Raw genomic sequence first — 57,671 nt, forward strand, 5'->3', positions numbered from 1 at the left:
CGGGCAGAAGGAGGCGAACTTCTTTTTCAGCGCGGCTCACGGATTCTCGCGAACGCGCACGCATGACCCTGCAGGTTACATCCTGACCGTCGCGGCCCCGAGCCATCCGCAGCACATGCAGCGACGTCGCGAGCTAGGTTAAGGCGCTGACGGCAGGCGTTGCCCTGGTCAGCCTGACGTCTCCATCGTTGATGCTCAGATGTAGCTGAATCGAAGAAATGGATTCGAGAACACGCTGCTGTATCAGCCCGATGAAACTTTTCACGAACACCTGGCTGGCCAGGGAACGGCGGCACGCATGGGATATTTCCAATCACGTCCGCGTCGCGCTGTCGCTTTGCGCGAAGCTGCCAATTTTCCATATATGAGCCGCCGCAAACCAGAATGAAGGCCGACGCTGAAACACGCATCAAAGTTTTTTATCGAACCATAAAATATTTTGCAATGCCTTCGAGGCTCGTTGGTTTTAAGCTGTCTTCGACATAAACTGGATGCACTCGACAAATATGTTTGAACTGAACGAGCAGGCAATTGCTGCTTGGGAACTGCGCAGCGCCGCATACCACGAGGCGGCGCACAAACTGGTCTACGAAAGATTTGGTGGAGCTGGCGAAGCGCAGGTCTGGAAGAATGAAAGTGGACATCCAGGGGAAAGAGCGTGGCTGGGGCAGTTTCGTCCTCTTGCCTGCCCAGAGCAGTTGCGAACTGCTGCTCAGGCATTTGGGCATACTGTTATTGGACTTCCACCGAAATGGAAGGAGCTGGTCGGCGTCGCGGGACTAGTGGCCGAGGAAATGCTGCGCGGCGATGCTGACGACGTAGATGAAATTGTTGAGGCGTTGCTCAACGTTATTTCAGAAGGAGCGGCCTCCACGTCCGACCTAAAACTGATGGGCATCACGGACATCGTGAACGGAGAGCTTAGCTACGAGGTCGTCGAAGAGGCCGTCCGTATTCTTCGCGATGGGTGGCAGATAGTGCGAGAAGAGGCCCAGTACCTGATTGAGTCATGCTCGGGATAGTATTCGGTCGTCATGCCTCGTTTGGCATAACATCCGTCGTTGCGCCCTACTTCTCAAAAGATATCGACCGATATCTCGTCCACCGCATACTAAGCAGTTACACTAAATTGTTGCGGGTCTAACGAAATTGTCGCGATAATCGATTCGAGCTCCACCATCAGGTCTGGGTGATGCTGGGCGACGTATTGTCGTGCGGACTCATTTTCGAGATGCTTGGTGAGATAGCCTTTCGCAAGCACCGGACTCAGTACTTCCTGACTGTATGTCTGTTGCGCAAGCTTGTACTGTCCCTGCAGGTTGCTCATTTCTCTCGCCATTTTTTGCCATCTGCTCCGGACTAATGCCGGTCAGTTTGCTAGGCTTTTTGCCATCCACAAGCAGAACTGCTGGCGTTGCAACGAGCAATGCTTCGGCACAGGTGACGGATACCCGACCCTCGGCTATTCATGACGAATGGCCTTGTCATGCAACGAGTTCAAGCCGTTCCGAACATGTCGCTGAACGACTGCCCAAGCAAATCCCGCCCCACGGGGCCGACACCGCCACTGTCTCGCGATTCAACCTAGGGCATCCGCTGACTCCCATTCAGTAAACAGCATCCGCTCCACCTCAAGCATGGTCGTTTGATGCGCGAGAAGCAGGTCTCCGAGATGCTTCTGGTCGAGCAACTCAACTGAGTTCAAATGCGCATTTTCCTGAGCCTGCGCATTGAAAAACTGATTCGTGACACAAACTTTTTCAAACGACACGCTCGGGTGTCGACGCTGGTAGAACGCTTCGCCAGCGACGACTTCCTTGACAGCGTCCCACCCCAGTTTCGTCCCGTCAATACCGCTGGTCTTGGCTTGGATAAGCTGCTCTGTGAACCCAACGCGTATTGATATGCCCTACGTCCATCAAGACTTTGAACGCGAAAAGCTGTATGAGGAAATCTGGTCAGAGCCTGTCAGCAAGGTGTCGAAGAGGTACCAAATATCTGATGTGGGTCTTCGCAAGATTTGTCTTAGCCTGGATGTTCCGGTCCCTCCCCGTGGCTACTGGGAAAAGCTTGCCGCCGGAAAAGCCGTGAGCAAACCGCAGCTTCAGCCTACCAAGGGAGCAACAACTTACCGACGTTCCGTTTTCAGAGACTCACAGGACGACGAGCTTTCACTGCGTACTCAGGCGCGAATCGATGAGGATGCAGCCCGTGCCCCTGTTGTACCGGGCGTCAACATACGTACATCCCTCGACGAATGCATACCCCTTGTCAAACGGATGGCAAAAAAGCTTGAGGGGAGGCAACGAGATTCTCGGACATGGCCATATTGCGATGGAGCCGGGTTGATGCGGGCTGCCGTGTCCGCGCAGAACTCGCTACGGGCACTTCTCGTGCTGAACATGCTTATCGAGACACTAACGGGCGCAGGATATTCGCTTTCCGCTGGCGGCAAGGAAGACGGGCCGGCATATGTGACTTTGCTTGACGGCATGTTGACGTTCGGCGTGAGGGAGCGAGCCCGCCAGGAAAATGTCCCTTTGACTCGAGAGCAACTAGCCGAAAACAAACGCGCCGGATATAACAGGCACAGCCAAGGCTATATCTATCATCCCACGAACGAGCTGGAAATATCGGCATTCGTTGTCGGAAGCACCTACGCAGCGGTGACCACTTCGGACAGTCGGAGCGCCTCGTTGGAAACGAAGATTCCGGGGTTCGTTGGCAGGCTTCGACATTTTATTCTTCGCAGTTCCGTTCAAGCCGAGATGAGGATTGAACAACGGGCGGCCGCTGCCGTGCAGGAAGCTGAGCGCGCTAGGCTGGCTGCGATTCGCCGTTCGGCATTTGAGCAGCTCAAACAAGTCGAAGAATGGGCTTCAAAGCTTGAGCGAGCGAACCGTTTGCGAACACTTGCAACCGAATTCGACCTCAAAAAGCTGACGTCGTCAGACGATGTTATCGATGCCGGATGGATACGACGCGCTGCAGACTGGCTGGACCCAACTGTCGAATGCCGATGGGACGATATGGACAATGCGCCGGCTGGATACGGTGAGTTCTAGCGAGTGGCTGCCGACAGCAAGTAGACCAAGTCAGTACCGAGGGGAAATTGAAACGCTGACGAGCGTTCGCTGCAATGGCGTCCAGCGTAGTGCCCGACCTGACCAACGATGCCCGCCACTGAAGCGTTGAGGACGGTCACAGCGGGGAGCCCAAGCTGCGCATGCCGCATTGGAATGCAAATCAGCGCGTCGCGGGACGGAGCGCGCTTTCGAAGGAAATTCTTGGTGGAGCGGAGGAGGCTCGAACTCCCGACCTTCGCATTGCGAACGCGACGCTCTCCCAGCTGAGCTACCGCCCCCAGACGTAGCAATACTAGCACGACGCCAAACTAATTTTCCGTTCGCGGAGTCTGTCCGAAAGCATTCGACTTCGTTTCGCGTATTGAATATCAGCAGCAATGTCAGAGTTCAAGCGAGCAATTAGCGCCAACTGACATCGACGGGCGCCAATTCCTCCGAATGTTCTTGTCCGGGCACTGCATTTGGGACCAAGCGTTGGGAGAGCGCGCTTAGTTGCGGCTGGTCCAGAGAAATCGTTGTAGTGATTGATTCAAACTCCACCATCAGGTCCGGGTGGCGCTGGACAACGCCATAATGGACGTCCTGCGAATCAAGGCGATGACTCTCAAACTCGATGAAATTCTGGTCGGCGAGGCGGATGCGAGGTCGCCCAAAATCGAAATATGGCGGCAGGTGGTAGTCCGGCGTCAATGCATTCGTCTGGTCGAGCCGAACTGCAACAGTAGTGTCCGGCAGAAGCGAGCATCAAAATGCATCTTCGCTCAACATGTACTTCTCAACTTCTGACCGGTTCTTTAAGGCAATCTGCTGCGCCTCTGGTTTCGCTTCGCCTTCGAGGTCTAGGCGCAGATGTCGCAGAGCGTAGAAGAGAAACGCCTGCCTGCAATGGAACTCGACTTGCCCGTCCTCCATTCCAAAATCGAGTTCGATGGCAAGTCTGTGCGACTTGCTCAGTTCTGGATGCGGAATCAACACCAAAGGCACTATGGTTTGCCACTTCACATCGTCATCTGGACCAGCGGCGGCCGGTTCGAAGCCGTCAACCTCCAGCATGCGCGCAACAACAAAGTCCAGAAACCGGTTGCGCATATGGCAGTAGGCGCGTGCGTGCCAGCGAAAACCATCGTGAGCAAGTGCGTGCGGAGAAATCGTACGCGGGGATGGCTGTGGTCGCGTCATCGATTGATACAAAACATGTATCGCGCGGCGTTCGCGAATGGCTCGAATAAGCGCGACTAAAACATCGACGCGGAAGGTTCGACCTGGATGTGGCACTGTCGCGACCGGAGGTGCCCAAGTTATGAAGCTGCTTTTCTCTGAATCCAGTCCGGAAGCGTGCGACAACAACTCGTTGAGATAGCGACCAGAGCTGCTCGATGGGTAAAGTGGCTTAAAGTCGGTAGACGCTATGTAGACCCGGGAGCTGCGGTCGTAATTTAGGTTAGTCGTCGCCAGTTCCGTATATCTAGCGATGTCTAGCGACGCTTGAGGCACGGAAATGCCAAAGAAGTCCGTGAGGTCACTGCGATTGAGACGGCCATCCCACTGGAGTCGAAAGTCAATGAATTCCAGGCGACGGTCCTGGCTCCACGGACCAGGGGCGCGGCTTCTGGATGACCCTTTTGGGTCCGGTGTGGTGGGCAAGCTTTTTGGCATCGTCGGAATTTTCTCACGACTAAGAAAAATCTGTTCGATTAAAAACTAGACGCGTATAAAAAGTAGTCGTATAGTAATTCCAACGAATTGCCTATGAGGTCCAAGTGGATAGCGTCACTGGTTACCGTTTCGTCGGGAGATTGGCGTGAAGGCGCTTCGGGGCGCAGCGGCTCTGCGCAATCTGCGCGAGCAACCCCTTTGGCGCCTGCTGGCGGCAACGAAGGCACCCGTGGTAATTGCGTTGCTTCAGTCGCTTTTCACGGGCACTGACAAAGCGTTATCAAGCTCGGTGCTTCATGAGCGCCTCGCTCGTGACATCGATTCGCTTCGCTCAACCGGCGAAGAGCTCCCCCAGTCACCCCAAGCGTACGTCTCTGAATGGCTCAATCAAGGCTGGTTGACGCGTCGGTTTCCCATCGGGGCTCCCGAAGAAGAGTACGAATTGTCGGCCGAAGCGCTTACTTCGGTGCGCTTTGTCACGGGACTATTGACGCCTAGAACGACCGCCACAGAAAGTCGACTTTCAGTGGTAATTCACCAACTGTCGCGACTGGCTGAAGCAACCAATACCAACCCCGAAGCACGCTTGGCAGCGCTGCGCGCTGAGCGCGAGCGTATCGACACAGCCATCGCCGATGTCGAGCGTGGCGGCGCGAGAGTTCTGCCATCAGACCGCGCCATCGAGAACGCGCGCGAAGTCATCGCTCTGGCTCAAGACCTTGCGGCGGACTTCCGAAGCGTCCGCGACGAGTTCGAGCGATTGAATCGGGGGCTGCGGCAGAGCCTGATGGAGAACGAGGGTAGCCGTGGCGACGTGCTTGAACAGCTTTTTGCGGGCGTTGACCTTATCGGCGAAAGTGATGCTGGTCGCACTTTCAACGCATTTTGGCGTTTGCTGACAGACAGCGAGCAAGCCGCAACTCTTCGCGAGTCGTTAGACGAAGTGACGAGTCGGCCCTTTGCGCGTCAGTTGGAATCGCACGAACGCAAATTCCTGCATGGGCTGACGGGCGCACTGTTGAACGAAGGACGAGGGGTACACGACGTGTTGCAGCATTTTGCACGGAGCCTCAAGAGCTTCGTGCAGAGCCGCGAGTTTCTTGAGCACCGGCGCCTTCACTCCCTACTGAAAGAAGCAACGCAGGCAGCGCTCACCGCCAAGAATGCAGTTCGCCCTAATGAGCAGGTCGGTTTCGAGCTGATGCAGTCCAGCGGTCGCATCCGGTCAGTATCACAGTGGGCGCTCTATGACCCCACGCAACGAGTGACCGATTGGTCAATGCGAGTTGCGGAACCCTCTGAGCTGGACCTAGAAACCGTGAGCGAGCTCGTGCGACAGTCGGAAATCGACTTTCGAACGCTCAAAGCCCACTTGCGGACCATTCTCGAGCGCCAGTCGCAGGTCACCATTGGCCAGACATTGATTGAGTTTCCAGCGGAACAAGGTCTTGGCAGCGTCGTTGGCTATGTGGCGTTGGGTGCCAAGCACGGCGAGGTCACGGACGGCATCGAGCTCGTCTCATGGGAAGGCGACGACACGACCCAGCGCCGCGCCAAAATTCCGACCATCTATTTCATGAGGGAGCGCTATCTTGAACTCGTTGACTGACCCCACCGACGCGAGCTTCGCCGACGAGCCCGGGCCCGATACGCCAGTCGCTGATACTGCGACGTTCCGAGGTGATACCGGTTCGCTTCCAATTGATACTAGGCGGGTGCTGGTGCAACTGCTTCTGGGCCCTTCCGTGGACGCCCGGCGTCAGTCAAAGCTCTGGCCGGTGCTGCTTCGCGATGAAGCCGTCGTCCGCTCCCGCATGCATGAGCTCTTTCTTGAGGTCGTCATTGACCACGAGCAGCGAGTCGCGTTCACGCGGCAAGTTGTCTCCGAGGACATCGATGTCCCCGTTCTTCTTCGCAAGGCATCGCTCACCTTCCTGGATACAGCGTTGCTGCTCTTCTTGCGACAGCGATTAACTCAGGCCGACGCGCAGGGGGAACGGGCTGTCGTGTCGCACAATGATATGCAAGAACACCTGTCGGTGTTCGAACGGGGGAACAACCCCGACCACGCAAAATTTGAGAAGCAAATCGTCAACGCCGTCGACAAGGCCAAGAAGCTCAGCCTGCTGCAATTCGTTCGCGGCTCTGGTGAGAGATATGAAGTCTCACCGACGCTAAAACTCCTCTTCTCAGCCGAAGAAATTCAAGACCTGACACGAACTTATGCCGCTTTGGCGTCCTCGCAATACGCCATAAACACTGGCGAAGGCAACGCCACTGAAGACGATGCGTCGTCCAGCAGTGCCGAAAACGAGGAGGACTCGCTATGAATATCGACCAGCACGTGTTGTTGGACGGCAGCGATGACCAGTTCCGCCTTGCGCGTATACAGACGTTCAACTGGGGAACCTTCTCAAACGTCTTCGACTTCCCCATCCCCAAAGAGGGCTACCTCTTCGTGGGGCCGTCTGGTTCGGGGAAGTCGACGGTTCTGGACGCTCACGCGGCGCTGCTGACGCCACCGAAGTGGTTAGACTTCAACGTTGCAGCGCGTGAAGCAGACCGGCATGGACGCGACCGCAGCGCCATGACCTATATTAGGGGTGCTTGGGCCCAGCAAACGGGAGACGGTGGCGAGTACGTTTCACAATACCTTCGCGGCGGCACGACCTGGTCTGCCATCGCAGAGACCTATCGCGATGAACAAGGTCGGGTGGTCGTGCTCGCTCAGGTCCTATGGGTCAAGGGCAACACCACGGCGTCAAGCGACGCCAAGCGGTTGTATCTCACCCTCGAGCGAGAGTTCGAGATTCAGGAGCTGGAGTTCTTCGTCAAGAACGAGTTCGACACCCGCCGCTTCAAACACGACTTGCTCGATGCGAAGGTGTACACCGAATTCAGCGCATATCAAGAGCGCTTTCGTCGTTTGCTGGACATCGACAACGAGCGCGCCCTCCGCCTTCTGCATAAGACGCAGTCGGCGAAGAATCTCGGTGACCTCAACGTGTTCCTGCGGGACTTCATGCTGGATGAGCCTGAGACGTTCGGCATCGCCACCAGCCTAATCAACGAGTTCGGGGAGCTGAACGAGGCACACCAGGAGGTAGTGGCTGCCCGCGACCAAATCCAGATGCTCAAGCCGGCGCGGGACGCGCACATGGAGCTTGAACGCGGCAACAACGACCGTATCGGGCTGCAGGCAATCCAGACTGCCATTGACCAGTATCGAGAGCACCGTCGCAAGGTCCTCGTGGACGAGCGGATTGCAGAACTGGAGGTCGACAGGGAGGCATCGCGGCAGGAATTCCAACGTCTCTCGCAGATTGCCGATGACGAGTCCGTTAAGCTGACAGACCTTCAACGTCAGAAGCTCAAAATCGGCGCTGATGTCTTGGTCCGTCTCGAAGAAAATATCAAGGCGACGGAGGCAGATAAACTCGTTCGGATGAACAGGCGTGACCAGGCGGCGACCGCGTGCAAAGTCATGGGATGGGCGATGCCTGACAGCGTTGTCTGGTTCGTCCAGCGAGTCGAATCAGCCAAGCAGCGTGTCCTCAGGGCTCACGACCTGACAAAGGAAGTAGAGGACCGTAAGGACCAGCTCAAGGCAGACCATCGCCAGGCCAGCGAAGAGTTCACCACCGTGGTGGCTGAGGTCAAAGCCCTGGAGCGTCAAAGGTCCAACCTTCCGGCACGGCTCGTCGACCTGCGTGAGCGCATGGCCCGCGACCTTTCGATACCCGAGGCGAAGCTACCTTTCGCGGGCGAACTGGTGGAAGTGCGCTCTGATTCGACAGAATGGCGGGGCGCCATTGAGCGCGTCCTCGGCGGTTTCGCGCGCTCCATCCTCGTGGATGAGAAGCTCTACCCGGCGGTCTCGGCTTACCTGAACGAGCGCAACATTGGCGAGCGACTCGTGTACTTTCGGATTGTCCAGCAGACATCCGGACGCATGCCTGGTCCCAATTCACTGGTGCGAAAGCTCAACTTCGCGCAGGGAAGCTTTGGTGAATGGGTGCGGGAAGAGCTAAAACACTCATACGACCTTGAGTGCACCGACACGCTGCTGGCGTTCCGCAATGCCCCTCGTGCCGTCACCCGTGAAGGCTTGGTCAAGCACAACACGGTGCGGCACGAAAAGAACGACCGCCACTCGGTCAACGACCGCAGCCAGTGGGTACTGGGCTTTGACAATAAGGACAAGCTCACTCTGTACAAGAACAAGGCAGCGGAGCTTGGTGGACGAATCACTGAACTGCGGGTGGCTCTGGACAAGATTGGGGATGAAGAAGTCCTCCAACAGCAACAGCTCTTGCAATGCCAGAACCTGTCGAACTTGACCTGGAACGACGTCGACGTCGGCGCACTTCTGGCCCGCATTGACGACTTGACGACACGCCTCAACGCGGAGCGGGACGCTAGGCCAGACCTTGCCATTCTGGATGACCGCATAAAAACGCAGGAGGGCGTTCACTCCACGGCTATCGGCAAGAAGAATGAAGAGGATGCCAAAGGTCGCTCCATCAAGTCTGACATCGAGAAGCTAAATGTCAAGCTGGCCGAGCTGGCTCGTCTATGGCCCACCTCTGACCGGCCACCGGCGTTCGCCGCCCAAATCGCAGCTCGGTATGTGGCCACCGGCAAGGAGGTTACTCTCGAGAATCTTGACCAGGTGAACGGGCAGGTGGACCGGAGCCTCAGTAACGAATTGCGTGCGATTGAGAGTCACTTGGGCGAGTTGCGTAATGCTATCGTTCAGCGCTTCGTAGAGTTCAATCGCTTGTGGCCTTCGGTTGCCGGTGGTCTGGACGCTACGCTAGCCAGCGCCGACGACTATCTGGCAAAGCTGAAGCGTCTGGAAGATGACAACCTTCCGGCATTTGAAGACCGATTCTTTGGGTTGCTACGCGAGCAGAGTGACCAGAATCTCACTCTCCTGGCTACCAAGCTCGACGAGGAGCGTTCGGCTATTCGCTCGCGCATGGAACTGGTCAACGAGAGCCTGGAGACAGCGCCGTTCAACCCGGGAACGCATCTCGTCATCGAAACGACCGACAAGTCGCTCGAGGATGTGCGGCTCTTCCGCGCGAGCTTGAAGGAGTCGCTCAGCCACTCGTTCTCGAACGACCGCGACTTGGCGGAAGACCGCTTCAAGACGTTGGCTGCATTGGTTAAGCGCCTCGCCAGCCAAGAAACAGTGGACAAGAACTGGCGAAATCTGGTGCTCGACGTCAGGCAGCATGTGGAGTTTGTTGCGCGCGAGCTTGACGGGGATGACGTCGAGGTGGAGGTCTACCGCAGTGGCGCAGGTAAGTCGGGCGGACAGCGTCAGAAGCTGGCTGCCACCTGCCTCGCGGCGGCACTGCGCTATCAGCTTGGCGGCCAGGACCGCGCGCTTCCGAGCTACTCCACCGTGGTGCTCGACGAAGCATTCGATAAAGCCGATGCGGAATTCACTGCGATGGCGATGAACATCTTCAAGGCGTTCGGGTTTCAGATGATTGTGGCCACCCCTCTGAAATCCGTGATGACGCTGGAGCCTTTCATCGGGGGAGCGTGCTTCGTGCATATTAAGGACCGCAAGAAGTCTGCCGTCATACCCATCGAGTACGACAGCGAGTCCCATCGCTTGAAGTTGACTCAGGACGTGCGCAATGCCGAAGAAACTACTGTCTCCTGAGTCGGCGCGCGACTTCCTCGTTCGTCGCTTCAACAACCAGCACCAGAACTGGGTTGCTGGGGAGGGGGCTTGGCCGCTGGTCGTCGCGCTGGGTGCCCCCACCGACAAGGACATTGCCGAGGATGCTTCGGCGGTCCGTACATGGGCGTTCGCTTGGCAATCGAGAAGCGGTCCGGGTGAAGTTATCTTTGAAGAGCGCCAATTCGCTCGGTTTGGCAGGCATCGACTTCCTGTCAGCCTGAACTTCGCGAATGCTACAGCCGTTGCGGCTGCCGTCGGTCAGACCAGACGCTGGGAAACGGCAACGCAGCGCTACCAGCAGATGCTGAGTCGCTGGCCGCTGCTTGCACGAAGCAAGGTCTTGGCATCGAGGTTCGATGTGCTAGCCGACTATCTTCCAGAAGACTTCGAGCGGTTGGTAACGCTCTTGACATGGCTAGAAGCGAATCCCGATTCCGGACTCTACCTCCGACAACTTCCTGTTGAAGGGCTCGACACGAAGTGGTTGGAGAAGCGAACAAGCCTGGTGGCGGGGCTCCTCCGGTCGTTGCGCGAAGTCACTGTCGACGACAGCGACTTCCATGCCTTGTGCGGGCTGAGGAAGCTTGCGCACAGGGTCCGAATCCGACTTCTATGCCCAGCCTTGCGCGAACGAGTCGGCGGCCTCTGTGACATAGAGGCACCTATAGGTGAACTTGCGACGCTGCCGATTGAGCCCAAGGCAGTGGTTATCGTCGAGAATCTTGAAACGGGCTTAGCACTCCCGGACGTTCCGGGTACCGTGGCAATAATGCGCCTTGGTAATGCGGTGAGTGCGTTGCATGTCGTGCGATGGTTGAGAGGGCCGGAGATTGTCTACTGGGGTGACATCGACACTCACGGTTTTGCAATCCTAGACCGCGCCCGCAGGGTCATGCCTTCGCTTCGGTCGGTACTTATGGACGAAGCGACACTGGTTTCGCACCGCCCGCTCTGGGTAGATGAGTCTGCGCTGTGTGCAAATGTCCCATTTGAGGAACTGACGACCCAAGAGCGACGCGTCTACGACAACCTGCGTGCTGGTACCTGGGGGCAGCGCGTCCGTCTTGAACAAGAGCGCCTTGATTGGGCCACTTCGATGGAGACGTTAATGCAAGCTCTCGAGCGTCGGGCTTACGTCGAGGAGGGCGAAAAGCAACCCCTTGCTCCGAACGGGATTCGTCGCTCGGGACAGGCAACCGATGGTTGACGATGGCCCCGAGCACAAGGGCCGATAAAGCCCTTGCCGTAAATCGGCCGTACGGGTTAGCGTGTCCTCAACTCAAAGCGGCCTGAAGAAAATCCCAAGCCTCCCCTTATATCCGGAATTCCTACACTAGAGCGGTTCAAAGGACGAAGACCAATGACAGCAATCGTGAAACGGGGTATCACTGAAGACTACTGGAGCCTCATGAGCGAGGACCGAAAGTTCGGCTGGGAACTGTTCACTAGGTCCTTGGCCATAGTTGCAGCTTGGTTCGTGGTGAAAACGGACATCACGGCCATTGATTGTGTTATTGCGGCCTTCGCAGGATTCACACCGCTCTTTATTATCCGGAGTCAACGGTCTTTTCGGAGATACAGCAAGAACGTCCGGAAGCGTCTCCTTGGGGTAATTGTTTTGCTTGGTGGAACCGGCGCAGCCGTCCTCGGATTGCTCTACTTCGGCATCGCACTCCTTAGTAGCGTAGCTCAGACCTACGCGACCGAAGTGGCACCCTTCCGTCATCGCGCTGACCCGCTTATGGCTAACATCATGTTTGCTCTGCTGCTTTTCACCGCACCAGTCGCAGGCGTGAAAACGTGGCGTAGCCTCAGGATGAGCGAGCTCGTCTTTGATTTGCCAAAGCGTTCGCTGAAGCGCCTGGTACTTCAACGGAAATACGTGGCCGACACTTTCGTCACTTTTGCTCATTTCGAACTGAGCGCCCAAGTCGCCGGCTTCGCGTACGCGTCGACATGTGCACAAATCATCAAGGTTTACTTGAGTGTATTTGTCCCGAAGTAGTCCACCCGCTGGTCATGGCAGTTTCGATATTCGGACGGCGCGGCTCGCGTTGCCAATCCGCCAACACGAAAACATCCGAATCGATGGATGAAATCGAATATCAGACAAACTTGATTTGGGACAATTGAGACCATAACCGACTGCTTGGTACCCAAGGTTTTTTATGGCAAAAAGCGCCTGTTACACGCTTCGCAGCACCCCCGGATTATCGACCTCACCGATAAAGTCTACTTGCGGGCCAAGCCGGTTAAACGGGCCGGTGATGGATAGCGTCGCGTCTGTTGCCACGGACCTGTCCATCGAAGAGTTGCGCAGGCGAATCGCACAAGTCGGCGCATCGGATGAGGATGTTTATGCCTATGTTGTGCGCTCTGTTAGACCCGCCAACGGCGAGTACGTGCAGACGGGCAGCGCACCTAATTTCCAAGGTGGGCTTATCACGCTCTGCACCTGCAAGCACGGTATGCGTGCGACGCTGACCCCAGAGCAATGGGAGCGGGGTGTCTGGGTGGCTGGGCTGACCAGTTGGGACCAAGCATTCGGGAAACAGCAGTCACTCGTCTATTTCATGCGGGTAGGCGAAGCCTACGCGTCGCAGGCAGAATTGGTCCAGGTGTTCCGCCAGTCAGGCAGGTCCGAGATTGTTGATGCCAAAGATTCGACCCGACATCCGCTTGGAGACCTGATGATTCCAGCTTCTGACATGGTCGTCGGGAACGACAGATATTTGCCCACAGCATATTTATCGCCCATGGTGGGCCATTCCCATCGGAGTACGGACGAGGACGCTGGATGGGAGGACGACGTCAACTACGTTGGCGTCGGCGGCGGGCAGAGCGTAATGCTGGTGGGTGACCGGAACTTCAGCTTCGTGTGGACCCGACCGTTGGTGCGCCGGCGCCGTCCAGGGCCAACACGACCGTATCGAAAGTGGACTCTGACCTCTATCCTCGACGACCTGGAGGCGGTGCAGAAATGAATGTCGTTTTGCTGCGTGTTGGCGTAGATTCTGGCTCAGGCGGCATCCAAGGCCCCCTATTCGACGACGACTCCTTCGAACTCATCCCCATCCCTGATGGTTCCGGCGTCGGATTGCGAACCTATGGAAACACACTGGGAATCAAGGGCTTGCCCTATTCAGCCTACTTTCCGACAAGCCGGTGGAATACGGTCGAAAACCTGGCGATGCATGTCGACCCGGAGTTCGAGTCCTTCACGTACGGAGACCCGACTCCACCCAAAGCCGGACTACGTCGACTCCAGAAGGGGGACTTGTTGGTGTTCTATGCCGGCCTATCGGGCTGGGACCATGAGCGCGCACCAGCGCTCTATATCGTGGGTTACTTCGTCGTGGAGTGGGCAGGGCTTGCCATCGACTTACCTGAAAACGAGATGCGTCGACGTTGCGGTGGCAACTTTCACGTCATGCATGATGAACTGTTCAAGAAGCAGAAGGACCGTCTGGTATTGGTACAGGGAGGACCGGGGAGCCGGCTCTTGAAGAAAGCTGTCTGTATCAGCGCAATGTCGACAAATATCGCCGGCCAGCCTATTAAGGTGCTATCTCAAGAGGCTCGGGGCATTTTCGGTGACTTTAACGGGAAGATTTCCATCCAGCGAAGCCCTCCTCGTTGGGTGCTGGCTACCCATACTGAGAAGGCAAAAGCCTACCTCGAAGCACAACCATAACTGCGACGCGCGGTAGTTCAGCGCATTGCTATGCGAAAAAGTGATACCTCGGTGGCAGTCCTTGGCGCTGACGCCCTTGTTCACATTGATGGAGTATGGTGATGGGAGAACTTCGTGAAGAAAACTCAGGGTGGTGAGGCAGGTGCGGCCGTGAGGAAGTGAATCTCACGCGATGCCTCCCAAAATCTCACTCGATGCCGCCCACGCCCTGCAGAGTCGTATCTGGCGTGGCCATAAATCTCACCATATGGGTCTTGCTACAGGTGTGTGTAGATAGCCTCGTAGCCTTAAAAAAAGACCCATAAGTTGAGAAGCTTATGGGTCTTTTCTATTGGTAGCTTGGATTTATCGAGAAACGTCGACACAACGACGCCGGTCTGCTGTGCCCCCACGCCCCCCTCAGAGCCAGTCGAGTGGGGCAACTTATCCACATTCCCCTCTGGATAATTTTTGTAAAAGCAGCCGAATACGTTGTGGGCGAAATCTTAATAAGAGCGCGGCGTATACCGTGCGACAAAAAATTGTCCCTGGCTCCGTTAACCTATCCGCCGCCGCTCCCAAGGGTTATCGATCCCGCAGCACATTGATCCGTAAACGAACTTCCAAGTTATCCACAGCCGAACGCATCACTTGTTAACTATTACTACGTATACGTATACAAAGACTATAAAAAACCAGAGAAGCACGCAGAATCCCGAGCAGCGTATACGCACACAACAGCAGCAAGACCGCAGCAAGCGATAGCAAGCAGTATGAAGCGAGCCTCAACCCAACCACCCCACCTCACTCCAACGGCAAACAAATCTCCGTAACCAGCTCCGCAGGCGCAGTCTCCTTCGGACTATTCAAATACTCCTCAAACACCGGCGCATCCGCCGCCTCTCTCCCAGACTGCACTAGCCAGCTCCCATACAACCACTCATAAGCCGCCCGCATATCGCTATAAGGCCCCACATGCCGCAACACCGCATATTCCCCACCACGTATACGCGTGACCGAAACCGCCCCATCCATCGCAACAGCCGAAGCCACTTCAGCCATGAGAGGCCCCGGCAACAACACCCCCGCCTTCGACCGCAACGCCTGCTCCTCGACCACTCCCGCATCATCGAAGTAAACCCCGATCATCCGCATCTGCGCCTCGAGCAGATTATGTTTCGCGAGCCATCCGAACAAAGCGTCAAAAGCCTTGCCAACCTGCATATAAGGCCCGACATGATCGACCGACAAAATCTCCATCGGCTCCACATAACGAATCTCCACTTCACGCACCGAAGCCATCTGCCCATCTCCTGAAAGCGCCGGCCGGAACCGGCAATGCGTGCCTTGTCGTCGATACTGCGCCGGCGGCACACCAAACACCGCGCGAAACGTCCGCGAAAAAGACTGCAAACTGCTATAGCCCGAGCGCTCGGCAATCTGAGCAATCGGCATCGAACTATTCGCGAGAAAGCCGGCCGCGCGATGCAACCGTAAACGCCGCACGGTCGTCGCGACCGTCTCGCCGTACATCGCCTGATAAATCCGGTGCCAGTGATACGGCGACAGACATGCAATGTCCGCGAGCCGTCCGATATCGAGCGGTTCGTCGAGGTGATCGTAGATATGGTCGAGCACGCGTGCGAGTCGCGTTTCGTACCGAGCCCGATGGTCTGATTCGTTCATGACTGGACCGTTGAAAATTGGCGCGAGAGTATGCGAGCAAAGTATCACGTCGGCGTCGGGTGGCCGTTTACCAAATCCTGCGGAACTCGAGGTGGCCGACCAAAGCGGATTAAGCGCCCACTAACCGCGCCGCACCATCGCGGCCGGAAATCAGCCCGAACCCCCCAACGTGACGCTGCCTCCGTTTGGCGCTATCGTGTGAGGCGCACCACCCGTAGCATGCAGCGTGCAGTAAGTCGCCGTTCCCATTCCTCCCCGCGTTCGCGCGAAGCGATGGAGCCGCAAACATGAGCTACACCGAATCGATCGGCGGTCGCACGTACCGCATCGCCGACCTGAAGACTCTGCTCGCGAAAGCGAGCCCGCAACGCTCCGGCGACCAGCTCGCGGGCATCGCGGCAGCGAGCGAAGAAGAGCGGGTCGCCGCCAAAATGGCGCTGGCACAGGTACCGCTGCGCACATTCCTGAACGAACCGCTGATCCCCTACGAAGCCGATGAAGTCACGCGCCTGATCATCGACGACCACTCCCCCCAGGCCTTCGCCGAAATCTCCCATCTGACGGTAGGCGACTTCCGCAACTGGCTGCTCAGCACCACAACCGACACCGACGCTCTCTCTCGCATCACCCATGGCCTCACACCAGAGATGGTCGCCGCCGTCTCAAAGCTGATGCGCAACCAGGACCTGATCACCGTCGCGCGTAAACGCCCGGTCGTTACACGCTTTCGCAACACGGTCGGTTTACCGGGCCGCATGTCCGTACGCCTGCAACCCAACCACCCAACCGACGACGTTAAAGGCATCGCGGCCTCGATGCTCGACGGCCTGATGTACGGCTGCGGCGACGCGATGATCGGCATCAATCCGGCGAGCGACAATCTCGCCGCGATCACGAAGCTGCTGCTGATGATCGACGAATTCCGCCAGCGCTATCAGGTGCCGACGCAGTCGTGCGTGCTCACACACGTGACGAGCACGATCGCCGCGATCGAAAAAGGCGCACCGGTCGATCTGGTGTTCCAGTCGATCGCCGGCACGGAGAAAGCGAACGCGAGCTTCGGCATTTCGCTCGCGCTGCTGCAGGAAGCGTACGAGGCGGGGTTATCGCTGCAACGTGGCACCGTCGGCAGCAATCTGATGTACTTCGAAACGGGGCAGGGCAGCGCGTTGTCGGCGGATGCGCATTTCGGCATCGATCAGCAGACCTGCGAGGCGCGCGCCTATGCGGTCGCGCGCAAGTTCAAGCCGTTTCTGGTGAACACGGTGGTTGGTTTCATCGGTCCCGAGTATCTGTACGACGGCAAGCAGATCACGCGCGCGGGTCTCGAGGATCACTTCTGCGGCAAGCTGCTCGGCGTCCCGATGGGTTGCGACATCTGCTACACGAACCACGCCGAAGCGGATCAGGACGACATGGACAATCTGCTGACGCTGCTTGGCGTCGCGGGCATCAACTTCATCATGGGCGTGCCTGGCGCCGACGACGTGATGCTCAATTATCAGAGCACGTCGTTTCACGACGCACTGTACGTGCGCGATGTGCTCGGCTTACGGCGCGCGCCTGAATTCGAGGCCTGGCTGGAGTCGATGCAGATCATCGACGCCCGCGGCGCATTGATCGGCGCATCGGCACGGCAACCGCTGCTCGAAGGTGCGCGCGACTGGATGGGGATCGTATGAGCGAGAACGACGCACTCGACAAGGATCCGTGGAACGCGCTGCGCCGGTTTACGCAGGCGCGCATCGCACTGGGCCGCGCGGGCAACAGCGTGCCGACCGCACCGTTGCTCGCGTTCAATCTCGCGCACGCGCAGGCGCGCGACGCCGTGCATCATCCGCTCGATGCCGACGCGCTTCACGCGCAATTGCACGCGCAAGGTTTCAACACGCTCGACGTGCATAGCGCCGCGCCGGATCGCGAGCATTATTTGAGGCGCCCTGACCTCGGGCGGCGTCTGTCAGAAGAGAGTCGCGCGGCGCTTGCGCAACTGCCGGCACAACCATGCGACCTGGTGTTCGTGATCGGCGATGGTCTATCGGCGTTCGCGGCATCGAAGCAGGCTGTACCGCTGTTGCAGGCCATTCAGCCGAAGCTCGCGGATTGGACCGTCGGGCCAGTCGTGGTCGCGCGTCAGGCGCGCGTCGCGCTTGGCGACGAGATCGGCGAATTGCTCGACGCGAAGATCGTCGTGATGTTGATCGGCGAGCGGCCCGGTTTGAGTTCGCCGGACAGTCTCGGCATCTACATCACGTATGCGCCAAAAGTGGGTTGCAGCGACGCGCAGCGCAACTGCATTTCGAACGTGCGTCCAGAAGGCCTCGACTATCCGCAGGCCGCGCACAAGCTGCACTACCTGCTCACGCAGGCGAAAAAGCTGGGACTGACCGGTGTGGGTTTGAAAGACGACAGCGATGCGCTGCTGACGAGCGCGCCGATCAACCCTGCCGTCAGCGACGGTTCAGCATAGGGGCGCACAGCGCAAACCTCACACCTATTTGCGCAACAACCTCAGGCCATTGCCCACCACCAGCAGACTCGCGCCGACATCAGCAAACACCGCCATCCACATCGTGCCGAAGCCCATCAACGTCAGCACGAGAAACACGCTCTTGATGCCGAGCGCGAGCGCGATGTTCTGCACCAGCACCGCATACGTCGCTTTGGAAAGCCGAATGAACGCCGGAATCTTCCGCAGATCGTCATCCATCAACGCGACGTCCGCGGTTTCGATTGCGGTGTCGGTGCCCATCGCGCCCATCGCGAAGCCGATGTCGGCGCGTGCGAGTGCGGGTGCGTCGTTGATGCCGTCGCCGACCATGCCGACCGTCGCGCCATCGGCCGACCATTGCGCGACCGCATCGAGCTTGTCCTCGGGCAATTGATCGCCGCGTGCTTCGTCGACGCCAACCTGATGTGCGATCGCCGCGGCGGTGTGGCGGTTGTCGCCGGTCAGCATCGCGGTGCCCACACCGAGGCGCCGCAATTCGGCGACGGCGGCGCGGCTCGTGTCCTTCACCGTGTCGGCGACCGCGAACAGCGCGAGCACACGCTGCGCGTCGGCGAGCATGACGACGGTCTTGCCTTGCTCTTCGAGCTTATCAAGGCGCGCTTCGAGTTGCGGCGAGCAGCGGCCCAGTTCTTCGATCAAGCGATGATTGCCGAGCCAGTAGGCGATGCCATCGACATCACCGCGCACGCCGCGTCCAGCGATCGCTTCGAACGCATCGACGTGCAGCTGCTCGATGCCGTCGTCATCTGCCGCAGCGGCAATCGCCATCGATACAGGATGATCGGAGCGGCCCGCGAGACTTGCCGCGAGCGCGCGGTATCGCAGAGCGTCGGTCTCTTCACCCACGACCTCGAACTCCGTCTGTACCGGCTTGCCATGCGTAATCGTCCCGGTTTTATCGAGCGCGAGCCGGCTCAGCTTGCGGCCCTGTTCGAGGTAGACGCCGCCCTTGATCAGAATCCCCTTGCGCGCCGCGGCCGCGAGCCCGCTGACGATCGTCACCGGCGTCGAAATCACGAGCGCGCACGGACACGCGATCACGAGCAGCACCAGCGCCTTGTAGACCCACGCGTGCCACGCTCCGCCGAACAGCAGCGGCGGGACCAGAGCGACGGCGAGCGCGATCGCGAACACGATCGGCGTATAGACCCGCGCGAATTCATCGACGAAGCGCTGCGTCGGCGCCTTCGTGCCTTGCGCCTCCTCGACCGCATGGATGATGCGCGCGAGCGTCGTGTTGCCAGCCGCGGCCGTCACGCGATAGTCGAACGAGCCCGCCTGGTTGATCGTGCCGGCGAACACGGCATCGCCGGTCGCTTTGTCGACGGGTAGGCTCTCGCCGGTGATCGGCGCCTGATCGACGCTCGAGCGGCCCGCGACGATCTCGCCGTCGAGCGCGATCCGCTCGCCCGGTTTCACGCGCACCAGCGCGCCGGGCGAGATCGTGTCGACGCGGACGAGCTGCCACGCGCCGTCGGGCTGTTGCACGCTCGCCTCGGCGGGCGTGAGCCGCATGAGCCCTTCGATCGCATTGCGCGCGCGGTCGAGCGAGCGCGCCTCGATCAGCTCGGCGATCGTGAACAGCACCATCACCATCGCGGCTTCGGGCCATTGGCCGAGCAGCGCCGCGCCGGTCACCGCGATGCTCATCAGCGCATTGATGTTCAGGTTGCCGTTGCGCAGCGCGACCCAGCCCTTGCGATAGGTCGTCAGGCCACAGGAGGCGATCGCGACGATCGCTATACCCGCCACCAGCCAGGTGGGGCCGCCGAGCCAGCTAGCCGCCTCGGAGGCCCCCGCGACGACGCCGGCGAGGATCAGTGGCCACCAGGGCTTGTGCACGGCGCCAGCGGCCGCCTTGCTGGTATTGGCATCGCCAGCGTCGCTCGCCAGCTCGGGCGTGAAGTCGAGCGATCGCAGTGCGGCCAGAACGGTTTCGAGTGCATCGGGGGCGTGGACGACGGTCAGCACGCGCTGCATCAGATTGAAATCCATGCTGCGCACCGCAGGCATGCGGCCGAGCTTCTTGCGGATCAGCGCTTCCTCGGTCGGGCAGTCCATCTGCAGGATGCGGATCGCCGTGCGCAGATCATCGCCGACGGCCTCGGAAGGCGGCAGGCGCAGCGGCGTCGGCGCGAACGCGGTGGGGGCGCAGCAGGCGTCGGCGGCATGATCGTGAGCGTGGTCATGGTCATGGCCGTCATGATGATCGTGCCCTTCATGCCCATGCGCATGCCCATGCCCATGCCCATGCGAATGCCCACACCCCCCGTCCGTACCTCTACCGTGTGTATGGCCGTGCCCCGCACCAACCTCCCCGCAAGCCCCGTGCGGACAGGCTTCGTCCAGTTCCGGACGATCGGTGGCAAGACGGTGGACTTCAGGCATGGTGGCTTCCTCGTGCGATTTGTGGTCTAGTAAACACCTTGAAGCCACTACAAGGTCAAGGCCGCGTGGAGGAAAGGTCCATGAAAATCGGCGAACTGGCGAAAATCGCCCATTGCACGACGGAAACCATCCGGTTTTACGAAAAAGAGCGCCTGCTGCCCGAGGCGGAGCGCACCGAAGCCAATTACCGCAGTTACACGGCAAAGCACGTCGAGCGTCTGCGCTTCATCCGCAATTGCCGCGCGCTCGACATGACCCACGACGAAATCCGCGCATTGCTGCGTCTGACCGACGCGCCGGCGAACGGCTGCGGCGGCATGCATACGCTCGTCGACGAGCACATCGCGCACGTCGACACGCGTATCGAAGAGTTGCAGCAGCTGAAGGCGCAACTGGCGACGCTGCGCGACCAATGCCACGGCGAGCATCAGGTCGAAGACTGCGGGATCGTGCACGGCCTGACCGACATGGATGTGGCCGAGCCGCGTCCGCGGCATACGCATCTGGGCTGAGGCCGGGCCGGCCGTCGTGAGCCGTGACCGCACAACGCCGAGGCAGTGACCCCATACACGGCAAGATCGCGCGTGCGAGCTTGCCGATCGATCATCGAATCCAGTTGGAGAATCAACGTGTTCACCTGTAGAAACCAGTCCTGCGGCGCGCAGTGGGAGCAATCCGACGTCGTCATCAAGAACGAAGGGCAGGGGCTCCTGTTCCGCTGCCCGCTGTGCGGCGCACGCAATTACGTCGAGCGTTTCGACGGCGACGACGGCGAGGTACTGTACGAGCAGTTGCCGGGCCGCCCCGATCAGGGCCCGATGGCCGAGTAACCGCGATGCCTGCAGACAACCTCATGAACAGTCCCCCCCCCGCCGGCGCCGCTTTCAGCGAGCTGCCGTTGCCGCCCGCGACGGTCGCGAACCTGACGCAACTCGGCTACGTCGAGATGACGCCGATTCAGGCCGCGAGCCTGCCGATCGCGCTCGCCGGCCAGGATCTGATCGCCCAGGCGAAAACCGGCAGCGGCAAGACCGCGGCGTTTTCGCTGGCGCTGCTCGCGCGTCTCGACGCGCGCAAGTTCGACACCCAGGCAATGGTTCTATGCCCGACGCGCGAACTGGCCGATCAGGTCACCCAGGAAATCCGCCGCCTCGCGCGCGCGGAAGAAAACATCAAGGTGCTGACGCTGTGCGGCGGCACGCCGATGCGTCCCCAAACGGCGAGCCTCGAACACGGCGCGCACGTCGTGGTCGGCACGCCGGGCCGCATCATGGATCACCTCGAACGCGGCAGCCTGGCGCTGCAATCGCTGAATACGCTGGTGCTCGATGAAGCCGACCGCATGCTCGACATGGGTTTCTTCGACGACATCGCGAAGGTCGCGCGGCAATGCCCGAAGGAGCGGCAAACGCTGCTGTTTTCGGCGACGTACCCAGAGGGCATCGCCAAGCTGAGCCAGCAGTTCCTGCGCAACCCGAAGGAAATCAAACTCGCCGAGCGGCACGACGACAGCAAGATCCGTCAGCGCTTCTACGAAGTGGGCGAAGACGAGCGTCTGCACGCGGTCGGTTTGCTGCTGAACCACTATCGTCCGGTCAGCACGATCGCGTTCTGCAACACGAAGCAGCAATGCCGCGATCTGCTCGACGTGCTGCGCGCGCAGGGCTTTCATGCGCTCGCGCTGCACGGCGAGCTCGATCAGCGCGAGCGCGATCAGGTGCTGATCCAGTTCGCGAACCGTAGCTGCTCGGTGCTCGTCGCGACCGACGTCGCCGCCCGCGGCCTCGACATCGCGCAACTCGAAGCGGTGATCAACGTCGACGTGACGCCGGACCCGGAGGTGCACACGCACCGCATCGGCCGTACAGGCCGCGCCGACCAGGAGGGCTGGGCGCTGAGTCTCGCGAGCATGGACGAGATGGGGCGCGTCGGCGGCATCGAGCAGGCGCACAAGCGCGACGTCGAATGGCACAAGCTGGCCGAGCTGAAGGCGTCCAGCAACGAACCGCTGCTGCCGCCGATGGAAACGCTGCAGATCCTCGGTGGCCGCAAGGACAAGATCCGTCCCGGCGACGTGCTCGGCGCGCTGACCGGCGACGCCGGTTTCGCGGGCTCGCAGATCGGCAAGATCAACGTGACCGACATGTCGACCTATGTCGCGGTCGAGCGCAGCATCGCCCGCGAGGCGGTGCGCCGGCTCAGCGCGGGCAAGCTGAAGGGCCGCAAGGTCAAGGTCCGATTGATGGACGAAGCCTGAGTTACGCAAAGCTCTGGCTTTTCGTTCTTCGCGTTCGAAGAACACTGACTCGCGAAACGGCCGCCTCTGCGGCCGTTTCCACATCCGGGCCCTTCAGCATCACATTCCTTCATACCTACGCGGTTTCCCGCATTCCCCGATCTCCGCGCAAACCATGATCCCACTGGCTTCGCCCGGCGTGGAACGTGCTCGCGCGAGCCATGACGAAAACGCATGCCGAGCATGACAAAGTTTCGATTGTGAGCGTTCTTTGGCTGATGCCTAATCACCCCACCGGAAGGAACGCTGCGCCGCCGCCGTTCGCGCGGCCGCCAGCGGCTGAAGAAAGGGAGAAAGTCTATGCAGAGCGCCACGCAAGCCCGCTCGAAACTGCCGGACGTCGGCACCACCATCTTTACCGTGATCGGCCAGCTGGCCGCGCAGCACGATGCGTTGAACCTGTCGCAGGGTGCGCCGAATTTCGCGCCGGACCCGAAGCTCGTCGACGGCGTCGCGCAGGCGATGCGCGCGGGTCACAACCAGTACGCGCCGATGGCCGGCATCGTCAAGCTGCGCGAAGCGCTCGCCGACAAGGTCGAAACGCTGTACGGCGTGCGTTACGATCCGGCGAGCGAAGTGACCGTCCTCGCGAGCGCGAGCGAAGGGCTTTATTCGACGATCAGCGCGCTCGTCCATCCGGGCGATGAAGTGATCTACTTCGAACCGTCGTTCGACAGCTACGGCCCGATCGTGCGCCTGCAAGGCGCGAAGCCGGTCGCGATCAAGCTGTCGCTCGACCACTTCCGCGTGAACTGGGACGAAGTCGCCGCCGCGATCACGCCGAAGACGCGCATGATCATCGTCAATACGCCGCACAATCCGACCGCGACGATTTTTAGCGACGCCGATATCGAGCGGCTGAAAGCGCTGACGCGCAACACCGACATCGTGATTCTGTCCGACGAGGTCTACGAGCACGTCGTGTTCGATGGCGCGAAGCATCAGAGCATGGCGTGCCACCGCGAGCTGGCAGAACGCAGCGTGATCGTGTCGTCGTTCGGCAAGTCGTATCACGTGACTGGCTGGCGCGTTGGCTATTGCCTCGCGCCCGCCGCGCTCATGGACGAGATCCGCAAGGTCCATCAGTTCATGGTGTTCTCGGCCGACACGCCGATGCAACACGCGTTCGTCGACGCGCTCGCCGATCGCGACAGCTACCTGGGTCTCTCCGACTTCTATCAGAAGAAGCGCGATCTGCTCGCGCATGCGCTGCGCGAATCGCGCTTCGAGCTGTTGCCGAGCGAAGGCAGTTTCTTTATGCTCGCCCGATTCCGCGGGTTTTCCGACGAGAGCGACAGCGATTTCGTGCTGCGCCTGATTCGCGACGCGCGCGTCGCGACGATTCCGTTGTCGGCGTTCTATACCGACGGCACCGACTCCGGGCTGATTCGCCTGAGCTTCTCGAAGGACGACGCGACGCTGCTCGAAGGCGCGCGACGTTTGTGCGAGATCTGAACGCGCGGCGGCACACGTGAAGTAAGCGAAGTCATCACAGCAGTCGAAGAAAGAAGGGAGATGTTATGAAGTTGCTCAAGTGCCTGTTGGCGCTGGCCTGCGCAGGCGCGGCGCTCGCAACCGGGTCCGCCGCAAGCGCCGCCGATACCGCGACGCTGCGTTTCGGCCTCGAAGCGCAGTACCCGCCGTTCGAATCGAAAGGGCCGAACGGTGAATTGCAAGGGCTCGATATCGACGTGGGCAATGCGGTCTGCGCGGCCGCGCATATGACGTGCAAGTGGGTCGAAACCTCGTTCGACGGCTTGATCCCCGCGCTGCAAGGCCGCAAGTTCGACGCGATCAATTCGGCGATGAACGCGACCGAACAGCGCCGCCAGGCGATCGATTTCACGACGGTGGTCTACCGCGTGCCGTCGCAGCTGATCGCGCGAGCCGACAGCGGTCTGCTGCCGACGCCCGCGTCGCTGAAAGGCAAGCACGTCGGCGTGCTGCAAGGCTCGATCCAGGAGACCTTCGCGAAGGTGCATTGGGAACCGGCCGGCGTGATCGTGATGCCGTACCAGGATCAGAACCAGGCCTACGCCGATCTGACCGCCGGGCGTCTCGATGGCACGCTCGTGCTCGCACCTGCCGGGCAGACGGGCTTTCTGTCGAAGCCCGAAGGCAAGGGCTACGCGTTCGTCGGTCAACCGGTGCGCGACGACAAGATTCTGGGCAGCGGCATCGCCTACGGCATTCGAAAGGGCGACACCGCGCTGCGCGATCAGTTGAACGCCGCGATCGCGAAGGTGCAGGCCGATGGCACCGTGAAGACGCTCGCCGCGAAATACCTCGGCAATATCGACGTCAGCGCGAAGTAGTCGCGCCGCGGGTTCGCTTGTTGGCCATGCGTTTGACGGCTACGATACCTAGGCTTCGCGAAGTCGGAAACGACCGCGAAGCCGACGGATCAACCGGAGAGCGCAGATGAGCGAGACCATCGAAGCGACAGGCGCTGCGCGCAACGCGCACGCAAAAGGCGCGTCCGCGCCGCGCTTCTGGCGCAGCGACGCGCTGCCGTTCATCGAGGCGCGTTCGATCGACGATGGCCGCAAGGTCTGCTACGCCAAACATTCACACGAAACGTTTTCGATCGGCGCGGTGACGCACGGACGCAGCGTCTATCTGAACCGTCACGCGCGGGAGTGGATCGGCGCGGGTGCCGTCGTGATGATGAACCCGGACGACGTGCACGCGTGCAACCCGGTCGCCGGCGAGCGCTGGTCGTATCGGATGCTGCACGTCGATGTTGCGTGGTTCACGAAGCTGCAGCACGAGCTCGGCTTCAACGAGAACCACGCGTTTCGTGCGTTCTCGCAGATCATGTCGCTCGACGCCGCGTTGTTCGACGGCCTGAACCGGCTGTGCGCGATCCTCACCAATGAGGACGACGACACCGGCACGCTGCGCAAGGAAAGCGCGGCCATCACGTTCTTCTCCAACGTGCAGCAAACGCTCAATCCGTCGAACTTACCCGAACGTGACGCGAGCGGCCAACTCGCGCGCGCCGCGGAGTTCATCGCCGAAAACTGCACCCGTGCGCTGAAACTCGACGACGTGTGTGAGGCGGCCGGGCTGTCCGCGTCCCACCTGATACGCGCGTTCAAGCAGCGCTACGGCATGACGCCGCACGCGTATCTGATCAACCGTCGCATCCAGTACAGTCGCGCGCAGCTGCGGCGCGGGGCGCCGATCGCGGATGTCGCGCTCGATGCCGGCTTCGCCGATCAGGCGCATTTGCAGCGCACCTTCAAGCGGTTGGTGGCGGCGACGCCGGGGCAGTATCGCTGTTGAGCGTGGCGCGGCGTGAAGCCGCCTCACAGGATGCAGGCGCGAGCCGCATTACTCCACGAGCAGATATACCGCGCTGAGCGCGAGCAGCGCCGCCATCACTCGATTGAACACCCTGACCCGCTTCGCTTCACGCAGATGCCTGCGCAGAAACGTGCCGGCATACGCCCAACTCGCGATCGACAGATAGCAGATCACGAAGTACAGCGCGGTGAATTGCCAGACGAGCCGGCCATCGCCGCCGGCCGCATACGCGCCCATGCCGGCCAGCGACGCGAGCCACGCCTTCGGATTGAGCCATTGCATCGCCGCGCCGTGAGCGAACGACGGCCCGCGCGCCGGCTTGTTCGCGCCGAGCTGGCCGTTGTCGATGGCGAGTTTGTAGGCCATGTAGAGCAGAAAGCCGACGCCTGCCCATTTGACGAATTCGATCAGATCCGGGAAGCGCGCGAGCATTTCGTGCAGGCCGAGGCCGATCAACAAAAGCAGCAACGTGAAACCGACCGTCGCGCCGGTGACGTGCCGCAGGCTCGCGGCGAGCCCGTGCTGCGCGCCGGCGCTGAGCGCGACGACGTTGACCGGGCCGGGAGTAATGGAACTGGCAAGCGCGAACGCGGCCATTGAGAGTAATACGGTCATCGAATGCCTCGAAACGTGAGTGTGCAAATGAATTGCGACGCTCAACGGTAACGAGACGGCGATGGTGTGTATTGAAGGAAATTACCCCGTCGAAGAGCGGTTAAAACCGCATGCCCTTCGATAGTTCACAGATATGTGACGTGATGGCGGCGACGAACGCGCGTTTGATCGTGAAAAGCCCTACACGCAAACGTTACCGGGGAAGATCGGATTATCAGATTATCGGGCAAATTATGCTTTATGCAAACTATGACATGCACCTATGAAGGGCGTGATTATTTCCACCGATAAACAAGCCGAGGCCCTCGGAAAACCAGCAATGCAGGCCTCGATGAATTACGCGCGGAAAAGCGAACCGTAAGCGCGCGAAGAATGCTTGGCATCAGTATCAATAGACAGGTCCGTTTCTCAGGAAGCGACCGGTCGAATGGCTGAAAGGGAGTGCATGTGGGTCCCCAGGTGAGCAGGCGGAAGATTGCGGACGAATTGAACGAGCTGTGTCTCGCGTTGTTCGACGGCTGGTGCGAGCGCAGATGCGTGATTCCGCTCGCGTATCTGCTGCACGGCCGGCCACTGGCCGCGGTACGCACATCGACACACTGACTCCCGCCGTTGAAAACGCAGAGCACATGATCCACAAAAGAACGGGCCGGTTTCGCGTGCGGATAATCCGGGCATTCCGGGCGCGCAGATGGCGGATGCCGCGCAATGGCGTCCTCTACGCGGGATGCGGCGTGGTGCTGGCCATGCTCGCGCTGTGCGGCTATGCGCTCTATCAGAGCCGCGAGGATGCGATTGCGCGCGCGCTCGATTCTTCGCGCGATGTCGCGACGATCACCGAGCGCGACATCGCGCGCAATTTCGAGCTGTATGCGCTGTCGTTGCAGGCCGTCGCCGATGGCCTCGGGCGCCCCGGTGTGCTCGATTCGCCGCGACTGCGGCGCGAGATCCTGTTCGATCGCGCGGCCACGGGTCAATACGTCGGCGCGATGGTGGTGATCGATGCGCAGGGCAACGTCGTGATGGATTCGGAAAGCGACGTGCCGCGCGCAGGAAACCTGGCGGATCGCCCGTACTTCCGGATTCACCGCGAGGACCCGAACCTCGGGCTCGATGTCAGTGCGCCATACAGCTCGCGACTCCGACCCGGTTCGCGCAGTATCGCGCTGAGCCGGCGGCTGTCGCGGCCGGACGGATCGTTTGCGGGGATCGTCGCGCTCGGTATCGACCAGGAGTACTTCGCGAGCCTGTTCGCGGATCTGCGGATCGGGCAGCATGGCTCGGTGTCGATCATCAGAACGGATGGCGCGATCATCGTGCGACGGCCCGACGATCGACATGTGACGGGCCGCGACATCAGCAAGACGGAGTTCTTCCAGAAGCTGCTCACGAAAGACGAGGGCAGCTTTGTTGCGTTGTCGCCGATCGATGGCGTCGAGCGGCTCTACTCGTTCAGACGGATTCCGCAATTGCCGCTGATCGTGCTGGTCGCCGAGGCGACCACCGATATCTATGCACGCTGGTGGGAGCGTGCGCTGACGATCGGTTCGTTGACGCTGATCTTCGGGATCGGCGTGATCGTGCTGTCGGCGTGGCTCGGCGCCGAGTTGCGGCGACGGCAACGGGTGGAGAACGAACTCGAACGGCTTGCCGGCACGGACGGACTCACCGGCCTGCCCAATCGCCGCGCGCTGTGCGAAACGCTCGACCGCGAATGGCTGCGCGCGCGCCGCACGGGTAGCGTGCTGTCGCTGCTGTTCGTCGACATCGATCACTTCAAGGCCTACAACGATACCTATGGTCACCAGGCCGGCGACGTCGCGCTGACCGCGGTCGCGCGTTGCATCCGCAGGGTGATCCAGCGTCCGGGCGATTGCGTCGGCCGATACGGCGGCGAAGAGTTTATCGTGGTGCTACCGGATACCGATGCGGCCGGTGCCGGGGTGGTCGGCGAGAACATCCGCGTGGCGGTCGGCGAGTTGAGCATCGCGCACGTGGGCTGCGAGTTTGGTCGCGTGACGGTCAGCATCGGCGCGACGACGTGGCGGCCGGATCTGGCGACCGATGTGAGCGTCGTGATTCGGGCTGCGGACGAGGCGTTGTATACGGCGAAGGCTGGGGGAAGGAATATGGTCGCGCAGATGGGGCTGGGGTGAGCAGTTGCCGCTGATTTGCTGCGCTGGAAATGAAAAAGGGTTGCAGCTTTACGCGTGCAACCCTTTTGAATTTCCTGGTGGGGCGTGAGTGACTCGAACACTCGACCTACGGATTAAGAGTCCGCTGCTCTACCAACTGAGCTAACGCCCCCCGACAGAAACGAGATTATGCAGGATCTTTTTGAGATTGCCAACCCCTTTTAGCAGCTTTATTAAAAAAAACACATCACAAGGGATCGAGCCATTCCTCGACAAAGCCGCCATTGCGAAATCACCGACGCGTTCGATGCTGCCGGTATCATGTCGCGGACACCTCGCCGCACGCAGCATCGCGCGGCTTTCGACCGGGGATTGCCATGGATGACAAAGAGATTACCGAGTTGCTCGACCGAGTCCTCGCGCCATGGGTCCGGGCCCTCACGCTGACGCCGATCAAGGTCGACGAGGAAAGCGCGACGTTGCGCCTGCCGTTCTCTGGCGAGTGGCGTCACTCGGGCGGCATGATCAGCGGCCAGGTGTTCATGGCGGCTGCGGATACGGCGATGGTCGTCGCCATCACCGCTGCACTCGGCGGCTTCAAGCCGATGAGCACGGTGTCGCTGAATATCAACTTCATGCGCGCGGTTCGTAAGGGCGACGTGCTGATCAAGGCGCGCGTACTGCGCATGGGCCGCAATCTCGTGTTCGGCGAAGTCGAACTGTTCGACGACGGCGGCAACATGGCCGTTCAGGCCACCACGACTTACGCTCTGCTCGGGTGAACGGCAAAGGAAAGCAAGGAAAAGCAGTATGTTCGATCAGGTCGTATTCGCCGGCGGTGGCAACCGGTGCTGGTGGCAGGCGGGTTTCTGGGACGTGGTGCAGCCGCCACTCGACATCCGTCCGCGCGTAATCACCGGCATTTCGGCCGGCGCCGCGACCGCGTGCATGATCTACACGCGCGGCGATTCCGACTGGGTCATGCGTTATTACGAGGACGCACTGCGCCACAACACGCGCAACGCCTACTGGGGCAACCTGCTGCGCGGCGAGTCGGTGTTTCCGCATTACCGGATCTATCGGCAGGCGCTGCTCGACATCTACGGCGAGAAGTTTTCCAAACTCGCGCAGGCGCCGGAAATCCGCATCGGCGTGTCGCATCTGCCGCGCTGGCTCGGCGCGAGAAGCGCGGTCGCGGCAGGGCTGGTCGCGTACAACATCGAAAAGTACGTGCGCAAGACGCTGCATCCCACGCTCGGTCGGACGCTCGGTTTTCATCCGGAATTCGTGCGCGCGCAGGATTGCGCGAGCGTCGACGAGCTTGCGGATCTGATCCTGCAATCGTCGAGTACACCGCCGTTCACGCCGGTTCTGCGGCGCAATGGCCGGCCGGTTCTAGACGGCGGCATGGTCGATAACGTGCCGGTCGGCGCGCTCGACGCCGATACTCCCGGCAACGTGCTCGTGATGGTCACGCGTCTTTATCCGCGGCCGCAGATGTTCGTCGTGCCGCATGGCGTGCAGCAGCGGCTTTACGTGCAGCCGTCGCGCAAGGTGCCGATTTCGAGTTGGGATTACACGAGTCCGTCGCAGATGGTGCACGCCTACAACCTTGGCCGCGCCGACGGTGAGGTCTTCCTCGAACGCATGCCTGCGTTGATGGAAGCGGGAGCGCACGAAGCGCGGTGAGCGGCGAGGTCCGGCGGGTCAGACTCGACCCGCCAGCAACCTCACCCAACAATCACCGGCGACGTCCGCCCTGCAACGCCTCCGGATTCGCGACGCTGGCGCTATCGCCGGTATCGAACGCCAGAATGTTCCTGAACGCCGCGGAGAAATACAGTTCGTAGCTTTCGCGCTCCACATAGCCGATGTGCGGCGTGCAGATCACGTTTTCCATGCGCAACAGGCTGTAGCCCTGCAGGATCGGCTCGCTTTCGTAGACGTCGATCGCGACCATCCCCGGACGGTTGTGCGACAGCGCGTTCACCAGCGCATTCTCCTCGAGCAGCTCGGCGCGGCTCGTGTTCACAAGCAACGCGGTCGGCTTCATGCGCATCAGATCGTCCTGCTTGACGATGCCACGTGTGTCGTCGTGCAGACGCAGATGCAGCGACAGCACGTCGCTCGTCTCGAACAGCTCTTCACGCGTCGCCGCGACGCCGTAGCCATCGGCGCTAGCGGCTTCACGCGAATGCTCGCGGCCCCACACCAGCACGTTCATGCCGAACGCCTTGCCATAGCCGGCCAGCAATCGGCCGATCTTGCCGTAGCCCCAGATCCCGAGCGTCTGTCCGCGCAGCACCTGACCCAGGCCAAAGTTCGGCGGCAATGCCGACGTCTTGAGTCCCGACTGCTGCCAGGCGCCCTGTTTAAGGTTTGCCACGTATTGCGGAATGCGCCGTTGGGCGGCCATGATGAGTGCCCACGTCAACTCGGCCGGCGCGACCGGCGAGCCGGTGCCCTCGAGTACCGCAATGCCGCGCTCGGTACACGCCGCGAGATCGATGTGGTTCGACACCTTGCCGGTCTGGCTGATCATGCGCAAACGCGGCAGCTTGTCGAGTAGTTGCGAGGAAATACGAGTACGTTCGCGAATCAGGACGAGGGCATCGACTTCGGCCAGCCGGCTCGCCAGTTGCCCGAGACCGCGCACGGTGTTGTTGAAAACTTTGACTTCATGGTCGGCCAGCAATTGAAAGCAGTCGAGCTTGCGAACGGCGTCCTGGTAATCGTCGAGGATGGCAATCTTCATGGTATGTAATTTGCGGCGCACCTCGGTGGTGCGAACGGAATGTTATGCTGACTGTCCCAGCATGTGACTTAGGTCACACGTTGGTCTGGCTGGATGCCCTACCGTAGAAGCTGTCGCACGAAAAAGAACGGCAGCGCTGCGTGAAGGCGAATTGAGAACGTTTTTAGCAGTTTGTTGCGTGTTGAGGCAAGTCGCTTTACACAAGGTTGCAGAAGCCTTGGTGGGAGCGGGCCTCCGCCTGGCAAGCTGTGTGGCCCAGGATGATCTGCGCAATCTTACGTCGGCGGTCGAATCGACACGTCGGCGTGATGAATTTAATGCCTCTCGCATGCAGCGTCCCAGGGCTTGTACCGTTTTTCTATTGCTTCAAACGGAGACAAGTCGATGAATCATCCCTCGTTCGAAGGGCAGCCCACTATCGAGGCGCCCACATGGGTCAAACACCGAAAGCTGATCGACTGGGTCCAGCGCATCGCCGCGCTGACCAAGCCTGAAAAAGTGGTCTGGTGTGACGGTTCACAGGAAGAATATGACCGCCTGTGCGCCCAGATGGTCGAAGCCGGTACCCTGAAAAAGCTCAACCCCGCCAAGCGTCCCAATTCCTATCTTGCCTGGTCCGATCCGTCCGACGTCGCGCGCGTCGAGGATCGCACCTTCATCTGCTCGCAGCGCGCCGAGGACGCCGGCCCCACCAACAACTGGATCGCGCCGGCCGAAATGCGCTCGACGCTCGACGGCCTGTTCGACGGCGCGATGCGCGGCCGCACTATGTACGTGGTGCCGTTCTCGATGGGCCCGCTCGGCTCGCCGATCGCGCACATCGGCGTCGAGCTCAGCGACAGCCCGTACGTCGCGACCAACATGCGCATCATGACGCGAATGGGCCGCAAGGTGTACGACGTGCTCGGCGAGGACGGCGAGTTCGTGCCGTGCGTGCATTCGGTCGGCGCGCCGCTCGCGGCAGGCGAGCAGGACGTGTCGTGGCCCTGCAACAAGACCAAGTACATCGTCCATTTCCCCGAATCGCGCGAAATCTGGAGCTTCGGCTCGGGCTACGGCGGCAACGCGCTGCTCGGCAAGAAGTGCTTCGCGCTGCGTATCGCGTCGACGATGGGCCGCGACGAGGGCTGGCTCGCCGAACACATGCTGATTCTGGGCGTGACTTCACCGCAAGGACGCAAGCATCACGTGGCGGCTGCGTTCCCGTCGGCGTGCGGCAAGACCAACTTTGCGATGCTGATCCCGCCGGCAGGCCTGAACGGCTGGAAAATCTCGACGATCGGCGATGACATCGCCTGGATCAAGCCGGGCAAGGACGGCCGCCTGTACGCGATCAATCCGGAAGCCGGCTACTTCGGCGTCGCGCCGGGCACGAGCGAAAAGACTAACTACAACGCGCTCGCCACGCTGAAGGAAAACGTGATCTTCACGAACGTCGCGCTGACCGACGACGGCGACGTCTGGTGGGAAGGCATGACCGACGAGCCGCCGGCACACTTGATCGACTGGCAGGGCAAGGACTGGACGCCTGCCGAGGCAAAGGAAAGCGGCCGCAAGGCGGCGCATCCGAATGCGCGCTTCACGGCGCCGGCTTCGCAGTGCCCGTCGATCGACGCAGACTGGGAAAACCCGGCCGGTGTCGCAATCGATGCTTTCATCTTCGGCGGTCGCCGCTCGAGCACCGTGCCGCTCGTGACCGAGGCGCGCAACTGGGTCGAGGGCGTCTACATGGCGGCGACGATGGGCTCCGAAACCACCGCCGCGGCTGCTGGCCAGCAGGGCGTCGTGCGCCGCGATCCGTTCGCGATGCTGCCGTTCTGCGGCTACAACATGAGCGACTATTTCAGCCACTGGCTGAAAACCGGCGAGCGTCTGCAACAGTTGAGCGCGCAGCTGCCGAAAATCTTCTGCGTGAACTGGTTCCGCAAGAGCACGGACGGCAAGTTCGTGTGGCCGGGCTTCGGCGAGAACATGCGCGTGCTGAGCTGGATGGTCGGTCGCATCGAGGGCACGGCGCGGGGCGAGGAGCATGCGTTCGGCATTTCGCCGCACTACGAGGACATCGACTGGAGCGGTCTGAACTTCAGCCGTGAGCAGTTCGAGCAAGTCATTTCCGTCGACGAAGCGGCATGGCGCGACGAACTGGTGCTCCATGCGGAGCTGTTTGACACACTGCAACACGGGTTGCCGCCGGCACTGACCGAGGCAAAGCGTGCGCTCGAGGAGAAGCTCACAGCCTGACCATGTGAGTGCTCACTCACCACGAAAGCCGCCCTCGGGCGGCTTTTTCTATGGGCCGACTGGTTTATCTGGATGTTTTCCGATCCCGCGATGCTTGGATGACCGTTGCGTCTGTTCAAAGAAAAAAGACAGAGCAAGCTGCAGCGCAGCAGATTGTTCTATTTTTGGGAATAATCGGTGGTCAGGCCCCGCTTCTATCGACACAGTCATTCCAAAATTGACAATATTTCCCATTTCGGAGGCAACTTCTGCACGATATTGCGAGTCGTAGGAGAATTCCAAGTTCGCTTCACTGGTTTTCACCAATTGTCAGGAAGCAGTAACAAGGCAGGGAGTTGTCCTATGGATCATTTGCAGTCGATGCGAGTTTTCGTCAAGGTGGCGGATCTCGGCAGTTTTGCCCGCGCCGCGAGCGCGATGGATATTTCCAACGCGGTCGCCACCCGTCACGTTGCCGACCTCGAAGGTCGTCTTGGTACGCGGCTGCTCAATCGCACAACCCGCAGCTTGTCGCTGACCGAGTCCGGTCAGGTCTATCTCGAACGCGCCCGTCAGATTCTCGACGAACTGGAAGACGTCGAACAGATGGTGGTCGCTCGCAATCACGAACCCGTCGGCACGCTGCGCATCGTCGCGCCCGTCGTGTTCGGGCTACATAACCTCGCTCCCGTGTTGCAGACGTACGCGGAGCGCTATCCGAAAGTCATTCCGGACGTCACGCTGGTCGATCGTCAGGTCGATCTCGTCGAGGAAGGCTTCGACGTCGGCGTCGTGATCGCGCGGCAAATGCGCAGCGCGAGCATCGTCACACGGCGGCTGACCACCGGCTGCATGACCGTCTGCGCGACGCCGGCGTATCTGGAAAAGCATGGCACACCGACGCGTCCCGAGCATCTGCTCGAACATCCGTGCCTGAGCCTGCCGTCCGAATACTGGGGCGACGAGCGCGTGTTCACCGGGCCGGAAGGCGAGGTGCGCGTGCGGCCGTCGAACGTAATCGTCGCGAACAACACGGAAATGTTGCGGCAGTTTGCGCTGCTCGGCATGGGCATCGCGATTCTGCCGAGCTATCTGATCGGGCGCGACATGACGCGCGGTCGGCTCGTACGCCTGCTCGGCGATTACCGGCTGCCGCAGGTGGAGATCAACATCGCCTACCCGAGCCGCCGTCACCTGCCGGCCAAGGTGCGCACGTTCATCGACCATCTGGTCGAGCACTTCAACCAGACGCCGAACAGCGTGCTCGGCGAGCAGTGGATCAAGGATGGTCTCGAGCGGCCGGCAACGTCGGCTGCATTCGAGTCCGCCGAGTCGCGCGCGCCGGAAGCGTTCGATGGCGCCGAGCCGCTGTCGCGTCTGCTCGATAGCGAGCTGGCGCCGGCCGTGCCGAAGCCCTTGGCGAAGTCGCCCAATCGCAGCACACGGCCGACGGCGTTGTCGCCACTGTAATTCTCCGACGCATGCCGAAGCCCGCAGCCATGCGGGCGAGCAATAAAAAGGCGCAGTCACCAAAAGTGACTGCGCCTTTTTTCATGGGCAACGGTGGATGAAGCCGCAGGCGGTGCACGGATCACCGATCGGCGGTTATCCAGCGACGCCCGACAACAACGCAAACCGCCGATCCGAACTCCGCCTTACGAGCCGGTTTTCCGCGCCGCGGTTTTCTTCGCGGGGACCTTCTTGGCCGCAGCGGACTTTGCGGCGGGTGCCTTTTTCGCCGCCACCTTCTTTTCCGCCGGCTCGGCCTTCACGGCCACCGCGGTATCCCCTTCGTCCGCTTCCGGCATTGCTTTCGCCGCCGAGCGAGCGGCCGAAGTCTTCGCCGCCGCGGTTTTCGCCGCCGCCGGCTCCTTCTTCTCGAATTCGAAGCCGATCTTGCCGTCGTTCTGCTTGACGAGGAACGCCTTGAAGTTGCGGCCCGTTCGGGATGACTTGAAGTTCGTCAGCAGATCGGTGCGCCCTTCCTCGAGCAGCTTGGCCATCTGCTCGCGAGCGATTTCCTGCTGCAGGATGACCTTGCCGGAGCGGAAGTCGCACGACTTCGGATTGGCGACCGAGTTCTCGCAGACGTAACTCATGCCGTGCTCGAACACGCGGCCCTGACACTTCGGACACGCGCCGACCGGCTGCTGATCGGAGAAATCGGGCGGTTCGCCATCTTCGCCGGCCGCATCCTGGCCGAAGTCGAACTCGAGCTTGTAGTTCTTGATCTCGTCGTCGAGCGTCAGCTTGAGGATCGCCGAGAACGGCCGACCCATCTTGCTGCGGAAACCCGACAGCGGACCGATCGTCTTGTTCTGCAGCAGGTCCTCGACTTCGGGGATCTCGAACTGACGGCCACCCGGAATCTTCGAGATCGAGAACTCGCACTTCGAGCACGCGAAACGCCGGTAGTTTTCCTTCACCTGGCCACCGCAATTCGGGCAAGGTGTCTGCAACGTCGCGTAATCGCCCGGGATCGTGTCGGAATCGTATTCCTTCGCCCGCTTGACGATGGTCTGCGTCATACGCGCGATTTCCTGCATGAACGCGTCGCGGGGCAAGTTGCCGCGTTCCATCTGCGACAGCTTGTATTCCCACTCGCCGGTCAGTTCCGGCGCGGTCAGCTCTTTCACGCCGAGGCCCCGCAACAGCGTCATCAGCTGGAACGCCTTGGCGGCCGGAATCAGATCGCGGCCTTCGCGGATCAGGTACTTTTCGGAAAGCAGGCCTTCGATGATCGCCGCACGCGTCGCCGGCGTACCGAGACCCTTGGCCGCCATCGCTTCGCGCAACTCGTCGTCTTCGACCAGCTTGCCCGCGCCTTCCATCGCCGACAGCAGCGTCGCTTCGTTGTAGCGCGCAGGCGGCTTCGTGACCAGTTGCTGCGCGGCGATCTTGTCGGTCTTGACCTTCTCGTCCTTCTGCACCGGCACGAGGTTCGCGTCGTCGCCGCTGATTTCGCGGCCGTAGATCTGCAGCCAGCCCGGCTCGACGAGCACCTTGCCCTCGGTCTTGAAGTGATGGCCCACCACCTCAGTGATACGCGTCGTTACGCGGGATTCGGCGGCCGGGAAGAAGACGGCGAGGAAGCGCTTCACGACGAGGTCGTAAAGCTTCTGCTCCGGCTCGGACAGATTCTTCGGCGCTTGCAGCGTCGGGATGATGGCGAAGTGGTCGCTGATCTTCGAGTTGTCGAAGATGCGCTTGTTCGGCTTCACCCAGCCCTTGTCGAGCACCTGTTTCGCGAACGGCAGATAGTTGTTGCTCTCCTTGAGCATGCCGAGCGTCTGCTTGACCGTATCCAGATAGTCTTCCGGCAGCGCGCGCGCGTCGGTTCGCGGATAGGTCAGCACCTTGTGCTTTTCGTACAACGCCTGAGCGAGGCCCAGCGTGTTCTTCGCCGAAAAGCCGAAGCGGCCGTTGGCTTCACGCTGCAGGCTGGTCAGGTCGAAGAGGGCGGGCGACAGCTGCGTCGACGGTTTCGACTCCTCGGTCACCGTGCCCAGCTGGCCGCGGCAGGCCGCGACGATCGTCTCAGCCGTCGGCAGCGACCAGAGGCGCGAATCGCGCTTTTCGGGATCGAACTCGTCGCGCTTGAACTTCGGGTCGAACCAGCGGCCTTCGTAGAAGCCGCCCGCACAGACGAACTCGGCCTTCACTTCCCAGTAATCGCGCGGCACGAAGCGTCGAATCTTCTCTTCGCGCTCGACCACGATCGACAGCGTCGGCGTCTGCACCCGCCCGACCGTGGTCAGGAAGAAGCCGCCGCCCTTGCTGTTGAATGCGGTCATCGCGCGCGTGCCGTTGATGCCGACCAGCCAGTCCGCTTCCGAGCGGCAGCGCGCCGCGTCGGCGAGCGGCTGCATCTCTTCGTCGCTGCGCAGACGCGCGAAACCGTCGCGGATCGAACCGGCCGTCATCGACTGCAGCCACAGCCGTTGCACCGGCTGTTTCGCTTTCGCGTGCTGGGCGATCAGGCGGAAAATCAGCTCGCCCTCGCGCCCCGCGTCGCATGCGTTGATCAGGCGGTCGATGTCCTTGCGCTTCATCAGCTTGGTCAGCACCTTCAGGCGCGACTCGCTCTTGGCGATCGGATTCAGATCGAAATGCGGAGGAATGACGGGCAGATTGGCAAAGCTCCACTTGCCGCGCTTGACTTCGTATTCGTCGGGCGCCGCAATTTCCAGCAGGTGGCCTACTGCCGACGAAAGGACGTAGTCGTCGCTTTCGTAATACTCGTCATGCTTGGTAAAGCCGCCCAAAGCGCGCGCGATATCGTTCGCGACAGAAGGCTTTTCGGCGATGATCAGTGCTTTGGACATGACTCGATGTGAGGTTGGTGGATCCGGGTTGGTGGCCTTGAGCGCCAAGATGGCGCGTGATGCTCGCTTGAGACCTTTTTCGACCCAATAACGACCGCTTTATAGCACACGGCGCGAACCCGGCGTGTCATGTGCCATAAATGCGCGCCATCATAATTGCGCGTCTGGCGGTTGAGCAACTGCGGCAAACGCCGCGTGCGGGCGGCAGTTCTGTTCCAAAAATGGCCGACGACGGGCCATGTCGCAAGGCGCGCACCGCGCACCTCGTCGGGCGGCGCGTGCGGCCTTCAGGCGACCGCCAGTGCCGGCCGCAGCTTCGGCGCGCCGTGCATGCCGGGCAGCGCGGTCAGATCCGACAGCATCCGCTCGACGATCGACACCTGTGGCAAAACCGTACCGAAGAATCGTGTCGTCACCGAGTCTTCGATCAGGACGGTCGGGAAATTTTCGACGTCCAGGTCGTCGAAGCGATCCGCATGGGTTTCGATGTCGATCCATGCGAAACAGACTTCCGGGTGCCGCTCGGCAAGCTGGTTGAAAGCCTCCCGGTACTCGCGACAGGTGCCGCACCACTCCGCGCACAGGCAGGCCACGAACAGTGTGTCGGGTTCGTTGACGCGCTCGGCGATCCGGTCCTGGCCGGTGTCGAGGTTCAGCGCGGGCATGAAGTGGTTTCCTTGTGTACTTTGTCGGGTGCTTTGGCGCGAATGTAGCATGGCCAAACGCGAAGAGTGGCCAATCTGCGTTGATGCCGATCAGTTCTGGCTCACTCATGATGGGCTCGGATGAAGCGGCCGCCGGGCAGCAGGGTGACCTCGCCGGCGAGTTCGAGCCGCAGCAGAGTGGCGTGCAGGGCGGCGTCTTCCATCTCGGTGCGGGCGGCGAGAATTTCAAGCGTCGTCGGCGCATGACCGAGCGCGGCGAGCAGGCGCTGGGCGTCTGGCTCGAGCATCGGCTGGGGGCACGGTCCAGACGGTGGAGGGATCGCGAAGGCGGCAGCGGTAGCTTGCGAAACCTGTCCACCCGACGAAACGCCCAGTTCCGTGCTGTCCAGCGGCGCGGCCCGCTTCGGTGTTCGTCCCCCGTTGCTCACAGGCCGACGGGCCAAACCGAGTTCCTCGAGCACTTCATCGGGGGTTTCCACGAGGCGCGCCCCCTGCTTGATCATCCGATGACAGCCGCGCGACAACGGCGCGTGAATCGATCCGGGCAACGCGAACACGTCGCGCCCCATCTCGTTGGCGAGCCGCGCCGTAATCAGCGAGCCGGAGCGCATGGCCGCCTCGACGATCACGACCGCGCTGACCAGCCCGGCGATCAGCCGGTTGCGCTGCGGGAAATTGGCGGCGCGCGCCGGCGTGCCGAGCGGCCACTCCGACATGATCGCGCCCTGTGCCGTGATTTGCCGCGCGAGCGTATGATGCGCGGCCGGATACACGAGATCCGCGCCGGTGCCGATTACCGCGACTGTCCCGCCGACGCCTTCGAGCCCGCCTCGATGCGCGGCGGCGTCGATGCCCAGCGCAAGCCCTGACACCACTGTCACACCCGCCGCCGATAGCTCGCGCGCGAACCGCCGCGCATCCTCGACGCCCTGCGGCGTTGCGCTGCGACTACCGACCAGCGCGACCGCGCGGGTATGCAGCAGATCGAGCCGGCCCTTTATATATAGCAACGGTGGCGGATCGGGCATGGTCAGCAGCGCGGGCGGGTAGGCGGGGTCGTCGAGCGTGACGATCTGATTGCCGGGATCCTCGCGCCACGCGAGCACCGCATCGAGCTGGGTGTCGAAGGCCGGACCCGGCGGTGTCAACACCGCGCGCGCCGCGGTCTCGCCGGCGACCTCGGCCAGCACCTCATGCGACTGCGCGACGATCGCTTCCGGTAGCCCGAAGGCGCCCAGCAACAGGCGCAACGCCGCGGGTCTGAGGCCCGGCGCAAACGACAACCGCAACCAGGCGGCCAGTTCGATACGGGTTGCGGGCAAGGTCTGCATGTGGGTCGCTCCTCTGGCGGGGCCTGCGGGCAGGCGGGCGCCATGCTAGAATTTTCATCATCCGAAATAAGCCGCGATAAAGCACGAATAACCGCGGCCCCGCGCTTACGGGCGCGGGTTCGTCGTCGGGCGCACGAGGCGCGTTGAATGGAACCGTTTCGACACCATCTATCCTCTGCGTATTACGACGGGCTCACAACCTGGCCGAATGGCCAACGCGAGCCTTCCAACGGTTGGCGGCGTCTGAAATCACACTCAAAATCATGGCTTTACTGAACATCCTCAATTACCCGGACAAACGGCTGCACAAGGTGGCGAAGCCGGTCGCAGAGGTCAACGACCGTATCCGTCGGCTCGTCGCGGACATGGCCGAAACGATGTACGGGGCCCCTGGCGTTGGCCTTGCGGCCACCCAGGTGGACGTGCATGAGCGCGTGATCGTGATCGACGTGTCCGAAACGCACGACGAACTGCTCGCGTTCATCAACCCGGAAATCGTCTGGTCGAGCGACGAGCGGAAGTTGTCCGAAGAGGGCTGCCTGTCGGTGCCCGGGATCTACGACAACGTCGAACGCGCCGAGAAAGTGCGCGTGCGCGCGCTCAACGAGAAGGGCGAAACGTTCGAGATCGATTGCGAGGGTCTCCTCGCCGTGTGCATCCAGCACGAGATGGATCACCTGATGGGCCGCGTGTTCGTCGAATATCTGTCGCCGCTTAAGCAAACGCGCATCAAGAGCAAGATGAAGAAGCTCGCTCACGCGATGTAACGCGCGTTCAACTTGCCCACCGCCCATTCATGAGTCATTCGTTGCGCGTCATCTTCGCCGGTACGCCGGAATTCGCCGCGGCCGCGCTGGCCGCGATTCATCGCGCCGGGTTCCCGGTGCCGCTCGTGCTGACGCAGCCGGACCGCCCGGCGGGACGTGGCATGAAGCTGCAGGCAAGCCCGGTCAAGCGTTATGCGCAGGAGCACGGGCTCGAAGTTGCGCAGCCCACGTCGTTGCGGCGCGCCGGCAAGTATCCGCAGGAAGCCGCCGACGGAATCGCGCAACTGCGCACGACACCGCACGACGTGATGGTGGTTGCTGCCTACGGGCTGATCCTGCCGCAGGAAGTGCTCGACATTCCGCGCTTTGGCTGCATCAACATTCACGCATCATTGCTGCCGCGCTGGCGCGGCGCGGCGCCGATTCATCGCGCGATCGAGGCGGGCGACGCGCAAACTGGCATCACGCTGATGCAGATGGACGCCGGCCTCGACACCGGCGCGATGATCTCCGAAGTGCGCACCCCCATTTCCGCCGACGACACCACCGCAACGCTGCACGACCGCCTCGCCGAGGCCGGCGCGCAGCTGATCGTCGACGCGCTGATCGAGCTCGAGCGCAGCGGCAAGTTGGCGTCGACCCCACAGCCGGCCGACGGCGTGACCTACGCCGAAAAAATCGCCAAGCACGAAGCGGCGCTCGACTGGCGCCGTCCGGCCGAAGCGCTGGCGCGCCAGGTGCGCGCGTTCGACCCGTTCCCCGGCGGCGCGGGCACGCTCGAAGACGGCAGCATCGTCAAGATCTGGGCCGCCAGCGCCGTAGCCGCGTCGGCCTCGGGCAGCAACAAGGCGCCCGGCACGATCACCGAGGTTTCGCCCGATGGCGTGCTGGTCGCTTGCGGAGAAGGCGTATTGCGCCTGACGCAATTGCAGAAGCCCGGCGGCAAACGCCTGCCGGTGCGCGAATTCCTCGCTGGCTCGCCGCTCGCCGCGGGCCAGCGCTTCCAGCTGCCCGAGGCAGAATAAACGCGCCGCGCACGCCTGAACATCGTCCATTCGGCCGATGTTCTCCACCCCCGCCGCGAGCGCGCCGCGCGTTAGAATCCTCCATGCAGCAGGTCAGGTTTCGAGAGTTCATCACATGTTCGGCATCGTCCATTTCGAGTTTTTCATCGTCGCGGTTTTTCTCCTCAACATCACGCCAGGGCCGGATACCGCGTATATCGTCGGACGCAGCGTCGCCCAGGGGCGCGGTGCGGGGTTGATGTCGGCGCTCGGCATTTCGGCCGGCTGCTGCATCCACTCGCTCGCCTGCGCGTTCGGCCTGACCGCTCTGCTGGCCACCTCGGCCACGGCGTTCACCGTCGTTAAATTTGTTGGTGCCATTTATCTGATGTATCTGGGCGTGCGCCTCATCTTCGCGAAGCCGGCGCCGGATGCGCCCGCCGGCGAAACACGCGGGTCGTCCGCGCCGAAGTCGCTGCGGCAGCTTTTCCTGCAAGGCTTCTGGACCAACGTGCTGAATCCGAAGGTCGTGCTGTTCTTCGTGTCGTTTTTCCCGCAGTTCGTCGCCACCGGTAGCGAGCACAAGACCTTCGCCTTCCTCACGCTCGGCGCGGTCTTCGTGCTGATGAGCATGGTCTGGAACAGCTTCGTCGCCTGGATCGCGGGCAGCGTCACGCAACGTTTCTCGGGCAAACCGGCGGTCAAGCGCTGGCTCGATCGCGGCGTCGGCAGCGCCTTCGTCGGTTTGGGCATCAAACTCGCGACCGCCTCGCGATGATTGAATTTTCCCGCACCGCCCATATCTAACATTTCGCTTACAATCTGGCGCCGCAATCGCGCGGCGCGGAGATGACGGCCACGCTCGGGGCAAGGAGTAGCAGACATGTTTAACTGGGTTAAAACCGCGATGTTGATGGCCGGGATCACGGCCCTTTTCATCGTGATCGGCGGGATGATCGGCGGGTCGCGCGGCATGATGCTCGCGCTGGTGATCGCCCTTGGGATGAATTTCTTCTCGTACTGGTTCTCCGACAAGATGGTCCTGCGCATGTACAACGCGCAGGAAGTCGACGAAAACAGTGCGCCGCAGTTCTATCGGATGGTGCGCGAACTCGCCACCCGCGCGAATCTGCCGATGCCGCGCGTCTATCTGATCAACGAAGACGCGCCGAACGCGTTCGCCACCGGCCGCAATCCGGAGCACGCAGCGGTCGCGGCGACCACCGGCATTCTGCGCGTGCTGTCCGAGCGCGAAATGCGCGGGGTGATGGCGCACGAACTCGCCCACGTGAAGCATCGCGACATTCTGATCTCGACGATTTCGGCGACGATGGCCGGTGCGATTTCCGCATTGGCGAACTTCGCGATGTTCTTCGGCGGCCGCGACGAAAACGGCCGTCCCGCGAATCCGATCGCGAGCATCGCGGTTGCGCTGCTCGCGCCGATTGCCGGCGCGCTGATCCAGATGGCGATTTCGCGTGCACGCGAATTCGAAGCGGACCGTGGCGGCGCGCAGATTTCGGGCGATCCGCAGGCGCTTGCCTCGGCGCTCGACAAGATTCATCGCTATGCGAGCGGCATTCCGTTCCCGACTGCCGAGGCGCATCCGGCCACCGCGCAGATGATGATCATGAATCCGCTGTCGGGCGGCGGTATCGCGAATCTGTTCTCCACGCACCCGGCGACCGAGGAGCGCATCGCGCGCCTGATGGAAATGGCGCGTACCGGGCGCTTCGACTGAGGTGCCGCCTCGCTCGGCGCACCAGAACTCAAATACCGGAAGGCGGGCCCACGAGGCCCGCTTTTTTTCGCACCCTCCGTCGCCACTCGGCGACAGCATCAGCCGCCGCACCCTACGCACGGCGGCGCCCCACCGGCGCCACGCTACAATGTGCGCTGATTGAGCCGCGCACCGTGCGGCTTGCCCTTGCTCCCTTCATGACTTCAAAGCCTTCTTCGCGTTCTGCTTCTTCGTCGGCGCGCACGCGCGAATCCCGTTTGTCGGCGCTGCATCTGTCGCCCGAATCGCTCGGGTTCGTGCTCGACTGCGCGGCCCAGGCCGTCGGCGCCGTGCGTCTCGGCGCGGCTTTGCCCGCGGCCCTGCAAAGCGTCTTCGTGGCGGTGCCCGAGGGTAACGCCGCGGCGGCGCGCGGCGCGGTGCAGGACGTCGCGTATCGCACGATGCGGCGTCTCGCGACCGCCGAGTGGCTGATCGCGAGGCTCGTGAAGAAAGCGCCCGCGCCGCACGTCGCGCATGTGCTCGCGTGCGCGCTGGCGCTGCTCGTCGAGGACGAAACGAACGCCGCCTACACGCCGTTTACGGTCGTAGACCAGGCGGTCAAGGCGATCGGCGCGCGCCGCGAGTTCGCGTTCGCCAAGGGGCTCGTCAACGCGGTGCTGCGCAACTTCCTGCGCGAGCGCGACGTGTTGCTCGCCGCCGTGCAAGCCGACGAGGTGGCGCGCTGGAACTATCCGGGCTGGTGGATCGACGCGGTCAAGCGCGCGTGGCCCGAGGCGTGGCAATCGGTGCTGGCCGCCGGCAACACACAAGGTCCGTTGACGTTGCGCGTGAACGCGCGCCATTCGACGGTCGACGCCTATCTGCAAGTGCTGCAACGCCAGCAGATCGCCGCGAGCAAGGCTGGCGAGCACGCGGTCACGCTCGCTACGCCGATGCCGGTCGAGCGCATTCCGGGCTTCGGCGAGGGTGTCGTGTCGGTGCAGGACGCCGGCGCGCAACTCGCCGCGCAACTGCTCGGCGTGCGCGACGGCATGCGCGTGCTCGACGCGTGCGCGGCCCCCGGTGGCAAGACTGGCCATCTGCTCGAACTCGCCAACATTCAGCTCGTCGCGCTCGAAAGCGATGCCTCGCGCGCGCGCCGCATCGGTGAAAATCTCCGGCGTCTGAAGCTCGACGCGGAAGTGCGCATCGGCGACGCGGGCAACCCCGCGCAATGGCACGACGACCTCGATCAGCCATTCGACCGCATTCTCGCCGATGTGCCGTGCTCGGCGTCGGGCATCGTGCGGCGTCATCCGGATATCCGCTGGCTGCGTCGCCAGTCCGATATCGCCGCGCTCGTCGCCGAACAGCGCCGGATTCTCGACGCGCTGTGGCCGCTCGTAAAACCAGGCGGCGAGTTGCTTTACGTTACGTGTTCGATCTTCCCCGAAGAGGGCGAGTTGCAGGCACAGTGGTTTGGAGACCAGCATCAGGATGCGGTACGATTGGACGCGCCGGGGCAGCTTCTACCCTCAGTTGTCCGCGCGCCCGCCGACCCATCGGCCGGTTCACATGCCGGACAACCCGCTGAACTCAGCGCCGGCACGAACTCAGACCACGACGGATTCTTCTACGCGCGCTTTCAGAAACGGTGACCATCAAACGCTTCTTCCCGCTTCGGCTCGCTGCCGTGCTCTGGATCGCGCTGGCCGTCTGGCTTGCAGCGCCGGGCGCGGCACACGCTGACTCGATCGCGGTGCAGCGGGCGTCGCTGCAGGCCGATAACGGCGGCTGGAGTCTCGACGCGCATTTCGAATTCGAGCTGAACAGCAATCTCGAAGACGCCGTGAACAAAGGCATTCCGCTCTATTTCACGACGGATTTCGAACTGAGCCGGCCGCGCTGGTATTGGTTCGATGAACAGCCGGTCAGCGTGTCGCAAAGCTTGCGGTTGTCGTTCCAGCCGCTCACGCGCGAATACCGCGTCTCGAGCGTACAGTCGGGCGGCCTGCAGCTCGGCTTTTCCACGCTCAAGGATGCGCTCGCGGTCATCAAGCACGTGACGTCGTGGCACGTGATCGACCGCAATCAGGTGCGTGTCGGCGAAACCTATAACGCGTCGGTGCGCATGGCGCTCGATATCGGGCTGATGCCCAAGCCGTTCCAGATCGATGCGGTGAACAACCGCGACTGGAACCTCGCCTCCGACTGGAAGCGCTTCACCTTCACGGCGGCCGATCGTGCTAAATAGAGTCCGCTCATCTCAAACCAGTGTCAGCAGCATCGTCGTGCGCGTGCTGGTGTCGACGGTCGCGGTGACCGCCGTGCTGCTGCTCGTGCTGCTCGCGGCCGCGAGCGCGAACACCGAGTTCTTCGACCGCTATTACCAGTGGCTGTACGCGGCCAACGTCGCGGTCGCGATGATCTTTCTGCTGGTGGTGGTGTCGCTCGTCGTCATCATCATCGTGCGATTACGCAAGGGCAAGTTCGGCACACGGCTACTCGCGAAGCTCGCGTTCTTCATGGCGCTCGTCGGCGTGGTGCCGGGCGGCATCATCTACATCGTGTCGTATCAGTTCGTGTCGCGCAGCATCGAGTCGTGGTTCGACGTGAACGTCGAGACCGCGCTTGCGTCCGGCCTCAATCTCGGGCGCGGCATGCTCGATGCGTCGCTGTCCGATCTGCAGACGAAGGCGCGTTTGATGTCCGAGCAGCTCGCGAGCGCGGATGCCGCTGGCACCACGCTGACGCTGCTGCGTCTGCGTGACCAGTTCGGCGTGCAGGATGCGACGATCGTCGAGCCGACCCGCAGCATGTCGGGCGCGAATCCGGACATGCACGTGGTCGCGCAGGCGTCCGGCAACTACGCGATGCTGCTGCCGAGCGATCTGCCGACTCCGCTGATGATCGAGCAGGCGCGCGGCCACGGCTATGCGGCAATCGAAGGCGAAGTGGACGGCGATCCCAACGCGCACGGCGGCAAGGGCGCGCTGCGTCTGCGCGTCGTGCAGCGGATTCCCGATTCGAACGCGTCGTTGTTGCAGCCGGCCGAGCGCTTCCTGCAACTGACGCAGCCGGTGTCGACGACACTTGCGCGCAACGCCGATGCGGTGCAGCGCGCGTATCGCGAGTATCAGGAGAAAGCGCTCGGGCGCACCGGTCTGCGCAAGATGTACATCGGCACGCTGACGCTGTCGCTGTTTCTCGCGACCTTCATCGCGATGATGCTCGCGCTCGCGCTCGGCAATCAGCTCGCGCGGCCGCTGTTCCTGCTCGCGCAGGGCACGAAGGAAATTACCGAAGGCGACTACACGCCGAAGCGCGAAATCAAGTCGCGCGACGAACTCGGCTTCCTCACGCAGTCGTTCAATGCGATGACGCGGCAGCTCTCGGAAGCGCGCGGGGCGGTCGAGAAAAATCGTATCGCGCTGGAGCATTCGAAGGCGTATCTCGAGAGCATCCTCGCGAACCTGACCGCGGGCGTGTTCGTGTTCGACCGGCAGTTCCGGCTGACCACCGCGAATCGCGGCGCCGAGCGGATTTTCCGTCAACCGTTCCAGACGGCGCTCGGTTCGGCGCTCGATCAGATCGGCGTGCTCGGCGATTTCGGTGCGATGGTGCGCAAGGCTTTCGCCGACCGGGAAGCCGCGAGCGAAGATGGCCATGACGACAACGGTCACTGGCAGCAGCAGTTCTCGGTGCCGGTGTCCGGCGAAACCGAGCCGCTCACGTTGCTCGTGCGCGGCGCGCGTCTCGTCGCGGCGACCGAGCGCGATGTCGAAGACGTGCAGACCTCGGGCTACGTGATCGTGTTCGACGACATCTCCGACGTGATCTCCGCGCAGCGTTCGATCGCATGGGGTGAAGTCGCGCGGCGCCTCGCGCACGAGATCAAGAATCCGCTCACGCCGATTCAACTGTCGGCCGAGCGTTTGCAGATGAAACTCGCCGACAAGCTCGCGCCGTCGGATGCCGACGTGTTGAAGCGTGGCGCGACGACGATCGTCAATCAGGTCGCCGCGATGAAGCAGATGGTCGACAATTTCCGCGACTACGCGCGCACGCCGCCCGCGGTGCTCGCGCATCTTCAGTTGAACGATCTGGTCAGCGAAGTGCTCACGCTGTACGGTATCGAGGAAGGCAAGAGTGCGATCCAGATCGAGCTCGCGTCCTTGCCCGCGATACGCGGCGACGCGACGCAATTGCGTCAGGTGATCCACAACCTGCTGCAGAACGCGCAGGACGCGGTCGCCGAAGTCGCGCATCCGCGTGTTTTGCTCGAGACGAGGACAGTAGAATACGGAGACCCCGACGCGCAAGGCAAGGCACGCGTCGCGGTACGTCTGACCGTGTCGGATAACGGACCAGGCTTTCCCGCGCGTATCCTCACGCGCGCGTTCGAGCCGTACGTGACGACCAAGGCCAAGGGTACGGGTCTGGGACTTGCGATGGTCAAGAAGATCGTCGACGAACATGGCGCGCGCATCGACATTCGCAATCGCATGAAGGCTGGCGACTTGATCGAAGGCGCGCAGATTTCGATCCTCTTCCTTCAACTGGCGGACGATCCCGCGCAGTCGGGTGCACCTGGTTCGGGTGCGCATCCGGCGCACGGCGGTGCGTCGCATGGAACGACAAAAGCAACAGTGCAGACAAGGGCAGCGTAAATGGCAACCATCCTGGTGGTAGATGATGAAATGGGCATCCGGGAATTGCTCTCGGAGATCCTGAGCGACGAGGGTCACGTCGTGGAGGCCGCTGAGAATGCGCAGGAAGCGCGCGAGTTCCGTCTGCGTCAGACGCCGGACCTGGTGTTGCTCGACATCTGGATGCCCGACACCGACGGCGTGACCTTGCTCAAGGAATGGGCCGCGCAAGGTCAACTGACGATGCCCGTCATCATGATGTCGGGCCACGCGACGATCGACACCGCGGTCGAAGCCACCAAAATCGGTGCGCTCAACTTCCTCGAAAAGCCGATCGCGTTGCAGAAGCTGCTGAAGGCGGTCGAGCAGGGACTCGCGCGCGGCAATGCTGCGGCGGTGCCTGGTGGCGTGGCGGCGAAGCCGGCGTTGCCGGTCAGCGCATCGTCGGTTGCATCGGCGGCCGCGTTGCCGATGCTGTCGGCCGATGGCGTCAGCGGCGGCGCGCTCGCCGCGCAAACCGCATCGATCTCGTTCGACATTCCGCTGCGTGACGCGCGCGATGCGTTCGAACGCGCGTACTTCGAGTATCACCTCGCGCGCGAGAACGGCAGCATGACGCGCGTCGCGGAGAAGACGGGTCTCGAGCGCACGCATCTTTATCGCAAGCTGAAGCAACTCGGCGTCGATCTCGGCAAGAACAAGGGAGAGTGAGCGCCACGTGTTGCATGCAAACGCGGCCCGGCAAGATTTTTTATGAAAGGGCTTGCTGAACAGCGGATCGCTTGATATAGTTTCGTTCTTCGTTGGCCCGGTAGCTCAGTTGGTAGAGCAGCGGATTGAAAATCCGCGTGTCGGTGGTTCGATTCCGCCCCAGGCCACCAGGATTTAGCCCCAGGAAATCGCAAGATTCCTGGGGCTTTTCCGTTTGGCGGGCAAGACGTTATTTCGGCTCGCCATGCAGTTCGAGCCGCGCGGGCGGGACGCGGGCGCCGGTGACATTCGGTGTCGCGTGATAAAATCGCGCCAGTTCAAGGACTTGCATGCAGGCGTCGCACGCGGTGGCGCAACGCGCGAATGCGGTGCCGAGCGCATCGCATACCGAAGCACCCAATCCTTCGCCCGACGATCGGCGGTATAAGCGCCCAGCCACTTTCACGCGCAACGCGCGACCTATACTGCTTTGGGCCGGCACAGTGCCGGCACACGTCGCGCCGCGTAGTGTGAGCGCACCTCGCGCGGCGCGACGTGGCACTCTCATTCACGGAGTATCACGGTGATCCGCAAAGACGCTAAGCGTAGCGCGCTCGTGCTGTTTTCCGGCGGCCAGGATTCCGCCACGTGTCTCGCGTGGGCGCTCGATCGTTACGATACGGTCGAAACGCTCGGCTTCGATTATGGTCAGCGGCATCGCGTCGAGCTCGAGTGCCGCGAGGGGTTCCGTCAGGCCATCACGCGCGCGTTTCCGGCGTGGGCCGATCGTCTCGGTGACGATCACATGATCGACCTGTCGCTGCTCGGCGCGATCAGCGACACCGCGATGACGCGCGAGATCGAGATTCAGGCCACGAGCAATGGTTTGCCGAACACGTTCGTGCCGGGCCGCAATCTGATGTTCATGACGATCGCGGCGGCCATTGCGTATCGGCGCGGTTTGCAGGTGCTGGTCGGCGGGATGTGCGAGACGGATTTCTCGGGCTACCCCGATTGCCGCGACGACACGATGAAAGCGCTGCAGGTCGCGCTGAACCTCGGCATGGACACGCGCTTCGCGCTGGAGACGCCGCTGATGTGGCTCGACAAGGCCGACACGTGGCGTCTCGCGCACGAGCTCGGCGGCGACGAACTGGTTGAACTGGTGCGCGTCGAGACGCATACCTGCTACGTCGGCGAACGCGCCGAGTTGCACTCGTGGGGCTTCGGCTGCGGCGAATGCCCGGCATGCCGGTTGCGCAAACGTGGCTATGAAGCGTATCTCGCCGGCGAAAAAGTCACCGAGCCGGTGTGACGGTTCGCGCGAAAGCGCCCATCATTGATTCAGGAACACAGGACAGAAAGCAGCATGACGTACGTGGTCAAGGAAATCTTCTACACGTTGCAGGGCGAGGGCGCGAATGCCGGGCGACCGGCCGTGTTCTGCCGCTTCGCGGGCTGCAATCTGTGGTCTGGCCGCGAAGAGGATCGCGCGGAAGCCGTCTGCCGTTTCTGCGATACCGATTTCGTCGGCACCGACGGCGAGAACGGTGGCAAGTACCGCACGCCTGACGAACTCGTCGCGATGATCGCGTCGCAGTGGCCGCAAGGCGAGGGCGAGCGTTTCGTCGTGTGCACCGGCGGCGAGCCGATGCTGCAACTCGATCAGCCGCTTGTCGATGCGCTGCACGCGGCCGGTTTCGAGATCGCGATCGAGACCAACGGTTCGCTGCCGGTGCTCGACACGATCGACTGGATCTGCGTGAGCCCGAAGGCCGACGCGCCGCTCGTCGTGACGAAGGGCAACGAACTGAAAGTCGTGATTCCGCAGGACAACCAGCGTCTCGCCGACTATGCGAAGCTCGACTTCGAGTATTTCCTCGTCCAGCCGATGGACGGTCCGTCGCGCGACATCAACACGAAGCTCGCGATCGACTGGTGCAAACGTCATCCGCAGTGGCGCCTGTCGATGCAGACTCACAAGTATCTGAACATTCCCTGATTTGCCGTGCTGACGATTACCCGAAAACTCGAATTCGACGCGGGCCACCGCATTCCCGATCACCGCAGCCAATGCCGTAATCTGCACGGCCATCGCTACGTGCTCGAAATCACGCTGCAAGGCGATCTCGTCGACACCGAAGGCGCGCCCGATCGCGGCATGGTCATGGACTTCGCCGACGTGAAGTCGCTCGCAAACGAACACCTGGTCGACAGGTGGGACCACGCGTTTCTCGTCTTCGAAGGCGATACTCAGGTGCGTGGCTTCCTCGACAGCATGGCGGGTCACAAGACCGTCGTGATCGATCGCATTCCCACGGTCGAAAATCTCGCCGCGATTGCGTTCGACATCCTCGCGAACGTGTACGACGCGCACTACGGCGTGAACCTGCGGCTGCATAAAGTGCGTCTGTACGAGACGCCGAACTGCTGGGCCGACGTGGTCCGCGACTAGCTCCCCACCTCGGTCCACGCCCCGCCGCGCGAGCAAGCCCTCGCGTTATTGTCACGGTATGATCGTTCCGACAACCACACGGAGCGAGACATGCCGGTCCCCGCATTGCGTCACAGCAGGCATCGAGGCCTTCCGCGCCCCGCTGCCTGCCTGATTCGCTATCTGGCCCCGCTTCGCGTTACACACCTGCGCGAGGCCAGCCGATGAGCACCTTCACCAACTCCCTCAAACAACGTCTGAAGGACAACACGCCGCTGTTCGGGCTGTGGCTGTCGCTCGGCAGCGAGGCCGCGGCCGAAGCGCTGGCGCACGCCGGCTTCGACTGGCTGCTGATCGACATGGAGCACGCCCCCAACGACAGCGGCGGCGTCGAGTCGCAATTGCGCGCAATCGCCGCCGCCCATCTGCCGAGCGAACCGGTGGTGCGCGTGCCGGCGAGCGAGCCTTGGCTCGTCAAGCGCGTGCTCGACGCTGGCGCCCGCACGCTGATGTTCCCGAACATCGAATCAGCCGACGACGCGGCACGCGCCGTGCGACTCACCCAATATCCGACCGCCGAGGCGCTCGACGGCTTGCGCGGCGTCGCTGGCGTCGTGCGCGCGGCAGGCTACGGCATGCGGCGCGATTACGTGCAAACGGCCAACGCGCAGATCGCGACGATCGTGCAGATCGAATCGGCGCGTGGCTTGCAGGAGGTCGAGCAGATCGCGGCGACGCCGGGTGTCGATTGCCTGTTCGTCGGGCCGGCCGATCTGGCCGCGAGCCTCGGTCATCTCGGCGACGCGAAGCACGCGGACGTGCAGGCGGCGATGGCGCGGATCGTCAGCGCAGCGGACAAGGCGGGCATTGCCGCCGGCATTTTCGCGATGGATGCGGCGAGCGCGCGGCAGCATCGCGACGCCGGTTTTCGCTTCGTCGCGCTGGCCGCCGACGTGATCTGGATGTTGCGCGCGACGCGTCAGGCATTGCAGGAGGTGAGGTCATGAACGGCAGAGTGCAGGGCGTCGCTGCGCGAATGATGGTACGGGTGAGCGCGCACCTGACGGTCGCGGCGGCGCTGCTCGTGAGTGGCGCGTGGGACGCCGCGTACGCGCAGGACCGCGTCGCGAAGTCGGAGGATCCGCAGACGCAATCCGCGGTGGCCGACTACAACGCCGGCAATCTCGGCGCCGCGCTGAACGAATTCCGTCAGGCCGCCGAGCGCGGCAGCCGGCTCGCCGAATTCAACTACGCGATGATGCTGCTCAATGGCGAGGGCACGCCGGTCAACGTCGACGAAGGCAAGAAGTGGCTGCGCAAGGCCGCCGACGCGAACATGTCGCACGCGCAATACGTGTACGGCAAGATGTACGACGATGGCGAGTTCGTCGAGCGCGATCCGGTGGAGGCGCATCGCTGGTTCATGAAGGCGGCGGCGCAAGGGCACGTCCAAGCGGAGCTTGCGCTCGCGAACCAGTTCCTCGACGGACGAGGCACCGAGCGCGACAACCGGCAGGCGTTCGTCTGGTACAAGAAAGCGGCGCAGGGCGGCGACATGACCGCGCAGTACGTGACGGGCTCGTTCTATGAGCGCGGCGGCGATGGCGTCGACCGGAATCTGAATGTGGCGCGTGCGTATTACGCGGCCGCGGCGGCGCAGGGCGATCCCGCGGCGCGCCTGAAGTACCAGCAGTTGAGCGCGCAGTTGCGCGATCAGAAGGAAGTGAAACCGCAGTAACGCAAAAGGGCGCTCGCGAGGAGCGCCCTTTCTGCATTTCCGATCGCAGCGTGTTGCTGGACGTGGTTAGCTCTGCATCAACCGCTTCTGTCGCGCGACGCTCATGATCAGCCCGATCGCGACGCCCAAGGTAGTCAGCGCGGTGCCGCCGTAACTCATGAACGGCAATGGCACGCCGACCACCGGCAGAATCCCGCTCACCATGCCGATATTGACGAACGCGTAGGTAAAGAACGCCATCGTCAAGGAGCCCGCCAATAGTCGCCCGAACAAGGTCGCCCCATTGGCCGCGATAAACAGCCCGCGCGCGATCAATAGCATGTACAGCGTGAGCAGCACGATCCCGCCCGCCAAACCGAACTCTTCCGAAAACACCGCGAAGATGAAGTCGGTGTGTTTCTCGGGGATGAACTCCAGATGCGCCTGGGTGCCCTTCAGCCAACCCTTGCCGAGCGGGCCGCCCGAACCGATCGCGATCACCGCCTGAATCGTGTGGAAGCCTTTGCCGAGCGGGTCCGAGGTCGGATCGAGCAGCGTGCAGATACGGTGCTTCTGGTAGTCGTGCATCAGCGGCCACTGCACTTCGGGCTGACAGATCTTGTCCTGGAACGCCGCGATCGACCCCACCGCGATCACGGCTGCAATCAGCACCGGCACGATCAGCTTGAAGCTCAGTCCCGCGAAATAAATCACGAACAAACCGGCCGCGAACACGAGCACGGCCGTGCCGAGGTCAGGCTGCTTCGCGATCAGGCCGACCGGCACGATCAGGATCACGAAGCCGACCAGATAGTCGTACCAGCGCATCACCCCTTCGCGGCGCTGGAAGTACCAGGCGAGCATCAGCGGGGTCGCGATCTTCAGGATTTCCGACGGCTGGATCACCACGCCGACGTTGATCCAACGCTTCGCGCCCTTGCGCGTGAGGCCGAACATGGCGACCGCGACCAGTAACGCGATCCCGAAGGTGTAAAGCGGGACCGCGAAGCGCATCAGCGTAGTGGGCGGCACATTGGCGAGCGCCCACATCAGCACGAAGGTCAGCAGGATGTTGCGCAACTGGTCTTCAACGCGGCCCGGCATGTCGAGAGTCGCGCTGTACAGCGTGACGATGCCCACGCACAACAGCAGAAACACGATCAGTGCGAGCGGACGGTCGAAGCCCACGAACATCCGTTTGATGCGATCGAGCCAGGCGCGCTTGTCGAATTGCATGCCTTTCTCCTTATTCGTCGATGCCGCCGGCGGCCGGCTGGCGCGGCGACGCGTCCTGGACGCTGTCCTCGCGCGAGGGCGCTGCGACCGTCGGCGCCGGCGTGCTCGCCGGACGGGGTTTGTGCGGAGCGTCGGGCGAACGCGACGCGGACTTCTTGGCAGCGGCCGACGCCGAAGCGGGCTTGGCTGCCGACGCAGCGCGGGCTGCGGTAGCGGAAGCGAGCTTCGGCGCGCTGGCCGGCGACGTTGCCGACGCGCCAGCCGACGCGGCCTCCGACGCAGACGCGCCGGTCGCGCCATTCGCGCCCGAAGCCGCCACCGCCGTCGATGCTCCCGAAGCCGCCGCGGCAGCCGTCGCGGGCGGCGCTCCAGGTATCGGCAGTGCCGTAAAGCCCGCCGCAATCTTGAGCGGCTGAGCACTGTCATGCGATGCCGGCGTGTCGCCGACCTGCGGCGCGGATGCTTCCGGCGTGGCCGATGCCGCCGCCGTGACGGCCGCTTCCTCCGCCCCTGGTTTGTTCCTGCCGACCAGATAGTAGTCGAGCACCTTGCGCGCGATCGGACCGGCCGATTCCGCGCCCCAGCCGCCGTTTTCGACGATCAGCGCGAGCGCGATCTTCGGTTGCTCGACCGGCGCGAACGCGATGAACAGCGCGTGATCGCGCAGATTTTCGGGGATCGCGTGACCCTTGTAATTCGCTCCCTGCAGCGAGTACACCTGCGCGGTACCGGTCTTGCCGGCCGCCTGGTACGGTGCGCCCGCAAACACCTTGGCCGCCGTGCCGTTCGTCACGACGCCTTCCATCGCGCGCTTGATGAAGTCGATGTCCTGCTGCCTGACATTGATCTTGTCGCTCGGATCGCGCACGACCGGCCGGGTGTCCTTCGTGATCGGATTTTCGATGTCGCGCACGAGGTGCGGTTTCATCACGACGCCGTTGTTCGCGAGCGTCGCGGTGGCATGCGCGAGTTGCAGGATCGTGAACGAGTTGTAGCCCTGGCCGATGCCGAGGCTGACCGTCTCGCCTTCGTACCACTTCTGCTGCTCGGGGCGGCGGTACGCGTGGCGCTTCCAGTCGGTCGACGGCAGGATGCCCTTCGCCTCGCCCGTGATGTCGATGCCGGTGATCTGCCCAAAGCCCCAAGGCTTCATGAAGTTCGCGATGTTGTTGACGCCGAGATCGTGCGCGAGCATGTAGAAGTACGTGTCGTTCGACACGACGATCGCGCGGTTCATGTCGACCCAGCCTTGGCCCGAGCGCACGTCGTTACGGAACGTGTGGCCGCCGAACGTGTAGTAGCCCGGATCCTGAAAACCCCAGCTCGGCGTGCGCTTATGCAGCGTCAGCGCGGCGAGCGCCATGAACGGCTTGTAGGTCGAGCCCGGCGGATAGGTGCCGTGCAGCGGCCGGTTCAAGAGCGGATGGTCGGGCGAGTTGTTCAACTCGTCCCAGGTCTGCTGGTCGATGCCGTCGACGAAGGAGTTCGGATCGAAGCTCGGCGCCGAGACGAACGCGAGCACGTCGCCGGTGGACGGCTCGATCGCGACGAGTGCGCCGCGGTGTCCCGCGAACGCCTGCTCGGCAACCTGCTGCAGACCGATGTCGAGCGACAGCATCAGGTTGTTGCCCGGCGTCGCCTGAGTGCGCGACAGCGTGCGCACAGGGCGGCCGCCCGCCGTCACCTCGACTTCCTCGAAACCGGTCTGGCCGTGCAGCTCGGTCTCGTAGCTCTGCTCGACGCCGATCTTGCCGATGTAATCGGTGCCCTTGTAGTTGTTCGCGTCCAGACGCGGATCGTAATGGTCCGGATCGCTGTCGTTCTGATCGCTCGCGTCGTCGATGCGGTCCTGGTCGCGCTGCGAAATCCGCCCGATGTAGCCGATCACGTGAGCGGCGGTCGGCCCGAGCGGGTATTGGCGGAACAACCGCGCGCGCACTTCGACGCCGGGGAAGCGGAAGCGTTGCGCGGTGAAGCGCGCGACTTCGTCGTCGGTCAGGCGGGTGCGGATCGGCAGACTTTCGAAGTTCTTCGAGTCTTCCTGCAGCTTCTTGAAGCGGCGGCGGTCGCGCGCATCGATCGACACGACCGTGGCGAGGTTGTCGATCACGTTCTCGAGCGTGTCGTTCAACTTCGACGGCGTGATTTCGAGCGTGTACGCCGAGTAGTTCTTCGCGAGCACGACGCCGTTGCGGTCGGTGATGATGCCGCGGTTCGGCACGATCGGCGCGACGGAGATGCGGTTCTCATCGGCCTGCAGCGAGTATTTGCTGTAGTGCCAGACCTGCAGGAACAGAAAGCGGAAGCCGATCAGCCCGAAGCAGATGAACACGAACAGGCCCGCCGCCGCGACGCGCAGGCGGAATTTCGTGAGCTGCTGTTGAGTGTCGTTGAATTCGGTCATGCGATTCTGCAAAAGGCCGGCAGGTGGCCATCAAGAGTGTGCGCCCAAACCGGCCGCGGCCGGTGGGCTCGATGCGGGATCAAATGGGGCGGGTATCGTCCGGGTCGGCGGGACGGCGCTGCGGCATCAGCAACAAGATGCTCGCGACCGGCCACAGCGCGGCTTCGACGAAACCGTCGATCAGATAACTCCAGCCAGGAAATGCCGCGCCGGTCAACAGCCGGATCACGAATGGCACCAGTTGCGCGACGACGAGCAGCGGCATCACCGCGAACGTCTGCACACCGAGCGACATCCACAACACGCGGCGATGAATCGTGATCGCGCCGTACGACAGCAGCGTGTACGCGAGCGCATGCTCGCCGAGCAGGCTCGCGTTGTGCACGTCCATCAGCAGGCCGAGCATAAACGCGATGCCCATGCCGACCTTGCGCGGTTGATGCACATTCCAGAACAGCAGCACGAGCGCGACGAAATCGGGCACGCCGGCGAGACGCCCCCACGGCATCAGGTTCAGCAGGAACGCGGTGGCGAGGCTGAACGCGATGAAGTACGGGTTGACCGGCTGCAGGATGTATTGCGGACGGTTCATGGCTGAGCCCCCGGCTCGGCTTGCGGCTTCGCGTTCTTCACGGCGGCCGGTTTTTCGGTTTTCCGGTCGGCGGCAGGTTTTTCGGACTTCTTGTCGGCAGCTTTG

51 protein-coding genes, 3 tRNA genes and 1 pseudogene (1 of these 55 only partly in view) are annotated in these 57,671 nt (G+C 62.1%); 37 read left to right on the plus strand and 18 right to left on the minus strand.

Annotation, left to right across the window (positions count from 1 at the left end; genetic code table 11):
• The first annotated feature begins 506 nt into the window (after nt 1–506).
• Complete coding sequence (locus tag CI15_RS37130; protein WP_153041062.1) at nt 507–1,022, plus strand: hypothetical protein; 516 nt, start codon at nt 507–509, stop codon at nt 1,020–1,022.
• A gap of 89 nt (nt 1,023–1,111) precedes the next feature.
• Here CI15_RS37130 and CI15_RS38160 read toward each other — a convergent pair whose 3' ends face one another.
• A complete protein-coding gene (locus CI15_RS38160) occupies nt 1,112–1,327 on the minus strand; it encodes a hypothetical protein (protein WP_338152535.1) in 216 nt (71 codons plus the stop codon).
• A gap of 378 nt (nt 1,328–1,705) precedes the next feature.
• Here CI15_RS38160 and CI15_RS38230 point away from each other — a divergent pair, with 378 nt between their 5' ends.
• Nucleotides 1,706–1,903, plus strand: coding sequence for a hypothetical protein (locus tag CI15_RS38230; RefSeq protein WP_062125361.1), 198 nt, complete (start codon nt 1,706–1,708; stop codon nt 1,901–1,903).
• A gap of 1 nt (nt 1,904) precedes the next feature.
• Nucleotides 1,905–3,065, plus strand: a complete 1,161-nt coding sequence (locus CI15_RS36390) for a hypothetical protein (protein WP_153041063.1) — start codon at nt 1,905–1,907, stop codon at nt 3,063–3,065.
• A gap of 223 nt (nt 3,066–3,288) precedes the next feature.
• Here CI15_RS36390 and CI15_RS06445 read toward each other — a convergent pair.
• The 4 genes and pseudogenes from CI15_RS06445 to CI15_RS38365 form a co-directional block, all read right to left on the minus strand.
• Nucleotides 3,289–3,364, minus strand: a tRNA-Ala gene (locus CI15_RS06445).
• 121 nt (nt 3,365–3,485) lie between these two features.
• The gene (locus CI15_RS38165; RefSeq protein ID WP_062125364.1) at nt 3,486–3,776 is read right to left on the minus strand and encodes a hypothetical protein; all 291 of its coding nucleotides are present in this window, start codon (nt 3,774–3,776) and stop codon (nt 3,486–3,488) included.
• 54 nt (nt 3,777–3,830) lie between these two features.
• Nucleotides 3,831–4,430: a helix-turn-helix transcriptional regulator gene (locus tag CI15_RS06455; RefSeq protein ID WP_241495802.1), complete on the minus strand. Its 600-nt coding sequence runs from the start codon at nt 4,428–4,430 to the stop codon at nt 3,831–3,833.
• Between the two features lie 12 nt (nt 4,431–4,442).
• Nucleotides 4,443–4,742: pseudogene (locus CI15_RS38365) on the minus strand (BrxR family helix-turn-helix transcriptional regulator); the annotation flags it as partial.
• 145 nt (nt 4,743–4,887) lie between these two features.
• On the opposite strand from CI15_RS38365, the gene CI15_RS06460 reads away from it, so the two are divergent.
• The 7 genes from CI15_RS06460 (at nt 4,888) to CI15_RS06490 (ending at nt 14,137) form a co-directional block, all read left to right on the plus strand.
• Nucleotides 4,888–6,351, plus strand: a complete 1,464-nt coding sequence (locus CI15_RS06460) for a DUF3375 domain-containing protein (protein WP_062125367.1) — start codon at nt 4,888–4,890, stop codon at nt 6,349–6,351.
• Nucleotides 6,335–7,072: a DUF4194 domain-containing protein gene (locus CI15_RS06465; protein ID WP_082814179.1), complete on the plus strand. Its 738-nt coding sequence runs from the start codon at nt 6,335–6,337 to the stop codon at nt 7,070–7,072. Before CI15_RS06460 ends, CI15_RS06465 begins: the two co-directional genes overlap by 17 nt.
• Nucleotides 7,069–10,422, plus strand: a complete 3,354-nt coding sequence (locus tag CI15_RS06470; RefSeq protein WP_062125370.1) for an ATP-binding protein — start codon at nt 7,069–7,071, stop codon at nt 10,420–10,422. Before CI15_RS06465 ends, CI15_RS06470 begins: the two co-directional genes overlap by 4 nt.
• Entirely contained in the window at nt 10,397–11,650 is a 1,254-nt protein-coding gene (locus CI15_RS06475; RefSeq protein WP_082814180.1) for a Wadjet anti-phage system protein JetD domain-containing protein, read from the plus strand. The genes CI15_RS06470 and CI15_RS06475 overlap by 26 nt, the downstream gene beginning before the upstream one ends.
• Before the next feature lie 153 nt (nt 11,651–11,803).
• Nucleotides 11,804–12,448, plus strand: coding sequence for a hypothetical protein (locus CI15_RS06480; RefSeq protein WP_062125371.1), 645 nt, complete (start codon nt 11,804–11,806; stop codon nt 12,446–12,448).
• 262 nt (nt 12,449–12,710) lie between these two features.
• The gene (locus CI15_RS06485) at nt 12,711–13,427 is read left to right on the plus strand and encodes an Nmad2 family putative nucleotide modification protein (protein ID WP_062125372.1); all 717 of its coding nucleotides are present in this window, start codon (nt 12,711–12,713) and stop codon (nt 13,425–13,427) included.
• Nucleotides 13,424–14,137 carry an Nmad3 family putative nucleotide modification protein gene (locus CI15_RS06490; protein WP_062125373.1) on the plus strand — a complete coding sequence of 238 codons (714 nt, stop codon included), beginning with the start codon at nt 13,424–13,426 and terminating at the stop codon, nt 14,135–14,137. Before CI15_RS06485 ends, CI15_RS06490 begins: the two co-directional genes overlap by 4 nt.
• 783 nt (nt 14,138–14,920) lie before the next feature.
• Here the strand turns inward: CI15_RS06490 and CI15_RS06495 are convergent.
• Nucleotides 14,921–15,802, minus strand: a complete 882-nt coding sequence (locus CI15_RS06495) for an AraC family transcriptional regulator (protein ID WP_062125374.1) — start codon at nt 15,800–15,802, stop codon at nt 14,921–14,923.
• A gap of 287 nt (nt 15,803–16,089) precedes the next feature.
• Between CI15_RS06495 and CI15_RS06500 the strand changes: the two genes are divergently transcribed.
• Together CI15_RS06500 and eutC are read left to right on the plus strand one after the other, a co-directional pair.
• A complete protein-coding gene (locus CI15_RS06500; RefSeq protein WP_062125375.1) occupies nt 16,090–17,484 on the plus strand; it encodes an ethanolamine ammonia-lyase subunit EutB in 1,395 nt (464 codons plus the stop codon).
• On the plus strand, nt 17,481–18,272 hold the full coding sequence (gene eutC / locus CI15_RS06505) for an ethanolamine ammonia-lyase subunit EutC (RefSeq protein ID WP_062125376.1): 792 nt from the start codon (nt 17,481–17,483) through the stop codon (nt 18,270–18,272). The genes CI15_RS06500 and eutC overlap by 4 nt, the downstream gene beginning before the upstream one ends.
• A 24-nt stretch (nt 18,273–18,296) precedes the next feature.
• Here the strand turns inward: eutC and CI15_RS06510 are convergent, their stop codons facing one another.
• Nucleotides 18,297–20,702 carry a heavy metal translocating P-type ATPase gene (locus CI15_RS06510; RefSeq protein WP_075643665.1) on the minus strand — a complete coding sequence of 802 codons (2,406 nt, stop codon included), beginning with the start codon at nt 20,700–20,702 and terminating at the stop codon, nt 18,297–18,299.
• A gap of 80 nt (nt 20,703–20,782) precedes the next feature.
• Between CI15_RS06510 and cadR the strand changes: the two genes are divergently transcribed.
• From cadR to CI15_RS06540, 6 genes are all read left to right on the plus strand, one after another.
• A complete protein-coding gene (gene cadR, locus CI15_RS06515; protein ID WP_062125377.1) occupies nt 20,783–21,214 on the plus strand; it encodes a Cd(II)/Pb(II)-responsive transcriptional regulator in 432 nt (143 codons plus the stop codon).
• Nucleotides 21,215–21,331: 117 nt separating this feature from the next.
• A complete protein-coding gene (locus CI15_RS06520) occupies nt 21,332–21,532 on the plus strand; it encodes a hypothetical protein (RefSeq protein WP_008918000.1) in 201 nt (66 codons plus the stop codon).
• 23 nt (nt 21,533–21,555) lie between these two features.
• A complete protein-coding gene (gene dbpA, locus CI15_RS06525) occupies nt 21,556–22,959 on the plus strand; it encodes an ATP-dependent RNA helicase DbpA (protein ID WP_062126129.1) in 1,404 nt (467 codons plus the stop codon).
• Nucleotides 22,960–23,298: 339 nt separating this feature from the next.
• Complete coding sequence (locus CI15_RS06530; RefSeq protein WP_062125379.1) at nt 23,299–24,453, plus strand: pyridoxal phosphate-dependent aminotransferase; 1,155 nt, start codon at nt 23,299–23,301, stop codon at nt 24,451–24,453.
• Between the two features lie 65 nt (nt 24,454–24,518).
• Entirely contained in the window at nt 24,519–25,313 is a 795-nt protein-coding gene (locus CI15_RS06535) for an ABC transporter substrate-binding protein (RefSeq protein WP_062125381.1), read from the plus strand.
• A 106-nt stretch (nt 25,314–25,419) separates the two neighbouring features.
• Nucleotides 25,420–26,286 carry an AraC family transcriptional regulator gene (locus CI15_RS06540; protein WP_062125383.1) on the plus strand — a complete coding sequence of 289 codons (867 nt, stop codon included), beginning with the start codon at nt 25,420–25,422 and terminating at the stop codon, nt 26,284–26,286.
• Nucleotides 26,287–26,334: 48 nt separating this feature from the next.
• Here CI15_RS06540 and CI15_RS06545 read toward each other — a convergent pair whose 3' ends face one another.
• Nucleotides 26,335–26,922, minus strand: a complete 588-nt coding sequence (locus CI15_RS06545; RefSeq protein WP_062125385.1) for a LysE family translocator — start codon at nt 26,920–26,922, stop codon at nt 26,335–26,337.
• A gap of 698 nt (nt 26,923–27,620) precedes the next feature.
• Here CI15_RS06545 and CI15_RS06550 point away from each other — a divergent pair.
• Nucleotides 27,621–29,078, plus strand: a complete 1,458-nt coding sequence (locus CI15_RS06550; protein ID WP_062125387.1) for a sensor domain-containing diguanylate cyclase — start codon at nt 27,621–27,623, stop codon at nt 29,076–29,078.
• A 75-nt stretch (nt 29,079–29,153) separates the two neighbouring features.
• Here the strand turns inward: CI15_RS06550 and CI15_RS06555 are convergent.
• Nucleotides 29,154–29,229: transfer RNA gene (locus tag CI15_RS06555), tRNA-Lys, on the minus strand.
• Nucleotides 29,230–29,434: 205 nt separating this feature from the next.
• Here CI15_RS06555 and CI15_RS06560 point away from each other — a divergent pair.
• Both CI15_RS06560 and CI15_RS06565 read left to right on the plus strand, forming a co-directional pair.
• Nucleotides 29,435–29,839, plus strand: coding sequence for a PaaI family thioesterase (locus tag CI15_RS06560; protein WP_062125389.1), 405 nt, complete (start codon nt 29,435–29,437; stop codon nt 29,837–29,839).
• Between the two features lie 28 nt (nt 29,840–29,867).
• Nucleotides 29,868–30,746 (plus strand): patatin-like phospholipase family protein, encoded by an 879-nt coding sequence (locus CI15_RS06565; protein WP_062125391.1) that lies wholly within the window; start codon nt 29,868–29,870, stop codon nt 30,744–30,746.
• A gap of 52 nt (nt 30,747–30,798) precedes the next feature.
• Here the strand turns inward: CI15_RS06565 and CI15_RS06570 are convergent, their stop codons facing one another.
• Nucleotides 30,799–31,812, minus strand: coding sequence for a D-2-hydroxyacid dehydrogenase family protein (locus CI15_RS06570; protein ID WP_062125393.1), 1,014 nt, complete (start codon nt 31,810–31,812; stop codon nt 30,799–30,801).
• Nucleotides 31,813–32,196: 384 nt separating this feature from the next.
• Between CI15_RS06570 and CI15_RS06575 the strand changes: the two genes are divergently transcribed.
• Nucleotides 32,197–34,053: a phosphoenolpyruvate carboxykinase (GTP) gene (locus CI15_RS06575; protein ID WP_062125395.1), complete on the plus strand. Its 1,857-nt coding sequence runs from the start codon at nt 32,197–32,199 to the stop codon at nt 34,051–34,053.
• A gap of 48 nt (nt 34,054–34,101) precedes the next feature.
• Here CI15_RS06575 and CI15_RS36395 read toward each other — a convergent pair whose 3' ends face one another.
• Complete coding sequence (locus tag CI15_RS36395) at nt 34,102–34,356, minus strand: hypothetical protein (RefSeq protein ID WP_153041064.1); 255 nt, start codon at nt 34,354–34,356, stop codon at nt 34,102–34,104.
• A gap of 39 nt (nt 34,357–34,395) precedes the next feature.
• Here CI15_RS36395 and CI15_RS06580 point away from each other — a divergent pair, with 39 nt between their 5' ends.
• Nucleotides 34,396–35,502 carry a LysR family transcriptional regulator gene (locus CI15_RS06580; protein WP_062125397.1) on the plus strand — a complete coding sequence of 369 codons (1,107 nt, stop codon included), beginning with the start codon at nt 34,396–34,398 and terminating at the stop codon, nt 35,500–35,502.
• A gap of 185 nt (nt 35,503–35,687) precedes the next feature.
• On the opposite strand, the gene CI15_RS06585 is transcribed toward CI15_RS06580, so the two are convergent.
• From CI15_RS06585 to dprA, 3 genes are all read right to left on the minus strand, one after another.
• The gene (locus tag CI15_RS06585; protein ID WP_062125399.1) at nt 35,688–38,357 is read right to left on the minus strand and encodes a DNA topoisomerase III; all 2,670 of its coding nucleotides are present in this window, start codon (nt 38,355–38,357) and stop codon (nt 35,688–35,690) included.
• Nucleotides 38,358–38,644: 287 nt separating this feature from the next.
• The gene (locus tag CI15_RS06590; protein WP_062125401.1) at nt 38,645–39,022 is read right to left on the minus strand and encodes a thioredoxin family protein; all 378 of its coding nucleotides are present in this window, start codon (nt 39,020–39,022) and stop codon (nt 38,645–38,647) included.
• A 101-nt stretch (nt 39,023–39,123) separates the two neighbouring features.
• The gene (gene dprA, locus CI15_RS06595) at nt 39,124–40,353 is read right to left on the minus strand and encodes a DNA-processing protein DprA (protein WP_062125403.1); all 1,230 of its coding nucleotides are present in this window, start codon (nt 40,351–40,353) and stop codon (nt 39,124–39,126) included.
• Between the two features lie 263 nt (nt 40,354–40,616).
• On the opposite strand from dprA, the gene def reads away from it, so the two are divergent.
• From def to CI15_RS06665, 14 genes are all read left to right on the plus strand, one after another.
• Complete coding sequence (gene def / locus CI15_RS06600; protein ID WP_062126132.1) at nt 40,617–41,120, plus strand: peptide deformylase; 504 nt, start codon at nt 40,617–40,619, stop codon at nt 41,118–41,120.
• A 29-nt stretch (nt 41,121–41,149) separates the two neighbouring features.
• Nucleotides 41,150–42,145 (plus strand): methionyl-tRNA formyltransferase, encoded by a 996-nt coding sequence (gene fmt, locus CI15_RS06605; protein WP_062125405.1) that lies wholly within the window; start codon nt 41,150–41,152, stop codon nt 42,143–42,145.
• Nucleotides 42,146–42,260: 115 nt separating this feature from the next.
• Nucleotides 42,261–42,902, plus strand: a complete 642-nt coding sequence (locus CI15_RS06610) for a LysE family translocator (RefSeq protein ID WP_062125407.1) — start codon at nt 42,261–42,263, stop codon at nt 42,900–42,902.
• A 105-nt stretch (nt 42,903–43,007) separates the two neighbouring features.
• Nucleotides 43,008–43,865 (plus strand): zinc metalloprotease HtpX, encoded by an 858-nt coding sequence (htpX, locus tag CI15_RS06615; protein WP_062125409.1) that lies wholly within the window; start codon nt 43,008–43,010, stop codon nt 43,863–43,865.
• A gap of 197 nt (nt 43,866–44,062) precedes the next feature.
• Nucleotides 44,063–45,502 carry a 16S rRNA (cytosine(967)-C(5))-methyltransferase RsmB gene (gene rsmB / locus CI15_RS06620; RefSeq protein ID WP_062125411.1) on the plus strand — a complete coding sequence of 480 codons (1,440 nt, stop codon included), beginning with the start codon at nt 44,063–44,065 and terminating at the stop codon, nt 45,500–45,502.
• Nucleotides 45,499–46,098: a DUF4390 domain-containing protein gene (locus CI15_RS06625; RefSeq protein WP_062125413.1), complete on the plus strand. Its 600-nt coding sequence runs from the start codon at nt 45,499–45,501 to the stop codon at nt 46,096–46,098. Before rsmB ends, CI15_RS06625 begins: the two co-directional genes overlap by 4 nt.
• On the plus strand, nt 46,088–48,514 hold the full coding sequence (locus tag CI15_RS06630; protein ID WP_062125416.1) for a sensor histidine kinase: 2,427 nt from the start codon (nt 46,088–46,090) through the stop codon (nt 48,512–48,514). The genes CI15_RS06625 and CI15_RS06630 overlap by 11 nt, the downstream gene beginning before the upstream one ends.
• Complete coding sequence (esaR, locus tag CI15_RS06635; RefSeq protein WP_062125418.1) at nt 48,515–49,204, plus strand: response regulator transcription factor EsaR; 690 nt, start codon at nt 48,515–48,517, stop codon at nt 49,202–49,204.
• 94 nt (nt 49,205–49,298) lie between these two features.
• A tRNA-Phe gene (locus tag CI15_RS06640) sits at nt 49,299–49,374 on the plus strand.
• A gap of 392 nt (nt 49,375–49,766) precedes the next feature.
• The gene (gene queC, locus CI15_RS06645) at nt 49,767–50,498 is read left to right on the plus strand and encodes a 7-cyano-7-deazaguanine synthase QueC (RefSeq protein ID WP_062125420.1); all 732 of its coding nucleotides are present in this window, start codon (nt 49,767–49,769) and stop codon (nt 50,496–50,498) included.
• A 54-nt stretch (nt 50,499–50,552) separates the two neighbouring features.
• Nucleotides 50,553–51,185: a 7-carboxy-7-deazaguanine synthase gene (gene queE, locus CI15_RS06650; RefSeq protein WP_062125422.1), complete on the plus strand. Its 633-nt coding sequence runs from the start codon at nt 50,553–50,555 to the stop codon at nt 51,183–51,185.
• Between the two features lie 9 nt (nt 51,186–51,194).
• Nucleotides 51,195–51,638, plus strand: a complete 444-nt coding sequence (gene queD, locus CI15_RS06655) for a 6-carboxytetrahydropterin synthase QueD (protein WP_153041082.1) — start codon at nt 51,195–51,197, stop codon at nt 51,636–51,638.
• Between the two features lie 203 nt (nt 51,639–51,841).
• Nucleotides 51,842–52,624, plus strand: coding sequence for an HpcH/HpaI aldolase family protein (locus CI15_RS06660; RefSeq protein ID WP_062125426.1), 783 nt, complete (start codon nt 51,842–51,844; stop codon nt 52,622–52,624).
• Nucleotides 52,621–53,355, plus strand: coding sequence for a tetratricopeptide repeat protein (locus CI15_RS06665; protein WP_062125427.1), 735 nt, complete (start codon nt 52,621–52,623; stop codon nt 53,353–53,355). Before CI15_RS06660 ends, CI15_RS06665 begins: the two co-directional genes overlap by 4 nt.
• Before the next feature lie 66 nt (nt 53,356–53,421).
• Here the strand turns inward: CI15_RS06665 and rodA are convergent, their stop codons facing one another.
• The 4 genes from rodA to mreC form a co-directional block, all read right to left on the minus strand.
• Complete coding sequence (gene rodA / locus CI15_RS06670) at nt 53,422–54,570, minus strand: rod shape-determining protein RodA (RefSeq protein ID WP_062125429.1); 1,149 nt, start codon at nt 54,568–54,570, stop codon at nt 53,422–53,424.
• A 10-nt stretch (nt 54,571–54,580) separates the two neighbouring features.
• Nucleotides 54,581–56,974, minus strand: a complete 2,394-nt coding sequence (gene mrdA / locus CI15_RS06675) for a penicillin-binding protein 2 (protein WP_062125431.1) — start codon at nt 56,972–56,974, stop codon at nt 54,581–54,583.
• A 79-nt stretch (nt 56,975–57,053) separates the two neighbouring features.
• A complete protein-coding gene (gene mreD, locus CI15_RS06680) occupies nt 57,054–57,566 on the minus strand; it encodes a rod shape-determining protein MreD (protein ID WP_062125434.1) in 513 nt (170 codons plus the stop codon).
• On the minus strand, nt 57,563–57,671 hold the end of the coding sequence (mreC, locus tag CI15_RS06685) for a rod shape-determining protein MreC (RefSeq protein ID WP_062125435.1). 1,025 nt of this gene lie beyond the right edge of the window; only the last 109 of its 1,134 coding nucleotides appear in the window; its start codon lies off the right edge, out of view — the gene reads right to left on this strand; the stop codon is at nt 57,563–57,565. The genes mreD and mreC overlap by 4 nt, the downstream gene beginning before the upstream one ends.

This window comes from Paraburkholderia monticola, assembly GCF_001580545.1.
GTDB classification, from domain to species: domain Bacteria; phylum Pseudomonadota; class Gammaproteobacteria; order Burkholderiales; family Burkholderiaceae; genus Paraburkholderia; species Paraburkholderia monticola.

Bases quoted from the DNA above. Each gene is read 5' to 3' on its own strand.
- CI15_RS37130 (WP_153041062.1), top strand. From the start codon at position 507: ATGTTTGAACTGAACGAGCAGGCAATTGCTGCTTGGGAACTGCGCAGC.
- CI15_RS38160 (WP_338152535.1), bottom strand. From the start codon at position 1,327: ATGAGCAACCTGCAGGGACAGTACAAGCTTGCGCAACAGACATACAGT.
- CI15_RS38230 (WP_062125361.1), top strand. From the start codon at position 1,706: ATGCGCATTTTCCTGAGCCTGCGCATTGAAAAACTGATTCGTGACACA.
- CI15_RS36390 (WP_153041063.1), top strand. From the start codon at position 1,905: ATGCCCTACGTCCATCAAGACTTTGAACGCGAAAAGCTGTATGAGGAA.
- CI15_RS06470 (WP_062125370.1), top strand. From the start codon at position 7,069: ATGAATATCGACCAGCACGTGTTGTTGGACGGCAGCGATGACCAGTTC.
- CI15_RS06475 (WP_082814180.1), top strand. From the start codon at position 10,397: ATGCCGAAGAAACTACTGTCTCCTGAGTCGGCGCGCGACTTCCTCGTT.
- CI15_RS06480 (WP_062125371.1), top strand. From the start codon at position 11,804: ATGACAGCAATCGTGAAACGGGGTATCACTGAAGACTACTGGAGCCTC.
- CI15_RS06485 (WP_062125372.1), top strand. From the start codon at position 12,711: ATGGATAGCGTCGCGTCTGTTGCCACGGACCTGTCCATCGAAGAGTTG.
- CI15_RS06490 (WP_062125373.1), top strand. From the start codon at position 13,424: ATGAATGTCGTTTTGCTGCGTGTTGGCGTAGATTCTGGCTCAGGCGGC.
- CI15_RS06495 (WP_062125374.1), bottom strand. From the start codon at position 15,802: ATGAACGAATCAGACCATCGGGCTCGGTACGAAACGCGACTCGCACGC.
- CI15_RS06500 (WP_062125375.1), top strand. From the start codon at position 16,090: ATGAGCTACACCGAATCGATCGGCGGTCGCACGTACCGCATCGCCGAC.
- eutC (WP_062125376.1), top strand. From the start codon at position 17,481: ATGAGCGAGAACGACGCACTCGACAAGGATCCGTGGAACGCGCTGCGC.
- CI15_RS06510 (WP_075643665.1), bottom strand. From the start codon at position 20,702: ATGCCTGAAGTCCACCGTCTTGCCACCGATCGTCCGGAACTGGACGAA.
- cadR (WP_062125377.1), top strand. From the start codon at position 20,783: ATGAAAATCGGCGAACTGGCGAAAATCGCCCATTGCACGACGGAAACC.
- dbpA (WP_062126129.1), top strand. From the start codon at position 21,556: ATGAACAGTCCCCCCCCCGCCGGCGCCGCTTTCAGCGAGCTGCCGTTG.
- CI15_RS06530 (WP_062125379.1), top strand. From the start codon at position 23,299: ATGCAGAGCGCCACGCAAGCCCGCTCGAAACTGCCGGACGTCGGCACC.
- CI15_RS06535 (WP_062125381.1), top strand. From the start codon at position 24,519: ATGAAGTTGCTCAAGTGCCTGTTGGCGCTGGCCTGCGCAGGCGCGGCG.
- CI15_RS06540 (WP_062125383.1), top strand. From the start codon at position 25,420: ATGAGCGAGACCATCGAAGCGACAGGCGCTGCGCGCAACGCGCACGCA.
- CI15_RS06545 (WP_062125385.1), bottom strand. From the start codon at position 26,922: ATGACCGTATTACTCTCAATGGCCGCGTTCGCGCTTGCCAGTTCCATT.
- CI15_RS06550 (WP_062125387.1), top strand. From the start codon at position 27,621: ATGCCGCGCAATGGCGTCCTCTACGCGGGATGCGGCGTGGTGCTGGCC.
- CI15_RS06560 (WP_062125389.1), top strand. From the start codon at position 29,435: ATGGATGACAAAGAGATTACCGAGTTGCTCGACCGAGTCCTCGCGCCA.
- CI15_RS06565 (WP_062125391.1), top strand. From the start codon at position 29,868: ATGTTCGATCAGGTCGTATTCGCCGGCGGTGGCAACCGGTGCTGGTGG.
- CI15_RS06570 (WP_062125393.1), bottom strand. From the start codon at position 31,812: ATGAAGATTGCCATCCTCGACGATTACCAGGACGCCGTTCGCAAGCTC.
- CI15_RS06575 (WP_062125395.1), top strand. From the start codon at position 32,197: ATGAATCATCCCTCGTTCGAAGGGCAGCCCACTATCGAGGCGCCCACA.
- CI15_RS06580 (WP_062125397.1), top strand. From the start codon at position 34,396: ATGGATCATTTGCAGTCGATGCGAGTTTTCGTCAAGGTGGCGGATCTC.
- CI15_RS06585 (WP_062125399.1), bottom strand. From the start codon at position 38,357: ATGTCCAAAGCACTGATCATCGCCGAAAAGCCTTCTGTCGCGAACGAT.
- CI15_RS06590 (WP_062125401.1), bottom strand. From the start codon at position 39,022: ATGCCCGCGCTGAACCTCGACACCGGCCAGGACCGGATCGCCGAGCGC.
- dprA (WP_062125403.1), bottom strand. From the start codon at position 40,353: ATGCAGACCTTGCCCGCAACCCGTATCGAACTGGCCGCCTGGTTGCGG.
- def (WP_062126132.1), top strand. From the start codon at position 40,617: ATGGCTTTACTGAACATCCTCAATTACCCGGACAAACGGCTGCACAAG.
- fmt (WP_062125405.1), top strand. From the start codon at position 41,150: ATGAGTCATTCGTTGCGCGTCATCTTCGCCGGTACGCCGGAATTCGCC.
- CI15_RS06610 (WP_062125407.1), top strand. From the start codon at position 42,261: ATGTTCGGCATCGTCCATTTCGAGTTTTTCATCGTCGCGGTTTTTCTC.
- htpX (WP_062125409.1), top strand. From the start codon at position 43,008: ATGTTTAACTGGGTTAAAACCGCGATGTTGATGGCCGGGATCACGGCC.
- rsmB (WP_062125411.1), top strand. From the start codon at position 44,063: ATGACTTCAAAGCCTTCTTCGCGTTCTGCTTCTTCGTCGGCGCGCACG.
- esaR (WP_062125418.1), top strand. From the start codon at position 48,515: ATGGCAACCATCCTGGTGGTAGATGATGAAATGGGCATCCGGGAATTG.
- queE (WP_062125422.1), top strand. From the start codon at position 50,553: ATGACGTACGTGGTCAAGGAAATCTTCTACACGTTGCAGGGCGAGGGC.
- CI15_RS06660 (WP_062125426.1), top strand. From the start codon at position 51,842: ATGAGCACCTTCACCAACTCCCTCAAACAACGTCTGAAGGACAACACG.
- CI15_RS06665 (WP_062125427.1), top strand. From the start codon at position 52,621: ATGAACGGCAGAGTGCAGGGCGTCGCTGCGCGAATGATGGTACGGGTG.
- rodA (WP_062125429.1), bottom strand. From the start codon at position 54,570: ATGCAATTCGACAAGCGCGCCTGGCTCGATCGCATCAAACGGATGTTC.
- mrdA (WP_062125431.1), bottom strand. From the start codon at position 56,974: ATGACCGAATTCAACGACACTCAACAGCAGCTCACGAAATTCCGCCTG.
- mreD (WP_062125434.1), bottom strand. From the start codon at position 57,566: ATGAACCGTCCGCAATACATCCTGCAGCCGGTCAACCCGTACTTCATC.